Below are 57,671 nucleotides of genomic sequence, written 5' to 3' on the forward strand. Positions count from 1 at the left end.
TCCGTCATGGTCATGATGGTCGTGATCGGCGGCGTGATGCCCGTCATCATGGGCATGATCATGAGGATGGCTGTGGACCTCGAAGGCCGGATCGCGCGGCTGTTCGGCCTGCGACGGATCGACCGCTGTCGTATCGACGACATCGCTTTGCACCCGCTCGCCACGGTCGCGGCGACGGGAGTTGCGATGACGCGAGCGCTTACGGTTGGAGCGGTTTTCGGTCTCTTCCTCAGCTTCGCGATGGGCCCGTTCATCCGCCTCGATCAGCGCCTGACGGTCGGCGACCGGGATCTGGTAATAGTCCGGATGAATTTCGCTGAAAGCGAGAAAGCCGTGGCGGTTGCCACCGTATTCGATGAAGGCGGCCTGCAGCGACGGTTCGACGCGCGTGACCTTGGCGAGGTAGATATTGCCGCGAAGCTGCTTGCGCTGCGCAGTCTCGAAATCAAACTCTTCGACGCGATTGCCGCGAACCACGACAACCCGGGTCTCTTCCGGGTGGGTCGCATCGATCAACATTTTGTTTGGCATTTGGAAGCTCATGGAGGCGGACGGCGTGCGTGGCGGCAAGCGCGTATCGCGCGGCCGGGTGACGCAACGGTCCACCTGATTCGGGGGTGAGGGGAAGGCCGATACACAGCCCTGAACGCCGTGCCGATCGCGAGGTCAGTGCGGGGCGACGCGCGAGGCTTGGGCCTCGCATCGGCATAGTTCCCACCTGGGTCTCGGTCGGCATCACAGTCTGGCGCATCAAGCGTCGGCCCGTCTGAACATCTTGGCGGCAAAGGCGCCGCCTTTTGCTGACGTCCGGCGCGCCGCAGAACGCGGTCACCGGCTGTCGCATACTCCGCCCGTAAGGCCGGAATAATCGGTCATGAAGTGTCTAAAGCCGCCCCGGGAGCGAGAAAGGACCTGGGACCGGACACCGCCTGGGCTAAGACCGCCTCTCTGGGCAACCGCGCGCTGCGCTGGTTGTAGAGAGGAGGCCGGAAAACGCTGGATCCACCGATAGATGATCGGGGGAACGAGCGTTGCACCGGGAGGCTGAACGCGACACAACCGGGAGTTAAACCGTCAGCTCTTCGTACATACGAGGAATGGGGGTCGCATGCAAGGGAAGCGTCACAAGGCTGCAACACTCAGGCTTATTCGATATGGCCGACTTAAGCTCCGGTTAACCCTGCAATCCTATTGGGTTAATGAGGGGCTGCTTCGGAGGCAGTGGATTCGTTGACGAGCCGCGCAAACCACATCGTCAGGCTGGCCACGGTGCTCTTCAGTGCTGGTTTTGGGCTGTTTTGGTGTCCGAACTCCGCCCAGGCCGCCGGCGAGACGCCACGCGCGGAAGTGGAGGGTGTATTCCCGATCGCCTCCGACGTGCGCATCGCCGGTGACGAGAAACAGACCCGTTTCATTCTCGATCTCGACCGGAAGATCCCGCTGCGTGCCTTTGCGCTGGCTGACCCATATCGGGTGGTCATCGATCTTCCCCAGGTCAATTTCCATCTCGATCCCGGCGCCGGGACGGTCTCCCGCGGCCTGATCAAGGCGTTCCGCTACGGTCTGGTGATGCCGGGCGGGTCGCGCATGGTGTTTGACCTGACCGGACCAGCCAAGATCAAGAATTCCTACGCGCTCGATCCCGCTAACGGGCAGCCGGCGCGGATGGTGATCGAACTCGAATCGGTCGATCGCACCACATTCGTACAGGCGCTGGCGGTTGAGAATCGCCCGGATCTGCGACCGGCCGTCGGAACGACTGCTGCGGCATCTCCGGTTGCCACCAAGGTGGTCGCCAGCGCCGCGCCCGATGCCGCGCCGGACGCCCGTCCAGTCATCGTGATCGATCCCGGTCATGGCGGCATCGACAACGGCACCCAGGCTGGCGGCGAGAGCGAGAAGGGGATCGTGCTGGGTTTCGGTTTGGCCCTGCGTGACCGTCTGGAGAAGCTCGGCAAATACCGCATCGTGATGACCCGCGCCGACGATACGTTCATTCCCCTGGATGAACGGGTGAAGGTGGCGCGCAACCAGTCGGCCGCCTTGTTTGTCTCCATCCATGCCGACGCATTGCCGCGCGGCGAGGGCGATGCGCAGGGCGCTACTGTTTACACACTGTCCGACAAGGCCTCCGACGCGGAGGCGGAGCGGCTGGCAGACTCGGAAAACAAGGCGGACGCCATTGCCGGCGTCAATCTGACGGAAGAGCCAACCGACGTCGCCGACATCCTGATCGACTTGGCGCAGCGCGAAACCCGGACCTTCTCGAATCGCTTTGCTCGGCTGGTGGTGGGCGAGATGAAGACCACGGCGCGGATGCACAAGCATCCCCTGAAATCGGCAGGTTTCCGCGTGCTCAAGGCCCCGGACGTCCCCTCAGTGCTGATCGAACTGGGTTACGTGTCCAACAAGGACGATCTCCAGCAACTGATGTCCGAGAACTGGCGCTCCAAGACTGTCGGGGCAGTCGCCAAGGCGATCGACGGGTTCTTCTCCAAGCGGATGGTCTCTGCCGGCCCGGGAAACTGACGACCGGAACTGAAAATGACAAATCTTTCAGTACGAAAGCCTTGGTCTTCAGTATGAAAGCCCTAGTTTGGCCACAGCCGGCGCTCTATAAAAAATTCCGAGCGGCCGTCAGAATCGGTCAAGACTGACGGCCATTTCGGGTTGTCTCCTTAGCTGATTTTTGCCGCGGGACTTGTTGCTGACTTCGCGCCCATGGGGCCGCCGTATGCTATATTGCGGCACAGCGATTGAAACGGATCGTCGATAATGCGTCTGCTGGTACGGTTTCTGGGTTTCTTGTTCGCTGCAGGAACCGTGGTGTTTCTGGTGGGCGTCGCCGCCGCAGCCGGGCTGATCTGGCATTACTCCAAGGACTTACCAGACTATTCGCAGCTTCAGGATTATGAGCCGCCGGTCATGACGCGCGTCCATGCGGCAGACGGTGCACTGCTTGGCGAATACTCCAAGGAGCGCCGGCTCTATCTGCCGATTCAGGCCGTGCCGAAGCTGGTGATCAACGCGTTCCTCGCGGCCGAAGACAAGAATTTCTACGAGCATGGTGGCCTCGATTATTCGGGCATGGCGCGCGCGATGGTGCTTTACGCGCAGAACCTTGGCTCCAACCGCAGGCCGCAGGGCGCGTCGACGATCACGCAGCAGGTTGCGAAGAACTTCCTTCTGACCAACGAGGTCTCCTTCACCCGCAAGATCAAGGAAGCCTTGCTGGCGATGCGCATCGAGCGCACCTATTCGAAGGACAAGATCCTCGAACTGTATCTCAACGAAATCTATCTCGGCCTCGGTGCCTATGGCATCGCCGCCGCCTCGCTGGTCTATTTCGACAAGTCGGTGAACGAACTGACCGTCTCGGAAGCAGCGTATCTCGCAGCTTTGCCGAAGGCGCCGTCGTCGCTGCATCCGATCAAGAACCGCGACCGTGCCATCGAGCGCCGCAACTATGTGGTTGATCGTCTGCTGGAGAACGGCTGGATCAAGCAGGCCGATGCCGACAAGGCGCGCAAGGAGACGTTGAGCGTCACCGGCCGCAACAGTTCGGGTCACATCTTTGCTGGCGAGTATTTTGCCGAGGAAGTGCGCCGCGACATCCTGGAACGCTACGGCGAAAAGAAGCTCTATGAAGGCGGTCTCTCGGTCCGCACCACGCTCGATCCCAAGCTGCAGGTAATGGCGCGCAAGACCATGACCAACGGCCTGATCAATTTCGACGAGGTGCGTGGCTGGCGCGGGGCGACCAACAAGATCGATATTTCCGGCGACTGGGGCGTGAAGCTCGCCGAGGTCAAAGCGCTGTCCGACATCGCGCCGTGGAAGCTCGCGGTCGTGCTGGATGTCAGCGATCAGTCGGCACGGATCGGCTTCCAGCCGGGCCGTGAACTCGGCGGCGCCGTGCTCAAGGATCGCCAGACCGGCATCCTGACGCTGGACGGCGTGCGCTGGGCCAAGCCCGCGGCCGGACCGACGAAGGGCAAAACACCGACGGCCGTGTCGCAGGTTTTGGCCGCTGGCGACGTGATCTATGTCGATCCGCTCACAAACAAGGACGGCTCGGTCGTCGAAGGCCAGTTCCGGCTGCGGCAGTATCCGGAAGTGTCCGGCGCCATGGTTGCGATGGATCCTTTGACCGGACGTGTGCTTGCCATGGTCGGCGGCTTCTCGTTCGACCAGAGCCAGTTCAACCGCGCCACGCAGGCCTACCGTCAGCCCGGCTCATCCTTCAAGCCACTGGTCTATTCGGCAGCGATGGACAATGGCTACACGCCGTCCACCGTCGTGGTCGACGCGCCGATCGAGATCGATCAGGGGCAGGGCGCCGGGGTGTGGCGTCCGGAAAACTATTCGACCGGCAAGTACTTCGGCCCCGTGACCCTGCGTAATGCATTGATGCGCTCGCTGAACACTGTGACAGTGCGACTGGCGCAGGACGTCGGCATGCCGCTGATCGGCGAATACGCCAAGCGGTTCGGCGTCTATGATGAATTGCCGAACTACCTCTCCTACGCGCTCGGCGCCGGTGAAACGACCGTCATGCGGATGGTGACGGCCTATTCGATGTTCGCCAATGGCGGCCGCCGCGTGAAATCGACGCTGATCGACCGTATTCAGGACCGCTACGGGCATACGATCTTCAAGCACGACCAGCGCGAATGCCGCGGCTGCGACGCGCCGGAGGGTTGGAAGAACCAGGCCGAGCCGCAGCTCGTCGATCGCCGCGAGCAGGTGCTCGACGCCATGACCGCCTACCAGATCACTTCGATGATGGAAGGCGTCGTGCAGGGCGGCACCGCGACCGTGCTCCGCGAAGTCGGCAAGCCGATCGCCGGCAAGACCGGCACCACCAATGACGAGAAGGATGCCTGGTTCATCGGCTTCTCGCCTGACGTCGTCGTCGGTATCTATGTCGGTTACGACAAGCCCCGGAACCTCGGCAACAAGGCCACCGGCGGTGCGCTGGCTGCGCCGATTGCGAAGGACTTCATGAAGCTTGCGCTCGCCGACAAGCCGGCTGTGCCGTTCCGCGTGCCTGCTGGCATTAAGCTGATCCGCGTCGACGCCAAGTCGGGCATGCGCGCCGGACCGGGCGATGGCGGTCGCACCATCCTCGAGGCCTTCAAGCCGGGCACCGCGCCGCCGGACAATTACTCTGTGATCGGTGTCGCCGATGCGGACGGTCGTTCGCTCTCGGTGTCGCCGGAAACCGACCGCAGTTTCATGCGACCGGGAACGGGCGGCCTGTATTGAGGCTCATCTGACCCACAGCAGATCCTTGCGGATTGCGCTTTGCCGCGCACGCCGCTACATCCCGATCACCATTCGTATTGCGGCTGATGCCGCCAGATCAGAGTTTCCATGCGCGCTGAAATCGAACGCCTCGTAGAAGAGATCAAGCAGTCAGTCGGGCTGCTGAGGAGGCATCTTTGACGTCGATGCATCCACGGCACGACTTGCAGAGCTGAACGCTCTCGCCGAAGACCCCAATCTCTGGAACGACCCGCAAAAGGCCCAAAGGCTGATGCAGGAGCGCACCTCGCTAGAGGATTCGCTTCAGGGCATCGGCAAGGTCATGCGCGAACTCGACGATAATATCGAAATGATCGAGCTTGGCGAGGCCGAGGGCGATCAGGGCGTGGTGACCGAAGCCGAGAATGCGCTCAAGGCGCTGAAGAAAGAGGTCGCACGCCGCGAGCTGGAAGCGCTACTCTCTGGCGAGGCCGATCGCTTCGACACCTATCTCGAAGTCCATGCCGGCGCCGGCGGCACCGAGAGCCAGGACTGGGCCTCGATGCTGCTGCGCATGTATACGCGCTGGGCTGAAAAGCACGGTTTTAAGATCGAGTATCTCGAAGAGACGCAGGGTGAAGAAGCCGGCATCAAATCGGCGACGATCCAGATCTCCGGCCACAATGCCTATGGCTGGCTGAAGACCGAAGGCGGCGTGCATCGTCTGGTGCGCATCTCGCCTTACGACTCAAACGCCCGTCGTCACACCTCGTTCTCAAGCGTTGCGATCTTTCCGGTCGTGGACGACAGCATCAAGATCGACATCAACGAATCCGATGTGCGCGTCGATACGATGCGTTCAGGTGGCGCCGGCGGTCAGCACGTCAACAAGACGGAGTCGGCGGTGCGTCTGACGCATATTCCGAGCGGCGTGGCCGTGGTCTGTCAGGCCGGCCGTTCGCAGCACAAGAACAAGGCCCAGGCCTGGGACATGCTGCGCGCGCGTCTTTACGAGATCGAGCTGAAGAAGCGCGAAGAGAAGGCTGCAGCCGATCAGGCCGCCAAGACCGATATCGGCTGGGGTCACCAGATCCGCTCTTACGTGCTGCAGCCCTATCAGATGGTGAAGGACCTGCGCACTGGCGTGCAGACGTCGGACACCTCAGGCGTGCTCGACGGCGACCTTGACGAGTTCATGGCGGCGACACTGGCGCAGCGCGCCTTCGGCACATCGCCAGGCGCCATCGACGACGTGGACTGAGCCATGCCCCATGTTGCGTTCATCGGTTTGGGACGCATGGGGCACGGCATGGCCGGCTGCTATCTCGAAGCCGGCTTCAGCGTTGCCGTCTGGAATCGCAGCAGGGCGAAAGCAGAAGATCTGATCGCACGTGGCGCACGCTGGGCAGCTTCGCCGGCGGATGCAGCCGAAGGCGCCGATGCCGTCGTCACGATGGTCGCCGATGACGAGGCTTCACAGACTGTGTGGCTCGGCATTGATGGTGCCGGGCGAACCGCGAAGGCGGGCGCGCTGGCGGTCGAATGTTCGACAGTGTCGCACCAGCACGCGCTCGACCTTGCCAAGGCGCTGCAGGATCGCGGCCTGATCTATATCGATAGTCCGGTCACCGGTCTGCCGGATGCGGCTGCGAGCGGCAAACTCACGCTGCTGGTCGGCGCGGATACTGCGGACCTCGACAAGGCCCGGCCGTTCCTGGCGCCGATCGGATCGACGATCCGGCATTTCGGCCCCGTCGGATCGGGTACAGTTTACAAGCTGATCAACAACCTGATGGGCGCGATCCATATAGCTGGGCTCGCCGAAGGTCTGGCCATTGCAGAACATGCCGGGCTGGACATGAAGCTGGTGTTGGAGTCCATCGCGAGCGGCGTCGCGGCAAGCCCACAGGTGCTGCGACATGCGCCGCGAATGGTGGCGCGCGATTATTCAGGCGCATCCTTCACCGCTGCACTGCGCCATAAGGATGCGGCCTATGCGGTGAGATTGGCGGAGCAGCTTTTGCAGGCGAGGCCCCTGGTCGGCGCAGCGGCTGTTGAAGCCTATGAAAAGGCGAAGGCTTTCGCGCCAGACGATGACGAAGCCAAAATGATCGAGCTCATCTCGCAACCGAGAGACGGCTGAGTAAGCTAACCCGCCCGCCAAAGTCTGCGGCGTCTTGAAACAGTCGCGTCGCTGCGCGGCCGCTTCCGTTCTTCTTGTCACCCGATATCATCCGCGTGCCGGAACTCAACATCCGGCGCTGGCTTATCCTGACGCCGCATGTCGCGGTGTCACGAATTCAACGGGGTGTGGGGCATGAAGAAGATCATTCCAATTCTTGCTGTTGGCGTTGCATTGATGCTGGGCGCCTGCGGCCGCGATCCCGGACCAGCAGGTCCGAAGGGCGAAACCGGCGCGCAGGGGCCGGCCGGCCCGCAGGGTGCGCAAGGCGTTCAGGGCATTCCCGGCGCGCAGGGACAGGCGGGTGCACAGGGACCGCAAGGTCCGCAGGGTACGCCCGGCGCCAAGGGTGACAAGGGTGATGTAGCACCAGTGAGCTTCCGCGCGGTGCAGGCAGATGGCGCGATTAGCTGCGAGGCGACAGAGACGCTGGTGTCCGTTGTCTGCCCGAGTGGCGGCGCACCGGATGGCACCAAGTGCACCACGACGCCAACCGTTGGTCTCTGCCTGAAGAAGTAATTGTGTGGCAGATTGAAATCGGCTGCTAGCCAACAGGACCCTCGCTCGCAGGTGAGCGAGGGTCTTCAAACTTGCGGACGCGTGCTAGGCCTTGCCGTCGCTGCGTCGTCCGTAACTCGGAGGCACCGAAATCACGAGATAGTATTCACACCGGCGCGCAGTCTTGTTCTCGAACCAGTGCTCGACGTCGACTTCGAAATACAGCGAGTCACCCTCATCCAGAACCGTCTCGGTATCCTTGGTGCGCACGGTGACGCGTCCGTGCGTGGCAAGGACGTGTTTGGATGTGCCCTGCGGGTAGGCGGGCAATTTGCCGGTCGAGGTTTTCGGGGGCAGGTGATGCAGGACGACTTCCACTGCCATGCCGGCCATGACGGGCGACAGCAGGAAGCGCTCGAAGCCCGTCTTTGAATCGCGAAAGATCTGGCGTTGATCCTTGCGCACCACAGCGAAGGCGCGGCGCGGCGCGTCGTCGTCGCCCATCAGCGTCGAGAACGATGTTTCCAGAGCCAGCGCGATACGTCGCGCGACCCCGATCGTCGGGCTCTTCTCGCCGCGCTCGACTTTCGACAGCATCGCCCGACTGACACCGGACTGCTTGGAGAACTGCTCCAGGGTCAGGTTGGCCTGTTCACGCAATATGCGAACCCGATCGCCGAATGCGCGACTGACGGGGTCTTCACGAACGACCTTCCGCGTCGCCGGTTTCGCCATATCGGGTGCTGCTCCAATGTCATTCGCGGATGTAATCCGCCGGTGATTCCATCTTAGGCGCCGTTGCCCGCCATGTCACATCCTGCTGCGGCAGATGACCGCGTGCGTCTTCTAAAGAATAAATAGCCGGGATGATCAGCTTGCCAAAATCTTCTATCGAAGATAGGTGTATCTTTAGAAGATGCCGGCGATCCGTTCGCCGGACAAGCAGACATATCAGGAGGAAGAATGCACCTTGTTACTTTCCTGCATGAGGGCCGGGCCACGGTCGGCATTGCAGATCAGGCGCTCACTCAGGTCTCGCCGCTGCCGCGCGACGTTGCCCCCGATATGATTGCGCTAATTGCCAATTTCGATAGCCTGAAGGGTACGCTTACCGCTTCAGCGGGCGCGCCCCTTCCTATCGCCAGCGTTGAGCTTCTTGCGCCAATCCCGCGCCCGGCACGCAACGTGTTTTGCGTTGGCAAGAACTACCATGAGCACGCGAAGGAATTCGCGGGCAGCGGTTTCGACTCCTCGGCAAAGGAAGTCGTGCCGGAAGCGCCAGTCATCTTCACGAAGCCGTCGAGCACGGTGATCGGTTCCGGCAAGTCGATTCCGAATTATCTCGATCCGACCGACAGCACCGACTACGAAGGCGAGCTGACGGTCGTCATCGGGCGTGGCGGCCGCGGCATCAAGAAGCAAGACGCGCTGGCGCATGTGTTCGGTTACACGATCATCAATGACGTCACGGCACGCACGCTGCAGCACAAGCATCGTCAGTGGTTCATCGGCAAGGGCATCGACGGTTTCTGCCCGATGGGTCCGGCGATCCTGACCGCTGACGAGATGCCCGACCCGACGAAAATGCGACTGACGACATCCGTCAACGGCGAAAAGCGCCAGGATGCGTCGGTGACCGATCTCATCTTCGACATTCCGACGCTGATCGAGACGCTCTCGGCAGGGATCACGCTGGAGCCGGGCGATCTGATCGCGACCGGAACGCCGGCTGGCGTCGGCCTCGGCTTCACGCCGCCGCGCTTCCTGAAGAAGGGCGACGTGGTTACGATCGAGGTTAGCGGCATCGGCAAACTCGAAAACCCGGTCGGCTGATTAAGCCTACACAGGTTGCGGTTTTGATGAAGAGGCGCGGGGCATCATCTGCCCCACGCTCAATTCTGCGAGCTTCAACAACTTAGAGCTTTGAAAGAGCTCCAGGGCGCGCAGGCGCTGTCTCCCGAGATGGCGCGTCGTCCCCTGGATGCGACTGAAACCAATGCGTTGCTCAAAAACAAAACGGGAGACAAGTATGAAACGTCGCGACTTCATTGCAGGCCTCGGGGGCTTGTCGACGCTCGCTTTGACCGGTCAGGGTGTACGCGCGCAGGAAGCCTGGCCGAGCCGCAACATCACCATGGTCGTGCCATTTCCGGCTGGCGGGCAGGCCGACATCGCCGCGCGTCCGGTCGCGAGCTATATGCAGAAGGTCCTCGGCAAGCCGGTCATCATCGACAACCGCAGTGGCGCTGGCGGCTCGCTCGGCAACGCGACCGTTGCCCGCGCGCAGCCTGACGGGCATACGCTGCTGATGACGCTGTCGTCGCTTGCGGTGCTGCCTGAGTCGGATCGCATCTACGATCGGCCGGTCGCCTATGAAGTCGATCAACTGCAGCCTGTTGCGCGCGTGCTCGCAGATCCGACCCTGTTCGCCGTGCCGGCCAGCGCGCCGTGGAAGACGATTCAGGAATTCGTCGCTGACGCCAAGGCGCGTCCCGGAGCGATATCGTACGGATCGTCGGGTCCGTTCGGTACGCTGCACGTTTCGATGGAGATGTTTGCGATCGCCGCCGGCATCAAGCTGCTCCACGTCCCTTATCGCGGCGCAACGCCTGCGATCAGCGATCTCCTGGGTGGCCAAATCCAGGCGCTCGCCTCGGCGCCGGGCACGCTCAAGCAACATGTGGATGCCGGGACATTGCGTGTTCTCGCAAACTTCGGCGGCGAACGCCTCGCTGCCTTCCCGAATCTGCCGACGTTCAAGGAACTGGGCTATCCCGATGTCGAATTCTACATCTGGGCCGGCCTGTTTGCGCCGAAGGGAATGCCCGCACCGGTCGTGACCAAGTTGCGTGAGACAATGAAGCAGGCGATGAGCGATCCGGAAGTCACGAAGACATTCGAGGCTGCCGGCAATATGCCCGCCTATCAGGACTCGGAAGAGTTCGCGGCATTTGTGGCCAAGGACAGCGCGCGTCTGGTTGCCGTCGCAAGGAAGATCGGCAAGGTCTAACTGCGGCTGCGCGTCCACTCCGACAGCCAGGCCGTGAAGCGGCCGTTGTCGCGGGTGCCGCCATGCCAGGCGGCAGTCACCTGACCGTCGCTTGCAACCATCAGCACCACGTCGAGACCCGCCGAACGGCGCAGGGTCTCGACGGCCTGCTGCGGCGTCTGTGCGATCGGGCCAGCGACGTTGAATGAGGTATTCACCGAGAGCTCAACGCCGATATGGCGACCGAGCGCCTTGAGATAGGCATAGGTTAGTGGATCGTCCTCGGCGCGGACGATCTGGATACGGCCGGTGCCATCGGCATGAATAACGGCCGGAATTCTCTCCCGTGCATGCGGCTTCGATTGCGCCGTCAGCACCATGTAATTGTAGGCGTTGTAGTTCGCGTCGGATGCGCCCTCCAGCAAATCGAAATACTCGTGCGCCGCGTCAAGCGTCGCCATCGGTGCCAACGGGCGGATCGCCTCGCGATATTTCACGCGTTCATTGAGCCGTTCCCGCGTACCGGCGTCGCAGGGATTGGCGAGGATCGAGCGATGTCCGAGCGCGCGTGGGCCGGTTTCCGCCGCGCCCTGATAGAGCGCGATGATGGCGTTCTGTCCGACCACGAAGGCCATCAGGTCGGCAATTGTATCGCAGCCCTCAGGCGTTGAGATATTGCCGATCGTCTGTGTCTTGATGTCATCGGCCTGCAGTGCCGCGGTGATGTCGCCCTGCGTCGGCGCATCACCGCAATAGAAAGCGTGCGTCATCGGGGCGCCGCGTGGCGCGCCGGCGAGATGCGCTAACATCCAGGCCGCGCCGATGGTCACGCCGGGGTCGCCGGGTGTCGGTGGAATCCACAGATGCAGTCGTTTTGCACGCCCCTGAGTCTGCTTGAACCAGTTCTCGTCGAAATGCTGTAGCAGCCGCATATTGCCGAGTGCGTTCAGCGCCACGCCACCGGTGAGCACCAGCCGATGCGCGCCGGTGGTGCGCAGCAGATGATCGACGACGTGCTTCATCGCGTCCTCGAACACAAGCTGCGTCGCTGCCGCTTTATCGAGACGGTCCTGCGTATCCGGCCGGTGCTGGATATCTTCGACGCGCAGCACGGCGTCCGGATTCCAGAGCTGATCTGGCTTGAGCGGCTCGCCGAGAATCTTGATCAATGCGGACTTATAAGGCGCCTCGAACGGGTCGCAATACCAGTTGCCCATGGCGCGGTTGAGTTGGATCTCACCATTCGCACCGAAATGCAGCACCTCGCGCAACCGTGCGTAATACGGATTGCTGGCGCGATCCATGTCGCCCCAGGCAGCAGCGCCCATATAGCGGCCTTCGCTCGACAGCCATGTCCAGCCGCCCTGTGTCGACGAGATGACGCTGTAGAACGCACCCAAGGAGTCGAAGACGCTGTTATTGCAATAGAGCCGCTGCATCTCGCCATGCTTGGCGACATATAGGGAGACCGAGCCCAGATCCCCTGTACCATCCAGCACGGCGATCGCGACCGGTTCGTCATCGGGGAAGGGCGATGCGGCAAAGGAGAACCAGGCGTGGTTGTCGTGATGGGGCACCATCAGCAGCGGGACACGCGCGGGCAGGCCGAATTGCTTGCGGAGCAGCTTCGGGGTCCGCGTCATCTGCTCGAGGCGCCGTGCGTCGAAGCTGACGGAGTTCTTGGTGCGCAGCAGCTTCAATCCGTCGGGAAGTTCTTCGACGATGCTTCGCACCAGCGTGCCGAGCAGATCGGGATAGTCCCAGGTCGTCAGCCATGCATCGATATCGGCGACGTCACGGCCCATCGCTTGCAGCGTGACGCGCATCGCATCGAGTGCTGCGCGCGGATATTGCGTGGTGTGCTTGTCGCCCGAGAAGCGCTCTTCTTCGTTGTTGATGATGAGGCGCGGACCGTGAGCCCGCGTGACTTCGACCAGCGCCACGCCGGAATTGTGCGTGCCGGGCAGTCCGAGGCCGGCGAGCAGAACCGTTTCGCCGCGCGCCAGCTTGGCGCGGAGTTCCGAGATGCGACGGACCGTAAAGTGGGAGTCGTTGGCATGAAATCCTGCCAGCGTCATCGCCCAGGTCGCGACCCGACGTGTGGCGCGGAAACAGAACCGGCCGAGGCGGGCGAAACGGGGACCGATGCGTCGGGAGGATTTCAACGGGCTGCCTCGGATTGACGGAGACCCGCTTCAATCACATCAGGGGCAGGGCAACAATGCCCCGCATGCCGCAATTAGCCTGCGTTGAGGCGCACGCCGGCGCGGAGAAATTTCTGCGGGTCGACGGCCTCGCCGTCAATCCGGGTTTCATAGTGCAGATGCGGACCGGTGGAGCGGCCGGTCGAGCCCACTTGGCCGATTACCTGGCCGATCTTGATGACATCACCGACCTTGACGTTGATCACGGACATATGGCCGTAGCGGGTCGACAATCCGTTGCCATGGTCGATCTCGACCATGCGGCCGTAGCCGCCGGCATAGGCCGCGGAAACGACACGCCCGTTGGCCGTGGCGCGGATCGGGTCGCCCGTGGCGCCGCGGAAGTCGAGGCCCGTATGCATTGCGGGGCGGCCGAGGAACGGATCGCTGCGCACGCCGAAGCCCGAAGTGAATTCGACTTCGCCGACGACCGGCTTGCGATAGGGCACCAGCGCCATCGTCCGGTTGAGCTTGTCCATTTGCGCGCGGGTCACGTGGATGCGGTAGAGTTGGCGTTCGAACGGATCCGCGCTTGAAGATAGCTTGACCGGCACAAACGGGCCGCCCATGGGCGCGCGCGGTGTGGCGGATTCGAGTTTCGCCATATTGAGCCCGAGGTCCGAGATCGCGCCACGCATGCGGCGAACCTTGGAGTCCATGGATTCTTCAGCCGCGGCGAGTGTCGCAATCTGGCGGCTCTCGACCTGATCGAGCGAGGCCTGCAGGCGACCGATCACATTGTCGACGCCGCCGAGTTTGGCGAACTGGTTGGGTTGCTGGGCGGTGAGCGCAGGCGTGCGGGACTCAAGCCGCGCTTCGCGGTCCGGCGGCGCCACGAAGGTCACCGTGTCGCTGATCGGCGACGGCTTGGGGATCGATGTCGTCGGCTCGATCGCGGCTCCACGGGCCGGCGGCTTGCCGATCGAACCTGTAACAGACAGATCGGGCATGGCGCCGAGCGCCGTGGCGCGCGATTCCAGCGTGGTCTGCCGGCGCATGACCTGATCGAGCTTCTGGTCGAACTGTTCCTGGTCCAGCATCTGGCGGCTGGTGGTGCGGTCGATCTTTGCGCGGAGTTCGGCGATGCGATCTTCGTAGGCATATTGCATGTCTGCCTGGCGCGCGATGAGCTTGGTCAGCACGTCGTCGCGAAAGGCAAAGTAAGTGGCTGTGGCCGCAGACCATGCTCCCAGCACGGTCACTGTGCCGACGACGATCCAGAACACCACAGGTCCGATGCGAACCTGCTTGCCGCCATGAGCAATCGTATAGTCGCTTTGACTGGCTTTGGAGGCGGGCACCTTGACCGGCCCGACGCGGCGCGCCTGTGGCCGTCCATGGTCGTGTGCGTGGTGCTGAGGGTACTCGGCATATTGGGTAGGGCGGTTCGACATCAGCACTCCTGATGCCAGCCGGAGACTCGTCGGCTGGCTCAACGGAGGCGATTTGAGCCCTTCATGGTTAATTTTGAGCAAATGACATTGATCAAATCCGACGTGCCTCTTCGAGCACTGCGTCTGCGTGTCCGTCCACTTTGACGCCGTGCCAGATCTTCGCGACGTTGCCTTTTGCATCGATCAAAACCGTGGTGCGAAGAACGCCTTCGAAGGTCTTGCCGTACATGGATTTCTCGCCCCAGGCGCCATAGGCTTTCAGCATCGATTGTGTCGCATCCGACAGCAGCGGAACTCCCAGCGCGAACTTGTCGCGGAACGACTCCTGAGCCTTTAGCGGGTCGGCCGAGACGCCAAGCACGGCGGCGTTGGCTGCCTGAAAGTCGGCGGACAGGCGGGTGAAGTCGATGGCTTCCTTGGTGCAGCCCGGAGTGCTGGCGCGGGGGTAGAAGAAGATCACCAGCTTCTGGCCAGCATAGTCCGACAGCGAGACCGTGGCGCCGCCGTCACGGGGCAACTGGAAGGCCGGAGCCTTGGCCCCCTCGGCAGCGACACGAGGCGCCGGTGCGATTTTCTCGCGAGTTGCTTTCGGTGCCTCCACGGAGGGCGGCGCAGGCTTCGTAACTGCTTTGGGCGACGCCTTCGCGGCGATCGTCTTAGTCGCTGGAGCCTTTTTGGCGACAGGAGCCTTCGCGACGTTGGCGGCTGGCTTGGCTAGCGCCTTGGACACGGCTTTCGCCACAGGCTTGGCTTGCTTGGCGGCAGCCTTTTTGGCTGGGGACTTTGTCGCAGCCTTGGCAGGCTTCTTCGCCTTCGAGGGAGAAGCAGTCTTGGCCGTTTTCTTGGCGGCGGCCTTGGCGGGTTTCTTGCTGGCTTTCTTGGCCATGGATGTTCCTTTCTTCGCGTTCAGCGGTTCAATTGAGCGGCGCGCCCGACGAGGCGCTTGGTCGCAGTTTTCAGCTTCTGTCCGGCTTTCGCGCCCGATGCGTTTTCTGCCACTGTACAGATGGCCCGTTTCGAGGGATTCTTGCGCGATTTCTTGGACATACGCCTTCCTTTCGTCGCTTTCGGCGGCTCAGTGTGATGACATTGCAAAGCACCGGCGACCGGGCGGCGGCACGTTGCAGTGCAAATGCGCTGGCCCAAATATGCTGGTCTCGGAGTATGGTTACAAAGGATTCGACGCAACACACGTTCCGTGCGCCATAGGGGCGCCGCAACGACCGCACGACGAGTTATAATTCAAACCGAGGATTGGCAGCGATGCCGGCAGAAAAGCGCTCGTCGGTTGTCGATGCGCGAAGGGCCGGTGACGATCATTCTCATAGTCAGCGCCAGCACCGAGAGGCAATGGCCAGAAATAAGCCGCCACAAGCGTATCGATCGCGCGCCGATGACGAGTCCTTGCAATGGGATGATGCCGATTGGGATCATCAGCATGACGAGGCCGGGCATCACCGTGCACGCCGCTTGCTGTCCAAGAAAGATAGTGGCTGGCACCGTTTCGGCGATCGGCTGGTTGCGGTTCGCGATTGGCTGTTCGGCGGTCGATGGGTCAAGCGGATCGCGGCTGTTCTCGGCATCCTTCTGATTATTTTTGGCGTTTGCTTTGGCGCCTTGTGGGTCCGGCTGGGCGCAGGCCCGATCAATTTCGACATGGCCACACCGTGGCTGGTCGAGGCGATCCAGGACAATATCGGGCAGGGTAATACGGTCGAAGTTGGCGGCACGCAGATCGAACGCGCCGGGCGGGTCCGGATGGCTGTGCGAATCCGCGACATCGTCGTCCGCGATCGTGATCACGCCGTCGTGGCCAGTGCTCCGAAAGCCGAAGTCCGGCTCTCCGCTGCTGCCATGATGATGGGCCGCTTGCGCGCCGAAAGCCTCAACCTGGTCGATGTCGTGCTGGCTGTGCGCATTACGCCGGATGGGCAGGTGACCGTGTCGACCGGCGAGAATGCTCGCCCGATCGCGACGGGTGTCGCATCGCCGCGCACACCAGGGTCGTGGCTCGGTCCGGGCCGACAACCGGAACTCACTTTCCCGCGGCAGCCGCAGCCGCCGGTGGTCCAGATTCCGCAGCCCCCTGCTGACAAGCGCGAGGCCTCCACCGGCTTGCTTGCGGGTCTCGATTGGCTCGACAGCCTGACCCTGTCGGGCCTCGACGGACAGAACCTCAACGAGATCGGCCTGAAGAACGGCAAGCTGGTGGTTGATGACCAGCAGCGCGGCAATACGTGGGACTTCAACAATATCAGCCTGACCCTGCGCCGACCGAGCGGCGGCGGCGTCATGATGACAGTGGGTGAAGGCGGCAAGGCCCCATGGACACTCGGCGTCACGGTCGGCGCGCCAGCCAATGGCGTGCGTGCGGTCAGTCTGCGCGCCGACAAGGTCTCGACCCGGAATATCCTGCTCGCGCTGCGCATGAAGGATCTGACTTACAGCGCCGATCTGCCGCTGACCGGTGAGTTGAGGGGCGAAATCGGGCGCGACGGCCTCCCGACCTATTTCCGCGGCAAGCTCACTGCAGGCGCCGGCAACATCATCGATAACGACACGCCGGATTATCCGATGCCGATCGATCAGGCGGAGCTGAGCGTCGAGTGGGATGCCGGCCGCCGTGTGCTGCTGGCGCCGTTCAAGTTCGTGTCCGGCGAGAACCGCATCACTTCGCTTGCCCATGTCGAGCCACCCAATGGCGCGACCGACTCGTGGCAGGCAGGGATCAGCGGCGGCACCATCGTATTGGGTGGAGCTCCGGGTGAAGCGCCGCTGATCTTCAACAGCATCGACATTGGCTTGCGTTTCGATTCCGACAACCGCCGGGTTTTGCTGACGCGGGCGAATATCAGCAACGGCGAGATCGGCGTCGCCGGCACAGGCAGTATTGACTACGCCGGCGAGCCGCGCATGACCCTCGGCTTTGCGGGAACGCCGATGTCCGCCTCGGCGCTCAAGCGCATGTGGCCGATCCTGATTGTGCCGGAAGTGCGCGAATGGGTTACCGAACGCATCGAGGGCGGACAGCTTCAGAGCATCGAGATCGGGGTCAATTCGCCAACCAAGAACCTGACACGGCGCGGGCCGCCAATCCCCGATGAGGGGCTGTCGGTGAAGATCCTCGCCAATGGGGTGGCGCTACGTCCGGTGGATGGCATGCCGGTGATCCGCGACGGCGATCTGCGCGCGCGCGTCACAGGACGGACCGCGACCGTGACCATCGGTCAGGCGAACTCCGAGACCGCGGGCGGACGCAAGCTCAATCTCAGCGATATCGTGTTCGAAGTTCCGGACATGGCGCCGAAGCCATCGCCAGCTCGCGTGCGTTTCAAACTGGAGGGACCGGTGGCGGCCGTGGCCGATGTCCTCAACTCCAACCGTCTGAGCGAAGTCACCGGCAACATGCTCGACCCGGCGACCACCAAGGGCAATGTGACCGCGCAGGTCGCCATGGGCATGCCGATCCAGCACGAACTGACCAAGGCCGATACGACCTACAACATCACCGCGGATCTGACGGCATTTTCCGCCGACAAGCTGGTGATGAATCAGAAGCTCGAAGCCAATTCGCTGAAGGTCACAGCGAACAATCAGGGCTATCAGGTCAAGGGTGACGTCAAGATCAACGGGCAGGCGGCATCGCTCGACTATCGCAAGCCAACCGATGGCGATGCCGATGTGCGTCTCAACGCGACGCTCGACGATGCAAGCCGCGCGCGGCTCGGTGTGGACCTCGGACCGGCGGTGGTCGGCAATCTCCCGATCAAGGTTGTCGGCAAGATCGGCTCCGGGGACCGTGACAGCAAGCTCGGGGTCGACGCCGATCTGACGCCGTTGAAGCTCGACAACATCCTGCCGGGCTGGATGAAGCTGCCCGGCAAGAGCGCTCGCGCTGTCTTCAACGTCGTGAAGAAGGGCGACACAACCCGTCTGGAAGATATTGTCGTCGATGGCGGTGGGGCTTCGATCAAGGGCTCCGTCGAAGTCGATCAGAACGGTGACCTCGTCGGTGTGAACTTCCCGACCTATTCGCCGTCCGAGGGCGACAAGACGTCGTTGAAGGCAGACCGTGGTCCGGATGGCGTATTGAAAGTCACGATGCGTGGCGACGTGTTCGACGGCCGCGGCTTCCTGAAATCGGCGATTTCCGGCAAGGATGGGGATCCCAAGAGCAAAACCAAGTCGGTCGACTTCGATATTGATGTGAAGCTCGGCGCCGTTGCCGGTTACTACGGCGAGGCGGTTCGCAGCGTCGATGCCAAGATTTCGCGGCGCAACGGCACGATCCAGAAATTCTCCCTGAGCGGAAAGCTCGGACGCGACACACCGCTGACGGGCGACATGCGCGGGCGCTCCCAGGGGGCCGGCCGTGACGTCATCTATATCGAGACCAACGATGCCGGCGCCTTCCTGCGCGCGACCGACACCTATTCCAAGATGTCGGGGGGCCAGCTCGCATTGGCAATGGATCCGCCCTCATCGGACACCCGCGCCAAGGAAGGACTGATCAACATCCGCGACTTCAACGTCAAGGGTGAGGCGCAACTGGCCAGTGTTGCCGGAGGCGGGCAGAACGCGGCGCAGAGCAGCGTCGCGTTCTCGCGGTTGCGTGCCGAGTTCACGCGGCAGAACGGCCAGCTCACCATTCGGGATGGCGTCGTCAAAGGCCCGACCGTCGGCGCGACCATCGAAGGCAGCATCGATTACCCGCTCAACCAGGTTCGGATGAGCGGCACCTTTGTGCCGATGTATGGACTGAACAACATGTTCGGCCAGATTCCGATCGTCGGACTGTTTCTCGGCGGCGGCAGCAATGAAGGCCTGATCGGCGTCACTTACGAAGTCGTCGGTACGCCCGGTGCGCCGGTGCTGCGCGTCAATCCGATCTCGGCCATGGCACCGGGCGTGTTCCGCAAGATCTTCGAATTCGGCACCGGCAAGCAGAACAATTCGGTCGAATTCCCGAACCAGAACAACAACAGCAACTAACGACGTCTGTGGCTCAAGCGCAGCGCTCGCCGCATCGTGCGGGGCTTAGCTTGACGCGAGTTCGGATGCGAATCTCTGTATCAGCTTCTGGATGATGGCTGCCGTTTCGGGACGCCGTGTCAGGCAGCGCGACGTCGGACCGGCAACCACGAGCGACAACCGGCGATGTTGCACCGGCAAGGGCACGGCGACGCCCGCGAGGTCGGCGATATATTCCGATGAACTTTGCTGATAGCCGCGCTCGGCCGCCTCTCTGAGTTCGTCCTCGATCGCCTCTGCCGTTGTCGGTGTCGTGTGGGAGAAGGCTTCGAACTTGATCTTGCGATAGATCGCCTTGCGTTCCTCGGGCGAATGCTGCTCGAGAATGGCGCGGCCCACCGAACTCGCATGGACCGGAACGCGGTCGCCTATCTGCGCGAAGTAGCGCACCGAATGCGTGGACTCGACGACATCCAGGAAGATTGCTGACGTTCCGGCGAGGGCGGCGACGCCGGTCGTTTCGCCGGTCTGGTCGGCAATTTCGGTCACCAGCGCATGGGCCGCGTCCGGGAGCGGCTCGGCATCTGCGACAGCGCGGGCAAGCATTAGCCAGCGGGGGCTGGGATAGTAGCCGTTGCGCGCACGGGGCTCATAGAGCCAGCCCTTGTCGGCGATGGTGCCGACGAGATTGAACGTGCTGGAGCGCGGCCAGCCGAGGTCGTCCGAAATTTCGGCGAGCGTTGCGGGGCGTTTGCGCCGGGCGAAATACTCCATCAATTCAAGGACGTTGGCAGCTTGTCTGACCAGCATTGGAAATCTCATTCTTCCTTGTTGGCACGTCACGCGTCGCGACACGCTTGCGATTCTGCGCGTTCTGGTTGGCCCCTGTATCGCTGAAACGTCCTTGAAGCCATCCAGATCGGCGGCGGTGGTCTTGACTTACAATTCACGTATAGGTCTTATAAATTCATAAACAAGAATTATTCACGTGATTGCCGGGCTGGCGCCTTGCCAGGGGGGATCACGGAATTTGTCAGGGGAGGAATAGATGACCATTCGCAATACTGTTGCCGTGTCAGCCGTGGCGCTGTCGCTCGGATTGCTGTCCGCGCCGATGGCGTCGGCACAGACGCCGGTGAAGCTTGGCGTTCTCGCCGATATGTCCGGCATCTTCTCGGATATCGGCGGCATGGGCTCGTTCGATGCCACCAAGATGGCTGTCGAGGATTTCAACAAGCTTCCGGGCGCCGACAAGTTCAAGGTCGAGGTGATCCAGGGCGATCCGCAGAACAAGCCGGACATCGCGCGCAACATCGCGCGCAAGTGGTACGAGACCGAAGGCGTCGACGTCCTCGTCGACATTCCGACCAGCGCCACCTCGCTGGCTGTCGCGCCGCTCACGGCGGAGCTCAACAAGGTCGCGCTGTTCACGGCATCAGGCACGTCGGACCTGACGGGCAAAGCCTGCACGCCGAACTCGGTGCATTGGACCTATGACACCTGGGCACTGGCGCACGGTACGGCCGACGCCATGACCAAGGCCGGCGGCAAGAGCTGGTTCTTCCTTACTGTCGACTTCGCGCTGGGCGCTTCGCTAGAGCGTGATGCTACAGCCGTCATCAATGCCAATGGTGGCAAGGTGCTCGGCAGCATCAAGCACCCGACAGACTCGAACGATTTCGCGTCCTATCTGCTGCAGGCACAGGCCTCCAAGGCCGAGGTCATCGCACTGGCGAATGCCGGCGGCGATACCATCAAGGCGATCAAGCAGGCGTCTGAATTCGGTATCGTGCAGGCGGGCCAGAAGCTCGCCGGCATGCTGATGTTCATTTCGGATATCCACTCTCTCGGTCTCAACACGGCGCAGGGCCTGCAGCTCACTGAGGGCTTCTACTGGGATCTGAACGAGCAGACCCGCACCTTTGGCGAGCGCTTCGCCAAGCGCAACAACGGTCGCTATCCCAGTATGAACCAGGCCGGCGCTTATTCGGCGTCGCTCACCTATCTGAAGGCGGTCGCCAAGGTGGGCTCGCCGAAGGATGGCGCGGCGGTCGTCAAGGCGATCCGCGAGATGGGCACGTTCGACGATCCGCTGTTCGGCAAGACCACGCTACGTGAGGATGGCCGCGTGCTGCACGACATGTATCTGCTGCAGGTCAAGAAGCCCGCTGAGTCGAAGAAGCCGTACGATTATTACAATGTTCTGGCGACGATCCCGGCCGACACGGCCTTCCGTCCGCTCAAGGACGGCGGTTGCCCGCTGATCAAGTAACGGCTGCAGCAACGAACGATGAGAACGCGCAGATGTCGGTGACCCCGCGCTGCGCGTTTTTCTTTTTCTGAACCGCGATATCAAAACCATCACAAGGACAACAGAATGCGTCTCGCCAATAAACTCGCCGCCGTCACCGCTGCTGCATCGGGCATGGGACGCGCCGGCGTCGAACTGTTCCTCAAGGAAGGCGCCAAGGTCGCCGCCATTGACGTCAATGCGGACGCGCTCGCGCAGCTCAAATCCGACATGAAGAAGCTGGGTTATGAGCTCACCACCATCCAGGCCGATCTGTCGAAGACCGAACAGATGAAGAGTTCAATCAACGACGCGGCTGCCGCGCTCGGCGGCATCGATATCCTCTGGGCCCATGCCGGCACACCAGGGCCGGCCGGCGTCGAGAATCTCGACCTCACGGCCTATGAATTTGCGATGGCGCTCAACGTCACCTCGGCGACGCTGGCGGCCGGCGAAGTGATCAAGCACATGCGCAAGCGCGGCGGCGGCTCGGTGATCTTCACCTCGTCGGTGTCGGGCATTGTCGGCTCCATGATGAGCCCGATCTATTCGGCTGCTAAGTTCGCTGTGGTCGGCCTCACCAAGTCGCTGGCACAGGCATTTGCTTCCGATAAAGTCCGCGTCAACGTGATCTGCCCGGGTCTTGCGGATACACCGATGAAGCTCGGTTTCACCGGCCGCTCGGGCGTCGCAGCGGAAGCTGCGGCCAACGAGGCCAAGCTTTTGGCGGCGGTGCCCATGGGCCGTCTCTGTAAGGCCGAGGATGTGGCGCATGCCGCGCTGTGGCTTGGTTCGGACGATGCTTCCTTCATCACGGGCATCGCGCTGCCGGTGGATGGCGGCTTTACCGCGCGCTGATCTGCGATCACCGCAAAAATAGAGAAGGGCGCGGTCATGGCTGACCGCGCCCTTCTTGTTTGGCGGCAATGCGTATCAGGCGGCGCGTACGCCGGCGAGGAAGGTTTTGACTTCGCCGGAGAGTTGCTCGGCCTGTTTCGACAGGCCGGTTGCCGCACTCAGCACCATACCCGCAGCGTTGCCGGTCTCGTGCGCTGCCGAGCTGACACCGCCGATATTGGTGGTGACGTTCTGGGTCGCCTGCGCCGTCTGCGTCACGTTGCGAGCAATTTCCGCAGTCGCCGTACCTTGCTCCTCGATGGCAGAGCCGATCGTGGTGGCGATGGCGCTGACTTCTTCGATCGTGGCGGTGATGCCCTGGATGGCATCGACGGCTTCCTTGGTCGCGCTCTGGATTTGCGCGATGCGCGTGCTGATCTCCTTGGTGGCATCGGCGGTCTGCCCGGCGAGGCTCTTCACTTCGGTGGCGACCACCGCGAAGCCGCGGCCGGCATCGCCAGCGCGTGCAGCTTCGATGGTGGCGTTCAGAGCGAGGAGGTTGGTCTGGGCGGCGATGGTTTGGATCAGCTCGACGACATGTTCGATCTGCTGTGCGCCATCCGCCAGCGCCCGCACGATGGTATCGGTGCGGCGTGCACTATCCACCGCGTGCGACGTGATCTTGGCGGACTGGGCCATCTGGCGGGCGATCTCGGTGATCGACGACGACAGTTCTTCGGCGGCAGATGCGACTGTCTGAACGCGTGTGCTGGCTTCGGTCGCAGCCGAGCTGACCATGGTGGCCTGCTGGTTGGTGCGATCGGCTGTGCCCGTCATGGACTGTGCGGTGGCTTCGAGCTCGGTCGACCCCGATGCCATCAGTCCGACAAGCTGGCCGACGGATGCGTCGAAGCGATTGGCAAGGGCGATCAACGCCTCGCGCTTCTCGGCTTCGCTCATCTGCTTCAGCTTGGACTGCTCGGCTTCGAGAGACCGTGCCGTGAGTGAGGTCTGCCGAAGCATTTCCAGCGTTTCCGCCATGCGGCCGATTTCGTCGCCGCGATCGGTTTCCTCGACCTTGGCGTCGAGCGCTCCGTTGGCGATGTCATGCATGCGTGACTGCAACCGGCGAAGTGCACCGAGGATGTCGCTGGAAATCAGCCAGGACAACAGCGCCATCAGCGCGAGGACGCCAGCACCGATAGCGCCGAGGCGCATCAGCAGCGCATTCATGTCGGCATCGAGGTCGTCCACATAGACGCCGATGCTGATGACGACGTTCCACGGCGCAAATTTGCGCGCGAACACGACTTTCGGCCGAGGCTCATCCTGTCCAGGACGTGGATACAGATAGGTCGCGGTCGCACCTTCAGGCTTGCTGTTGGCGGCGGCGATGACGGCGGAGGCGATCAGGACGCCGTTGGAATCCTTGCCGTTGGTGATGGTGCCTTCGAGTTTCGGAAGCGTGCCGTGGACCATCACGGTGGAGTCGGCGCGATAGGCGAGCACGTAGCCCTGTCCCTTGTCGAACAACATGCGTCGGCTGCGCAGGCGAAGCTGATCTTCAGCTTCCGGCAGCTTCATCTTGCCCGCTTCAACTTCGTCCTGGAGCGATTGCGCGAGGCCAGTGACGAGATCGACGGCGGTGCGGAGCTGCAAAATCCGATCCTCCATCATCCGCTTCTGACTAAGCGAAGCGGCGACCGCGATGACGGCGCAGACCGCAATGGCAGAGACCGCGACCATGCTGACGAGCTTGGTGCGGATCGTGAAGTTACTGAGCAGACTCATCTGGACCTCGGCGTGAGAGTGACCAGACAATAATACCGTCAACCTGCTTACCAATGGTAAATCACGGGTTGCAATGCGCATCTTGAAGCGAGTTCAGCATGCGTCGCTTCGTCAGGTCCTGAAATGAAAAAGGCGCAGTCATTGCTGACTGCGCCTTTCATTTAATGGGGTTTAGTTCGTCATGCTTAGGCAGCCCGCACGCCGGCGAGGAACGTCGTGACTTCGCCAGACAATTGCTCGGCCTGCTTCGATAGGCCGGAAGCGGCGTTGAGCACCATGCCGGCAGCGTCGCCGGTCTCATGCGCGGCAGCGCTGACGCCGCCAATATTGGTAGTGACGTCCTGCGTAGCCTGCGCCGTCTGCGTCACGTTGCGGGCGATCTCCGCGGTCGCGGCACCTTGCTCCTCAATGGCGGAGCCGATCGTGGTGGCGATGGCGCTGACTTCCTCGATGGTGGCGGTGATGCCCTGGATCGCGTCGACAGCTTCCTTGGTCGCACTCTGGATCTGCGCGATGCGGGTGCTGATTTCCTTGGTGGCGTCGGCGGTCTGACCGGCAAGGCTCTTCACTTCGGTCGCCACGACGGCGAAGCCGCGGCCTGCATCACCGGCGCGGGCGGCTTCGATCGTGGCATTTAGCGCCAGCAAGTTGGTCTGGCCGGCAATCGTCGAGATCAGTTCTACGACATGCTCGATCTGCTGCGCGCCGTCAGCGAGGGCGCGAACGATGGTGTCGGTGCGGCGGGCGCTATCGACGGCGTGGGTGGTGATCTTGGCCGACTGCGCCATCTGACGCGCGATCTCGGCGATAGACGATGACAGTTCCTCGGCGGCGGCGGCGACCGTCTGCACGCGGGTGCTGGCTTGCAAGGCGGCAGTGTTGACGATGCCGGCCTGGTCATTGGTGCGGGCGGCGGTGCCGCTCATCGACTGCGCGGTGGCTTCGAGCTCGGTCGAACCGGATGCCATCAGGCCGACCAACTGGCCGACCGAAGAGTCGAAACGATCGGCGAGGGCAATCAGCGCATCGCGCTTCTCGGCTTCACTCATCTGTTTCAACTTGGCCTGCTCGGCTTCGAGGGAGCGGGCGGTTAGCGAGGTCTGGCGCAGCATTTCCAGCGTTTCGGCCATGCGGCCGATTTCGTCGCCGCGGTCGGTTTCGCCGACATTCTCATCGAGCGCGCCATTGGCAATCGCGTGCATACGTGCCTGCAGCCGGCGGAGTGCGCTCAGGATGTCGCTGGCCATCAGAAAGGACAGCAGTGCCATAACAGCGAGGACGCCGGCGCCGAGCGAGCCGAGGCGGACGAGGAGAGCATTCACGTCGGCGTCGAGGTCGTCGATATAAAGGCCGGTGCTGAAGGTGATATCCCATGGGGCATAGTAACGAGCAAAGACCATTTTGGCGGTCGGCTCAGTCTGGCCGGGACGCGGATAGAGATAGTAAGTGCTGCCGCCATTGGCGGTCTGGCGTGCGGCGTCGATGATTGCTCTGGAAATCAGGATGCCATTGGAATCCTTGGCGCCCGTGTTCTTGTCTTCCAACTTCGGATTACCGGCATTTACCAACAGGACGCCGTCGGGCCTGTAGGCCACGAGATAGCCCTGCTTGTTGCCGAAGGTCATGTTGCGGGCGAGCTGGCGATAGCGCATCTGGGCGTCAGCCAAGGAGATCTTTCCGGCCGCAATTTCTTCCTGCATGCTGTCGGCCATGCCGACCATCAGATCGACCGCAGTGTGGAGCTGTTCCATCCGATCCTGCTGCATGCGCTTCTGGCTCAGCGAAGCAGCCACCGCAATGATGGCGCAGATAGACGCAGCAGAGACCAGCACCATGCTGGTGAGCTTGGTGCGGATGGTGAAACGGCTAAGCAAACTCATGTCGACCTCTGATCGGAGCATTACTGGCAAAAAGATACCAGCGAGTCGCTTACCAATCGTGAAAGCTGACAAACTCAATGAGTTCGCTGTGCGAACGCGCGTGTAGCGATTTAGCGGCGCAAGGCAGGGACGACGAGAAACGGGATCATGCCGATCACGACGCTGATCAAGGCAAAGGCGAGCAGCGCGTTATAGCTCTGGGTCCAGTCATGCAGCAGGCCGCCGGTCCATGAGCCAAGTGCCGCTCCGAGCCCGCTGCCGAAGGTGATCGTCCCATAAATGGTGCCCATCCGTTTGCCGCGAAAGATCTTCATGGCGGTCGCTGACAGCAGCGGGCCGCGCGATCCGATCATGCTGCCGAAGCAGACGACGAAGCCGGTGAGCAGCGCGTAGTTCGGATACCATTGCAGCAGCCACAGCATCACGATGCCGAGGATCGACATTGAATAACTGAACAGGATCGACGGCCGTCGACCGATCACGCCGTCGAGCCAGCTGACGCCGATCATGCCGAACAGCAGCGCTATGCCGCTGAAACCCCAAGCCGTCGCTGCTTGCAGAGGCGGGAAGCCGACATCGACGAGATAGGCGACCACTTGCGGCGTGATTGCAAACATGCCGATGGCAGTGAAGAAGAATGTGCCGAATAGCGCCCAGAATGCGTGATGGCGCATGGCGCCGACCAGTGTCCATCCTTCGTCGATGATGTCGTCGTGCTTCTCCGATTTATCGAGATGCGGCGACCCCGCGCTGATCTTACGCCAAGGTAGCAATATGGTGGGTACCAGCAGGGCCAGCGCGATCATGCCGAAGGTGCGGTAGGCGCCACGCCACTCGATGTGATCGATCAGAAGCTGTGCAAGCGGCAGCATCACCAGGACGCCTGCGCCGGTGGCGGAATAGAAAACCGACATTGCTAGCGGCAGTCGCTTGCCGAACCAGCGTCCCAGCAGCAGCGCATTCGGGACGTTGCCGATGCAGGCGACGGCAAAGCCGAAACAGGCACCGAGGGCGAGCTGAAACTGCCACAGGTGCTGGGCATAGGCGGCGGCCAGCAACGAAAGTCCAAGGACCGAAAGGCCGGCGACGAATACCGTGCGCGGCCCCGAGCGATCGAACAGCCGGCCGATCAATGGAGATGACAGGCCGACGCACAGCGCCGTCAACGAATAGATCGAAACGACTTCGCTACGGTCCCAGCCGAATGATTGTGAAATCGGCAGCAGGAAGACCGAGAAACTCTCCTGCAGTCCCCGGCCGAACAGCGCAAAGGTGAAGCTGAGGCCGAGGACCGATAGTCCGATGCGTTGCGACGACTTCAAATCCATCTGGCTCTTCTTCACGGCGTTTGCGACAGCTGCGCCATGGAGCGCGTTTCACCGGGCATGAACAAGTGCGCTGGATGAATGTGGCTATGCAGGCTTGAGCAGGATGTGCCGCTTCTTCCCGAGCGAGAGCTTGATGACGCCTTCCGTCAGCAGCGCGGGAGTCAGCATCATCTTTTCGTCGGTGACCGCAACATCGTTGACGCGCAAGCCACTGCCCTTGATCTGCCGCCGCGCTTCGCCGTTCGACGCGACGAAACCGGCATTGACGAAGGCCGCGAGGACACCGATGCCTGCTTCAAGTTCAGCTTGCGGAATATTGACGGTCGGCAAGCTGTCGGCGAGCGCGCCTTCCTCGAAGGTCTTGCGTGCCGTCTCCGCAGCGGCATTTGCTGCATCGCGGTCGTGCACCACGGCCGTCGCTTCGGTGGCGAGAATCTTCTTCGCCTCGTTGATCTCCGAACCGCTCAAGGCGGCGAGCTTGGCGATTTCGTCGAGGGGCAGGCGTGTGAAGACCTTGAGGAAACGGCCGACGTCTGCATCTTCGGTGTTGCGGAAGTACTGCCAGAAGTCGTAGGGGCTGAAGAGGTCACCGTTGAGCCAGACGGCGCCGGAGGCCGACTTGCCCATCTTCTCGCCAGATGACTTGGTGAGCAGCGGCGTTGTCAGCGCGTAGAGCTGCGGGCCGCCCATGCGGTGGCTGAGATCGACGCCATTGATGATGTTGCCCCACTGGTCGGAGCCGCCCATCTGCAGCAGCGTGCCGTAGCGGCGGTTGAGCTCGACGAAGTCGTAGCCCTGCATGATCATGTAGTTGAATTCGAGGAAGGACAGCGACTGGTCGCGGTCGAGGCGCAGCTTCACGCTGTCGAAGGACAACATACGATTGACCGAGAAGTGGCGGCCGACGTCGCGCAGGAATTCGACATAGTTCAGCTTCAGCAGCCAGTCCGCATTGTTGATCATCAGTGCGTCGGTCGGGCCGTCGCCATAGGTCAGCATCTTGCCGAAGATTTTCTTGATGCCTTCGATGTTCTCCGCGATCTTCTCGACCGTCAGCAGTTGCCGCTGGTCGTCCCGGAACGACGGGTCGCCGACCATCGAGGTACCGCCGCCCATCAGCGTGATCGGGCGGTGGCCGGTCTGCTGAAACCAGTACAACATGGTCACCGAGATCAGATTGCCGATATGCAGACTGGTCGCCGTGGCGTCATAGCCCACATAAGCCGTGACCGGTCCTTTGCAGCAGGTGGCGTCCAGCGCCTCGGCATCCGAGACCTGATGGATCAGGCCGCGGCTCTGCAGGACGTTGAGAAAATCGGACTTGTAGCTGGTCATCGGTTTACGGCTCGGTTCGGATAATTTTACGCTGTCTCAATGGATTGGCGGCAAGGTGGGGGCGTGCTGGCTGCCCCAAAGTGCCTGTGGCATTATAAGATTGGACGCTTCGACACAAGTTTTGACCGGAAATGAGGGCTTTGCCGTGTGCCTGATATGCTGACCGCGATCGGACTAATGAGCGGAACCTCGCTGGACGGGGTCGATGTCGCCCTGATCGAGACCGATGGCGAACGGGTCGGGTCGTTCGGTCCGTCGGGGTATCGGCCATATAGCGAGGCTGAGCGTGCCGTGTTGCGCCAGGCGCTGGCTGAGGCCGTGCAACTGAGCCGGCGCGATATTAGGCCGGGCAGTCTGGCCGAGGCGGAGCGGGTGGTGACATCGGCCCATGCCGAGGCCGTCGAGGCGTTTCTGACTGATCATGGCATCGCACGAGGCAGCATCGACATTGTCGGCTTTCACGGCCAGACCGTGCTGCATCGTCCCGCCGATCGACTTACCGTGCAGATTGGCGACGGGGCGAGCCTTGCCGGGATGGTCGGCCTGCCGGTGATCCACGACCTGCGCGCGGCTGATGTGGCTGCGGGCGGGCAGGGAGCGCCGCTGGTGCCGGTCTATCACCGTGCGTTGGCGCAGGGACTGCATCGTGACGGGCCCATTGCCGTGGTCAATATCGGCGGCGTGTCCAATGTGACTTACATTGATGGCGACATCGCGTTGATTGCCTGCGACACCGGTCCGGGCAATGCACTGCTCGATGATTTCGTGTTGCGTGCAACGGGGCAGCCGTTCGATGCGGATGGCGCATTGGCGGCGCAGGGCCGCGTCGATGATGCGTGGGTCGCAAAGGGGTTGCAGAATCCGTTCTTTGCGGCAGCGCCGCCGAAGTCGCTTGATCGCAATCACTTCGCTGCATTGCAACTGAGCGATACGACTCCGGCTGATGGTGCAGCGACACTGACGGCGTTCACCGCGGCGACCATCGCCAGCATTGCGCCGCTGTTACCGAAGCCGCCGCGCAGCTGGATCATCGCCGGCGGCGGCGCACGCAATCCGACGATGCTGCGCATGCTGCGGGAGCGATTGCCGGCCGCTAGCGTCGAGAGTGCGAATGACCTGGGCTGGTCGGCCGATGCGATGGAAGCGCAGGCCTTCGCGTTCCTGGCGGCGCGCTCGCTTGCGGGCTTGCCGTTGAGCTATCCGGCAACGACTGGTGTGCCGGAGCCGATGACGGGCGGTGTGAGAGCGGACTACCTCGCGAGCTAGTGCGAAGTTCGTCATAGCTAAGGCGATTCGACTCACTCAACGAATCAGGTTGATCGCGAATAACGGCGTCGATGGCTGTGGTAGTCGGCAAGCTGCCGCGGACACGGATGCGTGATGGCATCATTAAATCTCGTGATAAGTTCGGTAAGGAAATGCCGCGGCTTGCCGATTATGTTGCCGAAAGCACACAGCCGGAAAATGATGCTGCGACAATCGACCGCGCGCATTGTTTCGCAACATGATCTTCCACAACTCTGCCTCATGAATGGCACGCCCGGGGCAATCGCGCGTGCCGATACGATCGGTACGGAGGCGATATGACCACCACGATGAAGCAAATGATACTTGGTTCCGCTGCAGCGTTGCTGGCAGCGAGCACTGCCCAGGCGGCGGACCTTCCGGTGAAGGCCAAGGCTGTCGAATACGTGAAGATCTGCTCGATCTATGGTGCCGGCTTCTACTACATCCCGGGCACCGACACCTGCATCAAGATCGGCGGCGCGATCCGCCTTGATACGACTTTTAACGGTGGCCCGTACGACGCGCCGTTCTGGCAGGGCGGCGCCGGCGGCAACAATCTCTGGACCAAGGATAACTTCCTCACACGCGAACGTATCAACATCACGACCGATACGCGCACGGCGTCCGAATACGGCGTGGTGCGTACCTATGCGAATATGCAGCTCGACTTCACGCAGAACCGCGACAGCATCGCCGGCGGCTTCACGGAAGTGGATTTCGCATTCATCCAGTTCGCCGGATTCACCTTCGGTAAGGCTGTTTCGAACTTCGATCCGCAATGGGCGCTGACCAAACCCTGGATCTCATCGGGCTTCCTTGCGGGTTCGAGCAATACGACCGGCATTCCCCAAATCGCTTACACAGCTGAATTCGGCAACGGCTTCTCGGGCACCATCGCGCTCGAGAATGCGTCGCCCTATCGCAATGCCGGCCTCTACAACACCGCAAACTTCATCGTCGCGCCGGGCGCGGGGTCGTTCACCGGTGCCTTCTACGGCACCAATTCGAACACGTTCTTCGGCAACGCCACGGGCGGCAACCATATTCCTGATGTCGTCGGCAACCTTCGGCTCGATCAGAAGTGGGGCTCGCTGCATTTCGCTGCGGCCATGCACACGTCGACGGCCGGCTTCTACGGGGCAAATGAATCCTTCGGGCATCCTGACGATGTCTACGGCTTTGCCGTCAGCGGCGCGGTGGAATTCAAGGTCCTGCCAACCGGTGCAAACGACAGCCTGAAGATCGAAGCGTCTTATGCCAAGGGCGCCGCGCGTTACGCCTTCACCGGCGGCTCGCTCGAAACCTCCGGCGGCGGTCGTTTTGCCAAATTCGATGGCAACACGGTTGGCTTCGGCTACGTGCTCGACGGTGTGTATTCGCCGGGAAGCTCGATCCAGCAGAGCGATGCCTGGGAAGTCAGTGCCTTCTATGAGCACTACTGGAACACGGCATGGCGCACCTCGGTGTTCGGCAACTACAGCCATATCTCCTATGGCGATGCCGGCAACGCGGTGCTCGCCGCGGCATTCAGCCCGGCCGGCGGTCGCCTGGGAACGAGCAGTTCGTCCAACCCGGGCTCTACGGCTGGCAGCATTACTGGCACGACCAATAATTTTGATTTCGGCATTGCCCAGGTCGGTACACGTACTGCATGGACCCCCGTCAAGAACCTGACCCTGTCGGCTGAATTCACCTATAGCCGCCTCGATCAGAATCTCGACGGCACCTATACCGGCACGGCAACTGGCAAGCCCAATCAGGCCTACCAGATCAAGGATCAGAATCTTTACAACGGCTCGGTCCAGATCCTGCGCTCGTTCTGATCCCGATCAGGACCTAAAACTGAAACTGAAAAGCCCTCGGCCGATCCGGCCGAGGGCTTTTTGTTAGGTTGACATGAAGCGGCCGGCGTGAGGCCGATCGACGCCTCAGCGCACGTTGGCGAGGCGCATGTCGAGATAGCCGGTGACCGATTCCATCAGCGGCTCGAGCTTGTTATCGAAGAAGTGATTGGCACCCGGGATGATGTGCTGATCGATCACGATGCCCTTTTGGGTCTTCAGCTTCTCGACCAGCGTGTTGACGTCCTTCGGCGGCACGACCGCATCCTTCTCGCCGTGCACGATCAGGCCCGACGACGGGCAGGGTGCGAGGAACGAGAAATCATAGAGATTGGCCGGCGGTGCGATCGAGATGAAGCCTTCGACCTCGGGGCGACGCATCAGGAGCTGCATGCCGATCCAGGCGCCAAACGAGAAACCGGCAACCCAGCAGGCGCGCGCTTCGGGATTGATGGTCTGTGCCCAGTCGAGCGCTGCGGCTGCATCCGACAACTCGCCGGTGCCGTGGTCGAACGAGCCCTGGCTGCGGCCGACGCCGCGGAAGTTAAAGCGCAGCACCGAGAAGCCGCGATGCACGAAGGCGTAATAGCATTGGTAGACGATCTGGTGGTTCATCGTGCCCGCGAATTGCGGATGCGGATGCAGCACCATGGCGATCGGCGCGTTCTTCTGCTTGGCCGGATGATAGCGGCCTTCAATACGGCCTGCGGGACCGGTAAAAATAACTTCGGGCATAGTGATCCTTAGGTCCCGTTCTTGGCGTGATCAGCCGGTTTCGCGCAGGGCTCGGCGAGAATGGCTCGGAGGGGACCTTGCGAGGAAAGGGCGATCGGGCACCGCCAGGTTGATGGTGGGCGGCACCGGGTGAAGTTGAGGCCGCGTTCTACCATGAGCGCAGGGGCGAAAAGCAAGCATATTGAACGTGTCGGCGGCCGTGACATGCGTTGCCGCGGGCGCATTTGGTCAGCAATTGGGCTAAGAGAGACGGCGTGCGGCACCGGACGACGTCCGATGCGGCTGTCGAGACTTCAAGTCCTTCAAGGTAAAACAGAATTGGCCAGAGACCGGGTCTATCTCGACTGGAATGCGACGACACCGCTACGCCCTGAGGCGCGGGCGGCGATGGTGGCCGCGTGGGATTTGGCTGGTAACCCATCATCGGTTCATACCGAGGGTCGTCAGGCCCGCCGGATCGTTGAGGACGCCCGTGCGGCGGTCGCAGGTGCCTTGGGCGCAGATTCGCGAAACGTCATATTCACCTCAGGCGGAACCGAAGCCAATGTGCTGGCGCTGACGCCCGGGCTGGTGCGCAATCCAGGCGCGGCCGTGCGGCGGCTGATCGTCTCCGCGGTAGAGCACGCCTCGGTGCTGGCGGGAGGCCGCTTCGCCGCGGGAGACCTCCAGGTGCTGGGCGTGGACCGGGATGGCGTCGTGAAACCGGATGAGTTGCGGGCGCTCCTGGCGGGTGGGGAGCCGGCGCTGGTTTCCGTGATGTTGGCCAATAATGAAACCGGCGCCCTTCAACCGATTCCTGAGCTTGCGGCCATCGTCCATGACGCCGGCGGCTTGCTGCATGTCGACGCCGTGCAGGCGTTCGGAAAGATACCGATAGATATCAAATTATTGCAGGCTGATCTTCTATCAATTTCTGCGCACAAGATCGGCGGCCCAAAAGGCATTGGCGTGCTGGTCTTGGCCAATGGCGTCGCCGGGCTCGATGCGCTGCTCAGCGGCGGCGGGCAGGAACTGGGGCGTCGGGCGGGAACCGAGAATGTGCCCGGAATCGCCGGCTTCGGCGCCGCCGCGTCGGCCGCTATCGCGTCGCTGGATGATATGAAGCGGGTTGGCGGGCTGCGTCAGCGGCTTGAGGCGGGCTTGCGGCAATCCAGCAATGGACTTGTGTTCGCCCAGGATGTGCCGCGTCTGCCCAATACGGTCCTGTTCGGCGCCCCCGGATTGCGCGCCGAGACCGCCGTAATTGGATTTGATCTCGAAGGTATCGCGGTATCGTCGGGATCGGCCTGTTCTTCTGGTAAGGTACAGCCGTCTCACGTGCTCGAAGCCATGGGTTTCGGGCCGGAGCTGACCCGGGGTGCCGTGCGTCTCAGTCTGGGCTGGTCGACCACCGAAGCGGACATCGATCGGTGCCTGGAGGCTTGGCGAAAGCTCTCGGGTACACTACTTAAACATAGCGACGAAACACAGCTTGAACGGTTCTAAGAGGGGTGATTTCCCCGCGGGAACATCGTAAAGAACCCCGACAAGCTTTGAGTTTCACGTTTCTGGATTGATCCACCGCGGTCCTTGAAACCGCGAGCGGAGGATAAAATGGCTGCCGTACAAGAGACCGTTGATCGGGTTCGCCAGATCGACGTCGATCAATATCGTTATGGATTCGAGACCATCATCGAATCCGAGAAGGCCCCGAAGGGCCTTTCCGAAGATACCGTCCGTTACATCTCCGCCAAGAAGAACGAGCCGGCATGGATGCTGGAATGGCGTCTTGAGGCGTATCGCCGCTGGCTGACCATGGAAGAGCCGAAGTGGGCGCGGGTCGAGTATCCGAAGATCGACTTCCAGGATCTCTATTACTATTCAGCGCCGAAGCCGAAGAAGACCATTGGCTCGATCGACGAGATCGATCCCGAAATTCTCGAAACCTACAAGAAGCTCGGCATTCCCCTCCGCGAGATCGAGGCGCTGGAAGGCGTCGTGCGTCCGGAAGGCGAGCGCAGGATCGCCGTCGATGCCGTGTTCGATTCGGTGTCGGTCGCGACCACGTTCCAGAAGGAGCTGAAGCAGGCTGGCGTGATCTTCATGCCGATCTCGGAAGCCATCCGCGAACATCCCGACCTGGTGAAGCAGTATCTCGGCACGGTCGTGCCGACCTCGGATAACTTCTATGCCACGCTGAACTCGGCCGTGTTCTCCGACGGCTCGTTCGTCTATGTGCCGCCGGGCGTGCGTTGCCCGATGGAGCTGTCGACCTATTTCCGCATCAATGAGCGCAACACCGGCCAGTTCGAACGAACGCTGATCATTGCCGACAAGGGCGCCTATGTCAGCTATCTCGAAGGCTGCACGGCGCCGCAGCGCGACGAGAACCAGCTCCATGCGGCTGTCGTCGAGCTCGTCACCCATGACGATGCCGAGATCAAGTATTCGACGGTCCAGAACTGGTACCCCGGCAATTCCGAAGGCAAGGGCGGCATCTATAATTTCGTCACCAAGCGTGGTGACTGCCGCGGCGACCGCTCGAAGATTTCCTGGACCCAGGTCGAGACCGGCTCCGCCATCACCTGGAAATATCCGAGCTGCATCCTGCGCGGCGACAATTCGCGCGGCGAGTTCTATTCGATCGCGATTTCGAACGGCTATCAGCAGGTCGATAGCGGCACCAAGATGATCCATCTCGGAAAGAACACCACGAGCCGGATCATCTCGAAGGGTATCGCTGCCGGCAAGTCGCAGAACACCTATCGCGGCCTTGTCACCGCGCATCGCAAGGCGACGAACGCGCGTAACTTCACGGCCTGTGACTCACTCCTGATCGGCGATCAGTGCGGTGCGCATACCGTGCCGTATATCGAGGCGAAGAACGCCTCGACGCTGTTCGAGCACGAAGCAACGACGTCGAAGATCTCCGAAGACGTGCTGTTCTATTGCGTCCAGCGTGGCCTGTCGCAGGAAGAAGCCGTCGGCCTCGTGGTCAACGGTTTCGTGAAGGACGTGTTGCAGCAACTGCCGATGGAATTCGCGGTGGAAGCGCAGAAGCTGATTTCGATCTCGCTTGAGGGATCGGTGGGCTAAGTCCCGCCATCGCGGATGCCCGCACAGCGGCGCTTCCAGGATGTCGGCAAGATTGAAAACCATCCTTAGAGGTTCGCCGCGAATGGCGAGCACTCCAGGCTGAACCCAAGTGCGTTCAGGCGAGGATGACGATGATGATCAAAGGATAGAGACTGATGACCGCATTGCTTGAAGTGAAGGACCTGCAGGTTCGTGTCGAGGATCGCGAGATTCTCCATGGGCTGACGATGACCGTGAATGGCGGTGAAGTGCACGCCATCATGGGACCGAACGGTTCGGGTAAATCGACGCTCAGCCACGTCATCGCCGGCAAGCCCGGTTATGAGGTGACCGGCGGCGAGATCCTGTTCAAGGGTGAAGACCTGCTGGAGATGGAGCCCGACGAGCGCGCCGCCAAGGGCGTGTTCCTGGCGTTCCAGTATCCCGTGGAAATTCCCGGCGTCACCACGATGAACTTCCTGCGCACTGCGGTGAACGCGCAGCGCAAGGCGCGCGGCGAATCCGAATATCTGGTGCCGGACTTCCTCAGGAAGGTCCGCGAGGTCGCTGCTTCGCTGAACATCCCGATGGATATGTTGAAGCGCGGCGTCAATGTCGGCTTCTCCGGCGGTGAGAAGAAGCGCAACGAAGTGCTGCAGATGGCGCTGTTCCAGCCGAGCCTGTGCATCCTTGACGAAATGGACTCCGGTCTCGACATCGATGCGTTGCGCGTGGCTGCCGACGGCGTCAATGCACTGCGCAGCCCGGATCGCGCCATGGTCGTCATCACGCATTATCAGCGCCTGCTGAACTACATCGTGCCGGATCATGTGCATGTGATGTCGAAGGGCCGCGTCGTAAAGAGTGGCGGCAAGGAACTGGCGCTGGAACTCGAAGAGTCCGGTTATGCGCAGTATGAAGACGCGGCGGCCTGAGTGAGACAATCATGAATGTAGCTCTCGCAAAGACAACAACGGGCGCGGTGCTGGACGGCACATTCGCCGCTGCGCGCGGCCGGCTGCCGGGCGTCGGCACGGTGGCGGAAACGCGCCAGCAGGCGTTCGACGATTTCGCGCGTACCGGTCTGCCGACCCGGCGCATCGAAGAATGGAAATATACCGACCTGCGCAACCTGTTGCGTGACGTGGCGCCGCTGGCGCCCGCGCCGGATCAGGCCGCGCTGGCCCAGGCCGCGAAGCTCGTCGAAACGCTCGGTACGGGTGATACGCAGAAGCTGGTCATCGTCGATGGCGTCTTCGCGGCAGGTCTCTCCGATCTGACGTCGGGCGGCGGCGTGACCGTGCATGCGCTCAGCGCCATGCTCGATGACGCGACCAGTGCGACGCGTGCCGACCTGCTGCGCTCGCGCATTGTCGATCCGATGATCGCGCTGAATGCCGCCTTTGCGACCGATGGCATGCTGATCGATATCGCCGACGATGCCGCTCCGGCCAGGCCGCTGCACATCGTGCATGTCGCGACACGCCCGAGCGTGGCCGCATTCACGCGATCGCTGGTGCGTATCGGCAATCGCGCGCGTGTGACGCTGGTCGAAAGCTTCGTCGCGACAGAATCCGCGAAGGCGTATCAGGCCCATGATGCTGTGGTGATCTGGATCGGCGACGATTCCGATCTGCAGCATGTGCGCGTGATGGAAGACGCCGGCGATGCAGCGAATATCGCAACGGCCATCGTCACAGTCGGTGCGCGCACCAAGTTCAACACCTTCAGCCTGACCACTGGCGGTGGCGTCAGCCGCTATCAGAGCTTCATCACGCTGGCTGGAGTGGATTCGGAGCTGTCGACCAACAGCGTTCATCTGCTGCGCGACAAGCAGCATGGCGACTGTACCTTCGTGATCGAGCATGCGGCGCCGAATTGCCTCAGCCGTGAGCTGTTCCGCGCCGTGCTCGACGATCGCGCGCATTCGGTGTTCCAGGGTCGCATCAACGTCCATCAGATCGCGCAGAAGACCGACGGCAAGATGATGTCACGGGCGCTGCTGCTGTCCGACGAGGCCGAGATCGACAACAAGCCCGAGCTCGAGATCTTCGCTGACGACGTGCAGTGCGGCCACGGCGCGACCATTGGCGCGCTGGATGACAGCTTGCTGTTCTATCTGCGGGCTCGCGGCCTGCCGGAGAAGGCGGCGCAGGCGCTGCTGATCCAGGCATTCGTGGGTGAAGCGCTGGAGTCGATCGTGAATGACGATCTGCGTGACGTCGCGATATCGGCCGCAGAGCGTTGGCTGGAGTCGCGCGCATGACATTGCATCCCGCGGTCTCGAACGGGTCATATGACGTCGCTCGCGTCCGCGAGGATTTTCCGGCGCTCGAGATGAAGGTCTATGGCAAGCCGCTGGTCTATCTCGACAACGCGGCATCGGCGCAGAAGCCCTATGCTGTGCTCGACCGCATGACCGAGGCCTACAAGTCCGAATATGCCAATGTGCATCGCGGACTGCATTACCTCGCCAATGCCGCGACCGAGGCCTATGAGGGCGCGCGCATCAAGGTGCAGCACTTCCTCAATGCCAAGCGCCCCGAGGAAATCATCTTCACCCGCAATGCCACCGATGCGCTCAATGCCGTCGCGGCATCGTGGGGCGGCGAGAACATCAAGCCGGGCGATGAGATCGTGCTCTCGATCATGGAGCACCATTCCAACATCGTACCGTGGCACTTCCTGCGGGAACGTCAGGGCGCCGTCATCAAATGGGCGCCTGTCGATGACGAAGGCAACTTCCTGATCGACGAGTTCGAGAAGCTGCTGACCGATCGTACCAAGATCGTCGCCATCACCCAGATGTCCAATGCGCTGGGCACGCTGGTTCCGGTCAAGGACGTGGTGAAGCTTGCACATGCGCGCGGCATTCCGGTTGTGGTGGACGGTAGCCAGGCCGCCGTGCATATGCCGATCGACGTGCAGGACATCGACGCCGACTTCTACATCTTCACCGGCCACAAGCTGTACGGACCGACCGGCATCGGCGTGCTGTATGGCAAATATGACCGCCTGGTCGCGATGCGGCCCTATGCCGGCGGCGGCGAGATGATCCGCGAAGTGGCTAAGGAGTGGGTCACCTATGGCGATCCGCCGCACAAGTTCGAGGCCGGTACGCCCGCCATCGTCGAAGCCATCGGCCTCGGCGCTGCCATCGATTACGTCAATTCGATCGGCAAGGAGCGGATTGCTGCGCATGAGCACGACCTCCTGGCCTATGCACAGGACCGGCTGCGCGAGATCAATTCGCTGCGTATTATCGGAACTGCCAAGAACAAGGGCCCGGTGATTTCGTTCGAACTGAAGGGCGCTCACGCTCATGACGTGGCGACCGTGATCGACCGGCAGGGCGTCGCGGTCCGCGCGGGAACCCACTGCGTGATGCCGCTTCTGGAGCGATTCAATGTGACGGCCACGTGCCGTGCATCATTCGGAATGTATAATACCCGCGAGGAGGTAGACCACCTCGCACAGGCGCTGATCAAGGCACGGGAGTTGTTTGCATGAGTGACATTGCAGAAGCCAAGACGCCGGACGCCACCCCCGAGGCTGAGAAGCCCGCTCACATGCAGACCACCTCGGCGCTCGATCCCGCCGAAACCGAACGCCTGGGCACCGAGATCGTCGCTGCACTGAAGACTGTGTTCGACCCGGAAATCCCCGCGGATATCTACGAACTCGGCCTGATCTACAAGGTCGACATCAAGGACGATCGCTCTGTCCAGGTGGAGATGACGCTGACGACGCCGAATTGTCCGGCGGCCGAAGAGCTTCCGACCATGGTGGAGAACGCCGTGGCCAGCGTGCCCGGAGTCGGTCTGGTCAAGGTCGAGATCGTCTGGGAGCCGACCTGGACGCCGGACCGGATGACCGACGAGGCCCGTCTCGTTCTGAATATGTGGTGAGTTGCGTCCGGTTTGCTGAATACGCCCAAGTCGCTTGAATTCCTATGGCGGCCTTGAACCGCCGAAGGGACTGAACACATGACTGAGATGACACCGAACCCAACCATACCGGCTGCCAAGCCGAAGCCGCGACCCCGTCCGCAGGTGATGCGCCTGACGGATGCTGCCGCAACGCGGATCCGGGAGCTGACGGAGCGTGCGGATTCCGAGATCATCGGCCTGCGCGTCGGCATCAAGAACGGTGGCTGCGCCGGCCAGTCCTACACCGTCGAATATGCCCACGACATCAAGCCGACCGACGAAATCGTCGAGGACAAGGGCGTCAAGATCCTGGTCGATCCTAAGGCCGTGTTGTTCCTGCTCGGCACCGAGATGGACTACAAGACTGACCGCATGCAGGCCCAGTTTGTGTTCAACAACCCGAACCAGATCTCGGCCTGTGGCTGCGGCGAGTCCGTGCAACTGACGCCGGCGAAGATCGACGGCTGAGACTGTCATTTCATAAGTAGAACGCTGTCATGCCCGGGCAAAGCGCGAAGCGCGGCTTCGCTAGATGTCCCGGGCATCCATTTTTCTGGGCTTCGGTGAAAGCGAAGGAGGCTGGATGGCCGGGTCAAGCCCGGCCATGACGTAGGGAGACGACGCGGACGGACCGCTTCCGCAATCGCGCGTCGCATCCTACACTTCCCCAATGGACCGCGATTTCCTCAGTGAACTTTTCGCCGGCTTTGGCCCGGTAACGATCCGCCGGATGTTTTCCGGCTTTGGCATTTCCGCCGATGGCATCAACTTCGCGCTGGTGCTGCGCGGCGCGGTCTATCTGCGTGCCGATGAAATCTCGATCCCGCGTTTCGAGAGTGAGGGCTCGCAGTGTTTTCAGTATGAGATGCGCGGCAAGCTGCGGATGATCGGATCCTATTGGCAGCTGCCGGAACGGCTCTATGACGATCCCGATGAAGTCACCGAATGGGCGAGGGTCGCGCATGCCGCAGCGATCCGTGCATCGCTGGCAAAAGCAAGCAAGAAGCGGGCAACGAAGAAAGCGAAGGTCGTGAAGAAGACCGCGGCGAAAAAGAAGGCCACCAAGAAGGCTGCAGTTAAGACGGTCGCCAGCAAGAAAGCCAGTAAAGCCGCAAAGAAGCGTAAATCCTCATCCTGAGGAGCCGTGCGCTTGCGCGGCGTCTCCTTGCGAATGGTGAAGCCAAGTGTGGGGCGTCATGCCACCTGAAACTGCAGCTCCGCAGAATATTCCGGATCGACTTCGCAGATCACGCGGTTGCGGCCGCTGCGCTTCGCGGCATAGAGACAGGCGTCGGCACGGCCGATGATCGATTCCATATCGTCGCCGATCTGCAGCATCGAGACGCCGACGGAAATCGTGACGCGTCCCAGGATCTCGCCAGTCGATTTTTTCTTCAGCTCCTTTGACATCACGGCGCGGCGGATGTGATCGGCAACGGTGAGCGCCTGACGCAACGGCGTGTTCGGTAGCACCACGGCGAATTCCTCGCCGCCATAGCGCGCGGTGATATCCTGGCCCTTGATGGTCTGCTTTAATGACTGGCCGACAAGACGCAGCACCTGGTCGCCGGTGAGATGGCCATAATTGTCGTTGAAGGACTTAAAGTGATCGATGTCGAGCATCAGGAGCGACAACGGTTCGCCGCGCTTCACCGCGGTATCGATTGCCGCCATCAGCGCACGGTCGAAATATTTGCGGTTACCGAGTGCGGTGAGGGGATCGGTCAGGCTCTCGGCGCGGATCGCCTCGAGGCTCTGTTGCAGCGTGTAGACCTCGCTCTTCGAGGACAGTAGCCGCTCTTCCAGCGCCTTGTTCGTGTCGTGCACTTCACGGGTAGATTTGACGAGACTCTCGATCACGGCTTTCACCGCAGCAGAATCGTGCGCCCGCGACAAATCCTTGCTGGCACCATCCAGACTGGCATTGAAGTTCGTCGTCATGCCCAGAGCGTCGGTGATGAGCGCCATCACGTCGTCGATCTCGCCGATAACGCGGGCGCCGACCTGATCGATGCGATCGGTGGTGCGAATTTGTGAGAGATAAGTGTCGTGGATCAGGTCGAGATCGGCTTCGGTCAGCCGGCCATTGCGTGCCAGCGTCTCATTGATGACTTTGTTGAGCGCCGAATTGTAGCCAGTCGCGTAGACGTACCAGATCTCATAATTGCGCGGAATCGCCGTCTGGCGGAGCGAGCGAATTTGGCCCAGCGCGACTTCGGCAAAGGCCAAAGTCCGCTCTTGTTCGTCCAGGATGCCGGTCACGTTCTGTGCCCTCGTGGACAGCGTGTATACGCGGTCCTCTGAAATGCAAATTCGTTAAAAATATCGCATTCAGATTAGGGGACGAGAGTGAACGGCAAGTAAACGTTCCTGGCGCGATACTACCTATGCGCGTGCCCGGATCGGACGCAACAGAAAGGCCGGCAGGTGCGAATGATCCGCCGGTTCGTTGTCTTCGCGGCGCGAACGTGGCGCTTCGGCGCGGCCGATGGAGGGGGGACGCTGCGCCTGCGGGGCTGCCGCTGCCACGACCGGTGCTGCCAAAGCGGCTTCCGCGGGTTGCGCCTGCGGGCTGCGCTCGCCGCCTTCCGAACGACCACCTTCACGGCGCGGGCCACGCTCACGGCGCGGTTTGCGATCGCGTCCGCCTTCGCGGGGCTGATCGTTGCGGCCGCCGCGCGGCTGTTCGGCATTGGCTTCGCGATTGCCGGTGCGGTTGCGCGACTGGCGCGACGCCTCAGCGGTTTCGCCTTCGACAGGCTCGGAGATCGCTATGGAAGTTTCGACCTTGGGGATCGACTGGCCGATCAGTTTTTCGATCGCCAGCATGGACTTCTGGTCGGATGGGCACACCAGCGAGATCGCGGAGCCGGTGCGGCCGGCGCGGCCGGTACGGCCGATGCGGTGCACGTAGTCGTCGGAATGATGCGGGACGTCGAAATTATAGACGTGGCTGACGGCGGGAATATCGAGACCGCGGGCGGCGACGTCGGAAGCCACCAGGATCGGCAGCTCGCCCTTGCGGAACTGGTCCAGCGCGGCGGTGCGGGCCGACTGCTCCATGTCGCCATGCAGGGCGCCGACACTGAAGCCGTGCTTCTGGAGCGACTTGGCGAGCAACGCGACTTCTCGTTTGCGGTTGCAGAAGATGATCGCATTCTTGAGGTCGGTGGCTTCGCGGAGAAGGGCCCGGAGCACTTCGCGCTTCTCGTGCGGCTCGCGACCGACGGCCACTTGCGACTGGGTCACGGTGACAGCGGTGGAGGCGGGCTTGGAGACTTCGATCTTCACCGGATTATGCAGGAAGGTCTCGGTGACGCGGCGGATTTCGGCGGGCATGGTCGCCGTAAAAAAGAGAGTCTGACGGGTGAAGGGTACCAGCTTGCAGATGCGTTCGATGTCGGGGATGAAGCCCATGTCCAGCATGCGGTCGGCTTCGTCGATGACCAGCAATTCGACGCCGGTGAGAAGCAGTCCGCCACGTTCGGTATGGTCGAGCAGGCGACCCGGCGTGGCGATCAAGACGTCAACGCCGCGGGTGAGTTTGCTGTCCTGATCACCGAACGAGACTCCGCCGATCAGCAGCGCCACGTTGAGCTTCTGGCCGACGCCGTATTTGTCGAACTGCTCTTTGACCTGTGCGGCGAGTTCGCGGGTCGGTTCGAGAATGAGCGTGCGGGGCATGCGGGCGCGGGCTCGGCCCTTTTCCAGCATGGTCATCATCGGGAGAACGAAGGCAGCGGTCTTGCCGGTGCCGGTCTGGGCGATGCCGAGCACGTCTTTGCGCGCCAGCACATGAGGAATCGCTTGTTCCTGAATGGGGGTTGGGGTGGTGTAACCGGTGGCCGCAACGGCGGCGAGAACCTTGTCGGACAAGCCGAGATTGGAGAAGGACATTGAGCCTCTGTATGGGGGCATGATCTGATCCGGTATCCGGATGATCACCGTTCGGAATCACGCCTCAGGTCGAAACCGCCGCTTGGATTCTCGGGAAATACTGCAGCGCTTATCCCCGGAGCGGCACGCAAACATGCACGGAGACGCTGGGCGCTGACAGGCGGCTTACTCAAGATATCGCGTTTCGATACCGGGCCGCGTCGAGCCGGAACATAGGCTGGAATCGGCCAAAGTCAATCCGCCACACCCTGGAACATCCCAAAAAGCTTAATGTTTTAGCGGAAAAGGGCCAAAACCGGGATATTGACGGGGGCTTGGGGTCCCGCCGGACGGCCGCTACGCGACGTCGCGTGTGACGTCGATGCAGCGCTGACCGTTAGTCGACCGGCCTGCGTTCGCGGCCGGGTGGACCGGCAATGGCGATGAGCGCGCCGCTCAGTAACAGCGCGGTCGAGATCACCATGAACATCGCGATCGGACCGTGGCTGCCGAGCAGCGGCAGCAGCGCGATCGGTACCAGCGCCGATACGACGCGGCCGAGGCCCCATGCGCCAGCGGTGGCCGAGGCGCGCAGATGCGTTGGCAGCAGCTCGACAGCGTAGAGGCTAAGCACGGCGCTGTAGACGGCACTGGCGAGGTTGAACACGATGCCGGTGACGATGAGCGGCGTTAGCACCGTGCTGACAGCGAAAGTCAGCCCGGTTGCGATCATCACCACGGCACAGGCGACCAGAACGAGGCGCCGCGGGATACGATCGATGAAGGCCGATGCCGCCGCGATGCCGATCGATGGACCGAACATCGTAAGTCCCGCGAACAGCAGGGACTCGCTGACATGAAATCCCTTCTGCACCATCACCGCGGCGCTGAGCAGCGGGAAGCCAATGGTGGCCCAGGGTCCGAGTACATAGAGCGCGGCAAGGAGCGCTGTGCGCCGCAGGCTGATCCGATCGCGGGCGAGCGCTCGGAAGCCGCTGGATCTGGTCGCAATAGTTTCGGGAGCGGAGATCGCCGGCGGTGATGGCTGACGCGCGGATGCCTCGAAGCGGCGGCAGGCGGCATCAGCCTCGGCGTCGCGTCCGACCGATGCGAGCCAGCGCGGCGATTCCGGCACCAGGAAGAACAGCAGGGCTGTCAGGGTCGAGCACGCGCTGCCGAAGATCAAAGCCCAGCGCCAGCCCTCGATGCCCCATGGCGCGATGGGCGTCAGCCAGCGGATCATCAGGATGATAGCCGGTGCGCCGAGAAAGGCGAGCGCGCCGCACAGCATCATCAAGAGGCCACGCCGCCGGGGCGGCAGCAGGTCTGACAGATAGGCCGATGTCAAAGGCGGATAGCCGCCGATGGCGAGGCCGGAGATGAAGCGGAAGGCCGTCATGGTTGCCACATCGCGACTGGCGGCGACGGCGAGCGAGCTCAGCGCCAAGACGGCAAGCGCGCTCTGCAGCGCGATCTGGCGGCCATAGCGATCCGCAATCCAGCCGAACACAGGTGCACCAACGGCGCCGCCGGCAAAGACCGATGCCAACAACAGCGAGAGCTCGCCGCGCGAGATGCTGTAGGGCGGCGCGAGAAAGATGCCGGAAAAGGCATTGCTGAGCGCCACTTCGGCGATGTCTGCGAACAGGCCGAAGGCACAGAGCGCGAAGATGCCGAGGTGAAGCGGCGTGACTGGCAGCCCGTCCAGGCGTGCCGCAATAGTTGGCACGGCTGCGCCCGCTGGCGCCCCGTGCGTCCGCACCTGGTCGTTCATCTGACGCCCCGCATCTCATAGCGGCAACGCAATGCGCGTCCTCCGCGGCCCGCGCGGACCATATGTCGATGGAGCTGGATGAGTCGAGAGGAGGGTATGTGGCGGCGAACCGCAGCGTCTCAAATCTGCGTCGGCGTTGCCGCGCAGCCATACAGGATCATCTCGCAGGTCTGGCGATAGCGCGCCGAGAAGTCATTCGCTGCGATCGGAGGGAGTGCCTGATTGACAGCCCGTCCGCCGTCGGCCAGCGCCTGCGCGATCTGCGCGGCCGTAAAACGGCCGGTCAGGATCAGCAGCTTGCTGTAGTGGAAATCGATAATCAGCTTTTCCAGCTCGGCCTGGAAGGCGATTGCGGACTCGATCATGAGATCGCGGCAGCGCCGAAAGGCTTCCGCATTGAGCTCGACGGTATGCGGTGAGAATGTCAGCATCCGACGGGTTTCGCCGTATCTCAGGTCGATGATCGTCGCAAAGATGTCGAGTGCGCTGCCGCCACTTTCCCGGATCTTCTGGCCGGCCTCGAGTGCCTGCGCTATCGCGACTTCATTGCGATGGCCGATCGAGGCACGAAATGCCTCTTCCTTGTTGCTGAAATAGTAATAGAGCGCGCGCTGCGTGAAGCCGCACTCTCTCGCGAGACCGACCATCGACAGGCCGGCATAGCCGTGGTCGAGAAATGCCTTGTTGACCCGAAGCAGCAACTCGTGCCCGGGCGTAATCATCTTCTTTGCCATTGGTCGTCAGGTATCCAGTCGTAGCGGGCTTCGGGCGGGTGATTAAAACTGCCTGAAATCTTACAGTCTAAAAAATCCCATCCTCAAATCGCCAAGCTACGAGGAACGCAAAGTTCCTGAAGCGCGCTTCCTGACGTTGGTTGCCTGTAGCAGGAGCCGGTTTTAGCAATTGCTCCCCGGATTGGCTCCGGACCTGATGAATTGTCACATAGCACATGTCGGGGCAATCATGTCGATGATTGGCCGCGTAACCCTTATCCACAGGACTTCGCGACATGTGGTACCTCATCACCCCTGATCGAGAGCGCACGCCGAGCCGTCCGGAAGTCGACTTATTCCGGCGCGCGTGAGAGGGATACCGCAGGCTGACTATTTGCCGTAAGTGCCTAGCTGCATCCCGAGATTCTGCATCACGAAAGCATTCATGCGCAGATGCACCTCGCTGCCGCTCTGTAGACGGGCATCGACCTCATACGTCGCCGGATCGACCTGGCGGATCCCGATGATCTGGTTGATATCCAGCACTTCCGGGGTGGTCTGTGCAGGCTTGGCGGCCACCGGCGCGCGCTTCGGTTTGGCGGCGGCAACCGGGGGCTTCGGCGCGGTAGCGGGGGCCGCATCCTGCGCGAGTGCCATGGTGGGAAGCAGCAGGGCGGCTGCGAGGACGAGTGATTTCACGAGGATCTCCTGACTCTGATTGGGGCTCGGGCTAGCGGAGATTAAGGCGGAAAATGTGGCAGCGGGGCTGCAACCGGCGGGCAGATGATCTGCCTGAGCAGGCAGGACAAAATGGGTGGTAACGGCTAGACCTCGGTTTGAACCGGCCGCAGTTCTGCCTCGACCAAGGCAGACAATGACGCGGTCGAGCCACACGGATACATGTGCTGGCGGGGCGGGGATAGAACAATGCGACGGCTTTTGATTCTGCTGGCAACGCTGGCAGCGGCGGCACTTTCGACAGCGCCGGCTTTTGCTGCAAAACGCGTGGCGCTGGTCATCGGCAATAACGACTATCGCAATGTGCCGAAGCTGCAGAAGGCCGTGAATGACGCCCGCAGCATAGGGGACGCACTGAAGAATCTCGGCTTCAGTGTCATGGTGGCCGAGAACCAGACCCGGCAGGCCTTCAGTCAGTCTTTGCTCGCTTTCGATTCGACGATTGAAAAAGGCGACACGGCCTTTTTCTTTTTTGCAGGGCACGGCTTCGAGATCGCCGGCCAGAATTTCCTGCTGCCGACGGATGTCCCTGCCGCCACGGAAGGGCAGGAAGAGCTGGTGCGCGACTCAGCGATTCTCGCCGACCGGATTGTAACGCGGCTGCAGATGCGCGGCGCGCGGACGTCGATTCTGGTGTTCGACGCCTGTCGCAACAATCCGTTCGAGCGCGCTGGCACCCGCGCTGTGGCCGGCAGCGGTGGCCTCGCTCCTATGACGACGCTCCCGGAAGGCGTGTTTTCGATCTTCTCGGCCGGGCCGCGGCAGACCGCGCTGGACCGTTTGTCGAACAACGACACCGATCCGAATTCGGTTTTCACGCGCGCCTTCATCAAGGAGCTGCAGGAGCCATCGCTGAACCTCGTGCAGGTCGCGCAGCGCACCCGGCGGACCGTCAGCGAGATGGCAGAGACCGTGAAGCACCGTCAGGTGCCGGTGTATTTCGACCAGATGGTCGATGACGTCTTTCTCAATGGTGTGGCGCTCAAGCAGGCCGATGCGCGGCCGCCCGAACCGCTGCAGCAGGTCGCTGCGCTGCCGCCTGTCAACGTTCCGCAACTGCCGCCGGCCAACGATGCGGTGAACGCACCGATCGCCAGCTTCTCGCGCCACAATGGCGGCTGGACCGTGATGTTCTCGATCGCCGATCCGACGCTGGGTATCTCCTGGCGGATGGGTGAGGCAGGTAATTTCCGCGAGACCGGCTTCATGGACACGCTCGATCCGCGCACGCGCAAGCGGATGCCGAATCCGGCGATCCAGCTCGATGCCGACGCCGCGGCAGCGACGATCTATCTGCGTTACGTCGACGCGAACGGCGAGATGCAGGGCCCGTTTCCGATCCGCTTCGATCCCGAGGCGGCGCTGGTTCGCGACCAGCGCAAGATCCTCGATATGACCGCTGGAAGCTGGCTTGCCTTCGGTGGCTACAACACGCCCCTGATGTATTATACGCATCTGATGTCGTATCGCTGTGCCATTCGCGAGGCCCGCGTCGGGATCGATAGCGCCGTGCCGGACAAGCTGCTGAAATTCCCGCCCTGCGAACTGCGCGACCCCATTGCGACGCCGTCGGATGCCGAGACCTACATCAAAATCCCGGCCTCGACGAAGTTCGTGTCGGTCGAATTGACGTTCCGGGACGGCAGCATCTCCGAAACCAAGAGCTTCCGACGTTCGGGAAATCGATGAGCATGATCGACACCGCCCTGCGAACCACGGCATTTCGACTATCGCAAGCTCGCATTCCTTGATCAAGAAATTCGACTCGCCGGAGGAGTAGCGAATGGCTGGAGGCGCGAACGAGAACTCGCTGACCGCGCGCTGCTGCATCGTTGGCGGTGGCCCTGCCGGAATGATGCTCGGCTATCTGCTCGGCCGCGCCGGCGTCGATACGATCGTTATCGAGAAACACGCCGACTTCTTCCGCGATTTCCGCGGCGACACCGTGCATCCATCGACGCTGCAGGTGATGGACGAGCTTGGCCTGATCGACGACTTCCTGAAGATCAAGCACGATCGTATCCAGAGGATGGATGGCTTCTTCGGAACGCATAAGCTGCGCATTGCGGATATCAGCCGCACCAGCGCGAAGTATCCGTTTATCGCCTTCATGCCGCAGTGGGATTTCCTCAATTTCCTGCGCGACAAAGCGCAGCGCTATCCGCATCTCAAGGTGATGATGAACACCGAGGCCACCGATCTCATCTGGTCGTGCGAGCAAGTGGTCGGCGTCAAGGCCATCACGCAGCAGGGCCCGGTCGAGATCCATGCCGATCTGACAGTGGCCTGCGATGGCCGGCATTCGATCGTGCGGCCGGCGGCGAAGCTGGAGGTCGAAGACATCGGTGCGCCCATGGACATCTTGTGGTTTCGCGTTGCCAAGGGCGCGGAGACCGAGAGCGTGTTCGCGCGGCTCGAGCCCGGCAAGATGATGGTGACCATCGATCGCGGGGACTACTGGCAATGCGCTTATGTGATCGCCAAGGGGCACTATGAGGAGATCAAGGTGCGTGGCCTTGAGGCTTTCCGTGCCGAAACGTCACGTCTGGCGCCGATCCTGAGCGCGCATATCGAAGAGCTGAAGAGCTGGGACGACGTCAAACTACTGACCGTCGCGATCAATCGGCTCAAGCGCTGGACCCGGCCGGGGCTGTTGTGCATCGGCGATGCCGCGCATGCGATGTCCCCGGTTGGCGGCGTCGGTGTGAATATTGCGGTGCAGGACGCCGTCGCGACCGCTAACCTGCTGGCGGCGAAGCTGGTGGAGGGACCGGTGACCGAGGACGACCTCGGCGCGGTGCGTCGCCGCCGCGAATTCCCGATGCGCGCAACACAGGGCATGCAGGTCGTGATGCAAAACAACATCATCAGCCGTGCACTGGCCAAGGGCGGCGAGCCGCTGACGCCGCCGCTGATCATGCGCCTGGTCAGCGCGTTTCCGCTGCTGCAGGGACTAACCGCGCGCTTCCTGGCCATTGGCGTACGACCGGAGCACGTGCAGTCGCCAGAAGCCTAAGACAGACTATCCCTGCACCGAGAAGCCGCCGTCCACGGGGATTGCCGTTCCGGTGACGAAGTCCGACGCGCGCGACGACAGGAACACGGCAATGCCCGCGAAATCTCCCGACGCGCCCCAGCGGCCGGCGGGCGTTCGTGCGAGTACTTTGTCATGCAGGCCGTCGATTTCACGGCGCGCATTCTGTGTCAGTTCGGTATCGATCCAGCCCGGCAGAACGGCGTTGCACTGAATATTGTGAGGCGCCCAAGCGACGGCGCAGGAGCGGGTGAACTGGACGATGCCGCCTTTGCTGGCGGCATAGGCTGGCGCGAAAGACGCGCCGAAGATCGACAGCATCGAGCCGATATTGATGATCTTGCCGCCGCCCGCGGCCTTCATCGCCGGATGCACCGCCTGCGAACAGACGAAGGCGCTGGTGAGATTGGTCTTGATCACGCTGTCCCATTCGTCGAGTGCGATCTCGTGCGGCGGCTTGCGGATGTTGATCCCGGCATTGTTGATGAGGATATCGATGCGGCCCAGTTCTTTCAGCACGCGTGCGATCATTCCATCGACAGCGGTCCTGTCGGTCACATCGGCCGCAATGGCGACCGCTCTGGCGCCGCTCTCGGTCAGCTCCGCGACGGCATCCTTGGATTTCGTCTGGTTGCGTCCCACCACCGCGATGGTGGCGCCGGCCTGCGCCAGACCCCGCGCCATGCCGAGCCCGATGCCGCCATTGCCGCCAGTGACGATGGCCACTTTGCCGGAGAGATCGAACAGTCCTGCAGTCATGGTGTTGTCCTCATTGCATCAGCCTTGAATTGAAAAGCCGCCATCGACCGTGAGCGCGGCACCGTTGACGAAGTCGGAAGCCCCGCTGGCCAAGAACACGGCCGCGCCCGCAAGATCATCAGGCCTACCCCAGCGCTGCGCCGGTACACGCCCGAGAATGCGATCGTGCAGTTCGGGTCGGATGTCCTTGGCGCGCTTGGTCAGATCGGTATCGATCCAGCCCGGCAGGATCGCGTTGGACTGGATGTTGTCCATAGCCCATGCCGTCGCCAGCGCGCGGGTGAATTGCAGGATGCCGCCTTTGCTTGAGGCGTAGTTCGCCGCGCCGCCGGCGCCGAGCGTGGCCAACACCGAGGCGATATTGATGATCTTGCCGCGGCCTGCGGCTTTCATCGTCGGGTAGACAGCCTGCGCGCAGATGAAAGGCGCGGTCATGTTGACGTCGATGACCTTCTGCCAGTCGGCCAGCGTCATGTCTTCGATTGGCGCGGAGATGCTGATGCCGGCATTGTTGACGAGGATGTCAATGCGGCCGAACGCGTTCAACGTTGCGGACACCATCTGCGCGATCGAGTTCGGGTCGGTAACATCGGTCGTCAGTGCGAGTACCGGATGTCCGGACGTCTCCAGTTCGGCTTTTGCTGAAGCGGCATTATCGCGGTTGCGATCGGCGATCACGAGGGTCGCACCGGCATTCGCCAGCCCGCGCGCCATGCCGAGGCCAATTCCGGTGTTGCCGCCGGTGACGATGGCGACCCTGCCGGTGAGATCGAAGAGATTACTGGTCAAAGATTGTCCGCCCCGCATGATTGTTCCTGACGCGTTCTACGGCGCGTCTGGGACGGATCATCGCAAGACTGGCGGGAAGATGGAAGGGGGCGTCAGCGCCGCACGAGCGCCAGTCCCATCAGTCCGACGCCAAGCGCGGCGAGGGCAGCGCCGTAATAGGCCCACTGCATCTGGCTGATCATGAAACTGGATTTCGGCCAGTTCACGAGCCCGGTGCCCTGGCCGATCCAGAGGGTGCCGATCAGAAAAGCGAGAATGCCGAGGGTAAGGAATGGTGCGCGCATGGGATAGATACAATGAACGGAGCCAAAGGTTTCAAGCGCCAGCTGTGGCGGTGACGAACCAACTGTTTGGTTCATCACCGCAGTTTCATTTCGGCAGGGCGATCAGAAGCGCTCGCCAACCATTTCCTCACTCTTAGCCCATAGCGCCTTGGCGCGTTCGGCATCGAGCGCGTAAGCGCGCACGCCTTCGCTGGCCGGATTGATCAGCCCGTCGACGATCTCCGAGACGTGACAGTTCTCGCAATAGCGGCCGCCGATCTCGTCCGCGCTGGCGACCACGCCGGCCCACACCGAAGTTGCAGCGCCTTGCGGAATGGTCTTCCATTGAAACAGCGGTTTACCCTCGGCAGCGAGCTCGGCATTGATGCCGTCGAGCATGGCATCGATCGTTGCTTCGCCGATATGGCGGCCGAGTTCTGTCTTGATGCCGCCGGGATGCAGCGCGGTGGCGCGCACGCCACGTGCCCGATGCCGCCGGTCGAACTCGACGGCGAACAGTATGTTGGCGGTCTTCGAGCGGCCATAGCCGATGAACGGGTCGTAGGAGCCCTTGGTGAAGTTGGGATCATCGAGATCGACATCGGCGAAACGATGGCCGGACGAAGCGACGTTGACCAGTCGCGCGGTGGGCGACAGCAGTGACGCGATACGGTTGACCAATACGAAGTGACCGAGATGGTTCGTGCCGAACTGGGTCTCGAAGCCGTCCGCGGTGAGGCCGAACGGCGGCGCCATCACGCCGGCATTGGCGATCACCAGGTCGAACGGGCGGCCAGCCGCGACCAGTGCGTCGGCGCAGGCCCGGACGCTGGCCAGCGAGCCGAGATCGAGTGCAATCAGTTCGAGGCCACCGCCACCAGTGGCATCGGCGCGCACTTGCGCGGTCGCCGTTTCCGCCTTGGCGAGGTCACGGGCGGCACCGACCACCTGCGCGCCCCGGGCGGCCAGGCTGCGCGCCGTCTCGACGCCGAGCCCGGCTGAGACGCCGGTGACCAGAATGCGCTTGCCGCGGAGGTCGACGCCAGCGAGCACGTCGTCGGTGGTGGAAGTGGCACTGAAAGGTCCTGCCATGATAGCTCCTTGTGTTTGGCACGACGCGCCTCCGAGCTGATCGAGCTTTGTCGAACGGCGCTTTGAGGGTATAAATGGAGGCCGTCTCCGTTTAAATACGGAGGCTCCCTCCGTTTATCAAGAGGTAACCCGTAAAATGGCACAGGAGGCCAAGCCGAAGGCCGTTCGCGGACCACGGATCGATGCGCGGCGCAATCGTCAGCGGCTGTTGGAAACGGCAAAGGCGACATTCGCCGAAAAGGGCGAGGCGGCCGGTCTCGAGGAGATCGCGCGGCTCGCGGGCGTCGGAATCGGGACGCTATATCGCCACTTCCCCACCCGCGACGCATTGGTCGAGGCGGTCTATCGCAACGAGACACAGCAGCTTGCCGAGGCCGCTGCGGAACTTGCGACCACACATGCCCCGGTGGAGGCCTTGCGCGCCTGGATGCGAATCTTCGTCGATCACATTGCGACGAAGCAACTGATGGCGGGTGTGCTGGGTTCGATTGTTGGCGACTGTTCGGACCTCTATGCCGATGCTGGCACGCAGATCAAAACTGCGATGGCAATGCTGGTCGACCGCGCCGTTGCCAATGGCGACATCCGCCTCGATCTCGATCCGCTCGACATGTTGCGCGCACTGGCCGGCGTGGCCAGTGTCAGCGCAGGCCCTAATTGGGAAGCCAGCGCGAAGCGGCTCGTCGATATCCTGATCGCCGGCGTTCGCACGCCGGGCGGCGAGGGGCAATGACTAAGTAGGGAATAAAAGATTGCTCCCGGCACGCGCCCGATGATTTCTGAAGCGTGAGCGCGTCCGAGAAACGAGCTTTTAAACGTCCAGCAATTCCTCGTTGGCGAATTCCGCCTTGTCCGAGATGAACGCAAACCGCGCTTCGGCCTTGGTGCCCATCAGGCGCTCAACGGAGTCGGCAGTGCCGTCGCGGTCTTCCGGCAGCAGCTGCACGCGCAGCAAGGTGCGGCGCGCCGGGTCCATGGTGGTTTCCTTCAGCTGCGCCGGCATCATTTCGCCGAGACCTTTGAAGCGACCGACATCGACCTTGGCATTGGCGTTGAATTCGCTCTTCAGCAACGCGTCCTTGTGCGCATCGTCGCGCGCATAGACCGTCTTGCTGCCATGGGTCAGGCGGTAGAGTGGGGGGACTGCGAGATAGAGATGCCCTTCATCGATCATCTTTGGCATCTGCCGGTAGAAGAAGGTGATCAGCAGTGACGCGATGTGGGCGCCGTCGACGTCGGCGTCGGTCATGATGATGATGCGCGAATAGCGCAGGTCTTCTTCGCGGTAATGCGCGCCGGTGCCGGCGCCGATTGCCTGCATGAGGTCTGATATCTGCGCGTTGGCCGTCAGCTTTTCCTTGGTCGCGGAAGCGACGTTGAGGATTTTGCCGCGCAGCGGCAGGATCGCCTGCGTCTTGCGGTCACGCGCCTGTTTGGCGCTGCCGCCTGCCGAGTCGCCCTCGACGATGAACAGCTCGGAGCCTTCGGTCGCGGTATTGGTGCAGTCGGCGAGCTTGCCGGGCAGGCGCAGCTTCTTCACCGCGGTCTTGCGCGAGGTTTCCTTCTCCGCGCGGCGGCGCAGACGCTCGTCGGCGCGCTCCAGCACGAATTCGAGCAGCTTGTTGGCCTGCACCGGATTGCCGGACAGCCAATGGTCGAACGGATCCTTGATGGCCTGTTCGACGATCTTCTGGGCTTCGGCGGTGGCGAGACGATCCTTGGTCTGGCCCTGGAATTCCGGTTCACGCACGAACACCGACAGCATCACGGCGGCGCCGACCATCACGTCTTCCGAAGTGATGGTGCCGGACCGCTTGCCCTGGCCGACGCGCTCGGCGTGGTCCTTCAATCCGCGCAGCATGGCGCTGCGCATGCCGGCTTCATGGGTGCCGCCATCGGGCGTCGGCACGGTGTTGGTATAGGACGACATGAAGCCGTCGGCGTCCGCGGTCCAGGCCACAGCCCATTCGCAGGCGCCATGGGCGCCGTTGCGGCCGGATTTGCCGGAGAAGATTTCCGGATGCACCAGCGTATCGGCATGGATCGCCGCGGCGAGATAGTCCTTGAGGCCGCCGGGGAAGTGGAATTCGTCCTCGGCCGGAGTGTCCTCGAGGCCTTTGAGCAGTTCCGGATCGCACTTCCAGCGGATCTTCACGCCGCCGAACAGATAGGCCTTGGAGCGCGCCATCTTGAACAGGCGCTGCGGCTTGAAGGCCGCCTTGGCGCCGAAGATGTCGGTATCCGGCTTGAAGCGCACGCGGGTGCCGCGGCGATTATGAACCTTGCCGAGATCCTCAAGCTTGCCCTGCGGAATGCCGCGGGCAAACGTCATCTTGTAGAGCTGCTGGTTGCGCGCGACCTCAACCTCGAGCAGCGAGGAGAGGGCGTTGACCACGGAGACGCCGACACCGTGCAGACCGCCCGAGGTCTCGTAGACCTTGGAGTCGAATTTGCCGCCGGCATGCAGCGTGCACATGATGACTTCGAGGGCGGATTTTTTTGGATGTTTCGGATGCGGATCGACCGGGATGCCGCGGCCGTTGTCCGACACCGACAGGAAGCCGTCGGCGGTGAGTTCCACCTCGATGAAGGTCGCATGGCCAGCCAGCGCCTCGTCCATCGAGTTGTCGATCACTTCGGCGAACAGGTGATGCAGCGCCTTTTCGTCGGTGCCGCCGATATACATGCCCGGGCGACGCCGGACCGGCTCAAGGCCTTCGAGGACCTCGATATCCGCGGCTGTATAGCCGTCTTCGGCATTGGCGGAGCGGGTGGACGCCTTCGGTGCCGCAGCCGATTTTGGCGCGCCGGCGCCACCAAAAAGATCAGCTTTCGCGTTTGATTTCTGTGCCTTGGCCATATGTCTTAAAGTTTTGTCTCGGTTGGCGCCGCGCGAGGCGCGGCGAATCGTTGCTGTGACTATGCCACGTTCAGGTTGGCAATGTGGCTGCGACCTCGGGGCTCATGCGGCCGTGCCAGAGCGCTCGGTGCGTAGCACAATCACAACGAACAGGGCCATGGCTGCGAGCATGATCAGTGAACCGATGATCGGAATGGCCATATAAGCGTGGTTGGCGAGCAGGGTGATGCCGATGCCGACAGGGAACATGATGCCGCCGACGATGTGCATCGTGCCTTGGACCTTGGCCAGTAGCGAGCGTCCGGCCAGGGGAATCAGGCGGTAATACAACCCGAACAGGAACAGCAGCACGCCGCCGACAAGGTTGAGATGCGCATGCGCGGGGCTCAGCAGGAAGTCCTGGCGTATGCCCATCACGATGCCGGCGACCATCCCGATCAGCAATACCAGCGCGCTCACGCACATCATCAGCGATCCGATCATCTTCAATCCTTTGCGTTCTTGATTTTGACAGCCGGGCGGGAAATCAACCCCGCGGCGGTACAGAGTTGCCATTGGGTAAGCCGGTCTCTGACCTTGGACGCAGAAGCCGGGAAAAGGTTCAAATTTACCGGTGGGCACCCGCACCGCGGCTATCGGCCCTCAGATGTTGTGACTTGATGTGATCGGCGCCGCCGGATTACCTGTCGCGGGCGTTTGAAGGTTAAAGCGGTTCGCGGCCAATCCGGCCGGGCCAGAGCCGTAAAGGGACACTCTCCATATGGAAGGCTGGATGCACGGGCTGATCGAATTCGTGCGCCAGAACCAGGTCTGGGCGGCGCCGATCGTCCTGCTGCTGGCCTTCGGGGAATCGCTCGCTTTCATCTCCCTACTGCTGCCGGCCTGGGGCGCGCTGGTGGCCATCGGCGCACTGGTCGGCGCGAGCGGCATCAGCTTCTGGCCGGTGTTGATTGCCGGCGCTCTCGGCGCGGCGCTCGGCGACTGGCTCTCCTATTGGTTCGGCTTCAGATACAAGGACCAGGTCGCCCAGATCTGGCCGCTGTCCAAATTTCCCGACCTGCTTCCGCGCGGCGAAGCCTTCGTCAAAAAATGGGGCGTGCCCAGCATTTATATCGGCCGCTTCTTCGGCCCATTGCGGGCCTCCGTGCCGCTGGCCGCCGGCATTTTCGAAATGCCGTATTGGCGTTTCCAAGTTGCCAACTTCACCTCGGCCTTTATCTGGGCGGGCGTCCTGCTGCTGTTCGGCGACGGCCTGTCGATGACCGTGGAATGGCTCTGGAAGCTGAAGTAGTCCGGCGGGGAATAACCGCTGCGCCCGGGTGTTCAACGGGCTGACATGTCGCGGTGTCTGAATGCCGCGACATCTCGCAGAAGTCATCGAACGCTGGTAGATAGTTCCGCCAGCCCCCGCCTGTCACTGCTTCACCCCGGAGAACATCATGGACCTGTCACGCCGTCACGCCCTTGCCGGAGCCGCCGCGCTCGCCGCATCTCCATTGCTCACCGCAGGCTCTGCCAAAGCCTCCGCTCCGCCGGCCGACAAGCAGGCGCCGAGCTTCTATCGCTACAAGGTCGGTGATGCGCAGGTGAACGCGATTTCCGACGGCGCCAACACCTTTCCGCTGGCTGACACTTTCGTGCTCAACGCCAAGAAGGATGAGGTCAACGCCGCGCTCGACAAGGCCTTCCTGCCGAAGGACAAGATGACCATCCACTTTGCGCCGCTGGTCATCAACACTGGCGGCAAGTTGGTGGTGATCGATACGGGCAACGGCCCCGGCGCCCTCGCGGCGACCAAGGGCAATGTCGGCCAGTTCGCCAACAACATGGCCGCCGCTGGTATCGACGCCAAGAACGTCGACATGGTCGTGATCTCGCATTTCCACGGCGATCACGTGAACGGGCTTCTTGCCGCCGACGGCACGCCGGCTTTTCCAAATGCCGAAGTCCTCGTCCCGGCCGCCGAGTGGAAGTACTGGAA

General features: G+C 62.1%; 50 protein-coding genes (2 of these 50 only partly in view). 26 read left to right on the forward strand and 24 right to left on the reverse strand.

Annotation, left to right across the window (positions count from 1 at the left end; all coding sequences use genetic code 11):
* A protein-coding gene (locus HP556_RS24465; RefSeq protein ID WP_175368893.1) for an Rne/Rng family ribonuclease crosses the window boundary here: on the reverse strand, nucleotides 1–531 show its 5' end (the start). It extends 2,670 nt beyond the left edge of the window; only the first 531 of its 3,201 coding nucleotides appear in the window; the start codon lies at nucleotides 529–531; its stop codon lies off the left edge, out of view.
* Nucleotides 532–1,230: 699 nt separating this feature from the next.
* Between HP556_RS24465 and HP556_RS24470 the strand changes: the two genes are divergently transcribed.
* From HP556_RS24470 to HP556_RS24490, 5 genes are all read left to right on the forward strand, one after another.
* Nucleotides 1,231–2,529, forward strand: a complete 1,299-nt coding sequence (locus HP556_RS24470) for an N-acetylmuramoyl-L-alanine amidase (RefSeq protein WP_093759080.1) — start codon at nucleotides 1,231–1,233, stop codon at nucleotides 2,527–2,529.
* A gap of 246 nt (nucleotides 2,530–2,775) precedes the next feature.
* The gene (locus HP556_RS24475; RefSeq protein ID WP_175368894.1) at nucleotides 2,776–5,268 is read left to right on the forward strand and encodes a penicillin-binding protein 1A; all 2,493 of its coding nucleotides are present in this window, start codon (nucleotides 2,776–2,778) and stop codon (nucleotides 5,266–5,268) included.
* A 108-nt stretch (nucleotides 5,269–5,376) separates the two neighbouring features.
* A protein-coding gene (prfB, locus tag HP556_RS24480; RefSeq protein WP_139285829.1) for a peptide chain release factor 2 occupies nucleotides 5,377–6,508 on the forward strand; the annotation gives its coding sequence in 2 pieces (ribosomal slippage) (nucleotides 5,377–5,445 and nucleotides 5,447–6,508; 1,131 coding nt in all).
* A gap of 3 nt (nucleotides 6,509–6,511) precedes the next feature.
* Nucleotides 6,512–7,390 carry an NAD(P)-dependent oxidoreductase gene (locus tag HP556_RS24485; RefSeq protein WP_175368895.1) on the forward strand — a complete coding sequence of 293 codons (879 nt, stop codon included), beginning with the start codon at nucleotides 6,512–6,514 and terminating at the stop codon, nucleotides 7,388–7,390.
* Nucleotides 7,391–7,564: 174 nt separating this feature from the next.
* Nucleotides 7,565–7,948 carry a hypothetical protein gene (locus tag HP556_RS24490; protein ID WP_246297915.1) on the forward strand — a complete coding sequence of 128 codons (384 nt, stop codon included), beginning with the start codon at nucleotides 7,565–7,567 and terminating at the stop codon, nucleotides 7,946–7,948.
* A gap of 84 nt (nucleotides 7,949–8,032) precedes the next feature.
* On the opposite strand, the gene HP556_RS24495 is transcribed toward HP556_RS24490, so the two are convergent.
* Nucleotides 8,033–8,662: a helix-turn-helix domain-containing protein gene (locus tag HP556_RS24495; RefSeq protein WP_089264128.1), complete on the reverse strand. Its 630-nt coding sequence runs from the start codon at nucleotides 8,660–8,662 to the stop codon at nucleotides 8,033–8,035.
* 228 nt (nucleotides 8,663–8,890) lie between these two features.
* Here HP556_RS24495 and HP556_RS24500 point away from each other — a divergent pair, with 228 nt between their 5' ends.
* Both HP556_RS24500 and HP556_RS24505 read left to right on the forward strand, forming a co-directional pair.
* Complete coding sequence (locus tag HP556_RS24500) at nucleotides 8,891–9,760, forward strand: fumarylacetoacetate hydrolase family protein (protein WP_093758407.1); 870 nt, start codon at nucleotides 8,891–8,893, stop codon at nucleotides 9,758–9,760.
* Between the two features lie 196 nt (nucleotides 9,761–9,956).
* A complete protein-coding gene (locus tag HP556_RS24505; RefSeq protein ID WP_089264130.1) occupies nucleotides 9,957–10,937 on the forward strand; it encodes a tripartite tricarboxylate transporter substrate binding protein in 981 nt (326 codons plus the stop codon).
* On the opposite strand, the gene HP556_RS24510 is transcribed toward HP556_RS24505, so the two are convergent.
* The 5 genes from HP556_RS24510 to HP556_RS30525 form a co-directional block, all read right to left on the reverse strand.
* The gene (locus tag HP556_RS24510) at nucleotides 10,934–13,081 is read right to left on the reverse strand and encodes a carbamoyltransferase C-terminal domain-containing protein (protein ID WP_246297892.1); all 2,148 of its coding nucleotides are present in this window, start codon (nucleotides 13,079–13,081) and stop codon (nucleotides 10,934–10,936) included. The two genes, HP556_RS24505 and HP556_RS24510, sit on opposite strands and share 4 nt — an antisense overlap.
* Before the next feature lie 74 nt (nucleotides 13,082–13,155).
* A complete protein-coding gene (locus tag HP556_RS24515) occupies nucleotides 13,156–14,514 on the reverse strand; it encodes a M23 family metallopeptidase (protein ID WP_175368897.1) in 1,359 nt (452 codons plus the stop codon).
* Nucleotides 14,515–14,605: 91 nt separating this feature from the next.
* On the reverse strand, nucleotides 14,606–15,400 hold the full coding sequence (locus HP556_RS24520; RefSeq protein WP_175368898.1) for a peroxiredoxin: 795 nt from the start codon (nucleotides 15,398–15,400) through the stop codon (nucleotides 14,606–14,608).
* Between the two features lie 20 nt (nucleotides 15,401–15,420).
* Nucleotides 15,421–15,561: a hypothetical protein gene (locus tag HP556_RS24525; protein ID WP_175368899.1), complete on the reverse strand. Its 141-nt coding sequence runs from the start codon at nucleotides 15,559–15,561 to the stop codon at nucleotides 15,421–15,423.
* Nucleotides 15,562–15,756: 195 nt separating this feature from the next.
* On the reverse strand, nucleotides 15,757–16,317 hold the full coding sequence (locus tag HP556_RS30525; RefSeq protein ID WP_338117608.1) for a hypothetical protein: 561 nt from the start codon (nucleotides 16,315–16,317) through the stop codon (nucleotides 15,757–15,759).
* On the opposite strand from HP556_RS30525, the gene HP556_RS24530 reads away from it, so the two are divergent.
* Nucleotides 16,273–19,506 (forward strand): YhdP family protein, encoded by a 3,234-nt coding sequence (locus HP556_RS24530; protein ID WP_338117609.1) that lies wholly within the window; start codon nucleotides 16,273–16,275, stop codon nucleotides 19,504–19,506. The two genes, HP556_RS30525 and HP556_RS24530, sit on opposite strands and share 45 nt — an antisense overlap.
* A 45-nt stretch (nucleotides 19,507–19,551) precedes the next feature.
* Here the strand turns inward: HP556_RS24530 and HP556_RS24535 are convergent, their stop codons facing one another.
* On the reverse strand, nucleotides 19,552–20,295 hold the full coding sequence (locus tag HP556_RS24535; protein WP_175368901.1) for an IclR family transcriptional regulator: 744 nt from the start codon (nucleotides 20,293–20,295) through the stop codon (nucleotides 19,552–19,554).
* Between the two features lie 238 nt (nucleotides 20,296–20,533).
* On the opposite strand from HP556_RS24535, the gene HP556_RS24540 reads away from it, so the two are divergent.
* Both HP556_RS24540 and HP556_RS24545 read left to right on the forward strand, forming a co-directional pair.
* A complete protein-coding gene (locus tag HP556_RS24540; RefSeq protein WP_175368902.1) occupies nucleotides 20,534–21,757 on the forward strand; it encodes an ABC transporter substrate-binding protein in 1,224 nt (407 codons plus the stop codon).
* Nucleotides 21,758–21,862: 105 nt separating this feature from the next.
* On the forward strand, nucleotides 21,863–22,633 hold the full coding sequence (locus HP556_RS24545; RefSeq protein WP_175368903.1) for an SDR family NAD(P)-dependent oxidoreductase: 771 nt from the start codon (nucleotides 21,863–21,865) through the stop codon (nucleotides 22,631–22,633).
* 75 nt (nucleotides 22,634–22,708) lie between these two features.
* On the opposite strand, the gene HP556_RS24550 is transcribed toward HP556_RS24545, so the two are convergent.
* From HP556_RS24550 to tyrS, 4 genes are all read right to left on the reverse strand, one after another.
* The gene (locus HP556_RS24550) at nucleotides 22,709–24,403 is read right to left on the reverse strand and encodes a methyl-accepting chemotaxis protein (protein ID WP_093758414.1); all 1,695 of its coding nucleotides are present in this window, start codon (nucleotides 24,401–24,403) and stop codon (nucleotides 22,709–22,711) included.
* A gap of 185 nt (nucleotides 24,404–24,588) precedes the next feature.
* Entirely contained in the window at nucleotides 24,589–26,283 is a 1,695-nt protein-coding gene (locus HP556_RS24555) for a methyl-accepting chemotaxis protein (protein ID WP_175368904.1), read from the reverse strand.
* Nucleotides 26,284–26,393: 110 nt separating this feature from the next.
* Nucleotides 26,394–27,611 carry an MFS transporter gene (locus HP556_RS24560; RefSeq protein WP_175368905.1) on the reverse strand — a complete coding sequence of 406 codons (1,218 nt, stop codon included), beginning with the start codon at nucleotides 27,609–27,611 and terminating at the stop codon, nucleotides 26,394–26,396.
* An 84-nt stretch (nucleotides 27,612–27,695) separates the two neighbouring features.
* A complete protein-coding gene (gene tyrS / locus HP556_RS24565) occupies nucleotides 27,696–28,946 on the reverse strand; it encodes a tyrosine--tRNA ligase (protein WP_175368906.1) in 1,251 nt (416 codons plus the stop codon).
* 156 nt (nucleotides 28,947–29,102) lie between these two features.
* On the opposite strand from tyrS, the gene HP556_RS24570 reads away from it, so the two are divergent.
* The 3 genes from HP556_RS24570 to HP556_RS24580 all read left to right on the forward strand — a co-directional run bounded on the left by HP556_RS24570 (nucleotide 29,103) and on the right by HP556_RS24580 (nucleotide 32,056).
* Complete coding sequence (locus HP556_RS24570; protein ID WP_175369129.1) at nucleotides 29,103–30,212, forward strand: anhydro-N-acetylmuramic acid kinase; 1,110 nt, start codon at nucleotides 29,103–29,105, stop codon at nucleotides 30,210–30,212.
* 71 nt (nucleotides 30,213–30,283) lie between these two features.
* Nucleotides 30,284–30,454 (forward strand): hypothetical protein, encoded by a 171-nt coding sequence (locus HP556_RS24575; protein WP_175368907.1) that lies wholly within the window; start codon nucleotides 30,284–30,286, stop codon nucleotides 30,452–30,454.
* 75 nt (nucleotides 30,455–30,529) lie between these two features.
* Nucleotides 30,530–32,056, forward strand: a complete 1,527-nt coding sequence (locus tag HP556_RS24580) for a porin (protein WP_246297893.1) — start codon at nucleotides 30,530–30,532, stop codon at nucleotides 32,054–32,056.
* Nucleotides 32,057–32,161: 105 nt separating this feature from the next.
* On the opposite strand, the gene HP556_RS24585 is transcribed toward HP556_RS24580, so the two are convergent.
* Complete coding sequence (locus HP556_RS24585; RefSeq protein ID WP_068736626.1) at nucleotides 32,162–32,809, reverse strand: alpha/beta hydrolase; 648 nt, start codon at nucleotides 32,807–32,809, stop codon at nucleotides 32,162–32,164.
* 276 nt (nucleotides 32,810–33,085) lie between these two features.
* On the opposite strand from HP556_RS24585, the gene HP556_RS24590 reads away from it, so the two are divergent.
* The 8 genes from HP556_RS24590 to HP556_RS24625 all read left to right on the forward strand — a co-directional run bounded on the left by HP556_RS24590 (nucleotide 33,086) and on the right by HP556_RS24625 (nucleotide 40,930).
* Nucleotides 33,086–34,294, forward strand: coding sequence for a cysteine desulfurase family protein (locus HP556_RS24590; RefSeq protein ID WP_175368908.1), 1,209 nt, complete (start codon nucleotides 33,086–33,088; stop codon nucleotides 34,292–34,294).
* A gap of 108 nt (nucleotides 34,295–34,402) precedes the next feature.
* A complete protein-coding gene (gene sufB / locus HP556_RS24595; protein ID WP_093758420.1) occupies nucleotides 34,403–35,884 on the forward strand; it encodes a Fe-S cluster assembly protein SufB in 1,482 nt (493 codons plus the stop codon).
* 155 nt (nucleotides 35,885–36,039) lie between these two features.
* Complete coding sequence (sufC, locus tag HP556_RS24600; protein WP_089264143.1) at nucleotides 36,040–36,798, forward strand: Fe-S cluster assembly ATPase SufC; 759 nt, start codon at nucleotides 36,040–36,042, stop codon at nucleotides 36,796–36,798.
* 11 nt (nucleotides 36,799–36,809) lie between these two features.
* The gene (sufD, locus tag HP556_RS24605) at nucleotides 36,810–38,129 is read left to right on the forward strand and encodes a Fe-S cluster assembly protein SufD (RefSeq protein WP_175368909.1); all 1,320 of its coding nucleotides are present in this window, start codon (nucleotides 36,810–36,812) and stop codon (nucleotides 38,127–38,129) included.
* Nucleotides 38,126–39,373, forward strand: a complete 1,248-nt coding sequence (locus HP556_RS24610; protein WP_093758422.1) for a cysteine desulfurase — start codon at nucleotides 38,126–38,128, stop codon at nucleotides 39,371–39,373. The genes sufD and HP556_RS24610 overlap by 4 nt, the downstream gene beginning before the upstream one ends.
* A complete protein-coding gene (locus HP556_RS24615) occupies nucleotides 39,370–39,771 on the forward strand; it encodes an SUF system Fe-S cluster assembly protein (RefSeq protein ID WP_170849663.1) in 402 nt (133 codons plus the stop codon). The genes HP556_RS24610 and HP556_RS24615 overlap by 4 nt, the downstream gene beginning before the upstream one ends.
* 78 nt (nucleotides 39,772–39,849) lie before the next feature.
* Nucleotides 39,850–40,260 carry a HesB/IscA family protein gene (locus tag HP556_RS24620; protein ID WP_175368910.1) on the forward strand — a complete coding sequence of 137 codons (411 nt, stop codon included), beginning with the start codon at nucleotides 39,850–39,852 and terminating at the stop codon, nucleotides 40,258–40,260.
* 202 nt (nucleotides 40,261–40,462) lie between these two features.
* A complete protein-coding gene (locus tag HP556_RS24625) occupies nucleotides 40,463–40,930 on the forward strand; it encodes a TfoX/Sxy family protein (RefSeq protein WP_175368911.1) in 468 nt (155 codons plus the stop codon).
* 56 nt (nucleotides 40,931–40,986) lie between these two features.
* Here HP556_RS24625 and HP556_RS24630 read toward each other — a convergent pair whose 3' ends face one another.
* The 5 genes from HP556_RS24630 to HP556_RS24650 form a co-directional block, all read right to left on the reverse strand.
* Nucleotides 40,987–42,054 (reverse strand): diguanylate cyclase, encoded by a 1,068-nt coding sequence (locus HP556_RS24630; RefSeq protein ID WP_120289426.1) that lies wholly within the window; start codon nucleotides 42,052–42,054, stop codon nucleotides 40,987–40,989.
* A 123-nt stretch (nucleotides 42,055–42,177) separates the two neighbouring features.
* Complete coding sequence (locus HP556_RS24635; protein ID WP_175368912.1) at nucleotides 42,178–43,689, reverse strand: DEAD/DEAH box helicase; 1,512 nt, start codon at nucleotides 43,687–43,689, stop codon at nucleotides 42,178–42,180.
* A 376-nt stretch (nucleotides 43,690–44,065) separates the two neighbouring features.
* Nucleotides 44,066–45,442 (reverse strand): MFS transporter, encoded by a 1,377-nt coding sequence (locus HP556_RS24640; protein WP_175368913.1) that lies wholly within the window; start codon nucleotides 45,440–45,442, stop codon nucleotides 44,066–44,068.
* 119 nt (nucleotides 45,443–45,561) lie between these two features.
* Complete coding sequence (locus tag HP556_RS24645; RefSeq protein WP_089264150.1) at nucleotides 45,562–46,176, reverse strand: TetR/AcrR family transcriptional regulator; 615 nt, start codon at nucleotides 46,174–46,176, stop codon at nucleotides 45,562–45,564.
* Nucleotides 46,177–46,545: 369 nt separating this feature from the next.
* Nucleotides 46,546–46,854: a hypothetical protein gene (locus HP556_RS24650; RefSeq protein WP_089264151.1), complete on the reverse strand. Its 309-nt coding sequence runs from the start codon at nucleotides 46,852–46,854 to the stop codon at nucleotides 46,546–46,548.
* A 228-nt stretch (nucleotides 46,855–47,082) separates the two neighbouring features.
* Here HP556_RS24650 and HP556_RS24655 point away from each other — a divergent pair, with 228 nt between their 5' ends.
* Complete coding sequence (locus tag HP556_RS24655) at nucleotides 47,083–48,582, forward strand: caspase family protein (protein WP_175368914.1); 1,500 nt, start codon at nucleotides 47,083–47,085, stop codon at nucleotides 48,580–48,582.
* Between the two features lie 94 nt (nucleotides 48,583–48,676).
* Entirely contained in the window at nucleotides 48,677–49,909 is a 1,233-nt protein-coding gene (locus HP556_RS24660) for an FAD-dependent oxidoreductase (RefSeq protein ID WP_175368915.1), read from the forward strand.
* A 6-nt stretch (nucleotides 49,910–49,915) separates the two neighbouring features.
* On the opposite strand, the gene HP556_RS24665 is transcribed toward HP556_RS24660, so the two are convergent.
* The 4 genes from HP556_RS24665 to HP556_RS24680 form a co-directional block, all read right to left on the reverse strand.
* The gene (locus tag HP556_RS24665) at nucleotides 49,916–50,686 is read right to left on the reverse strand and encodes an SDR family NAD(P)-dependent oxidoreductase (protein WP_175368916.1); all 771 of its coding nucleotides are present in this window, start codon (nucleotides 50,684–50,686) and stop codon (nucleotides 49,916–49,918) included.
* A gap of 18 nt (nucleotides 50,687–50,704) precedes the next feature.
* Entirely contained in the window at nucleotides 50,705–51,475 is a 771-nt protein-coding gene (locus HP556_RS24670) for an SDR family NAD(P)-dependent oxidoreductase (protein ID WP_175368917.1), read from the reverse strand.
* A gap of 92 nt (nucleotides 51,476–51,567) precedes the next feature.
* Nucleotides 51,568–51,834, reverse strand: coding sequence for a hypothetical protein (locus tag HP556_RS24675; RefSeq protein WP_420878696.1), 267 nt, complete (start codon nucleotides 51,832–51,834; stop codon nucleotides 51,568–51,570).
* Between the two features lie 27 nt (nucleotides 51,835–51,861).
* Nucleotides 51,862–52,830, reverse strand: coding sequence for an SDR family NAD(P)-dependent oxidoreductase (locus HP556_RS24680; RefSeq protein ID WP_175368918.1), 969 nt, complete (start codon nucleotides 52,828–52,830; stop codon nucleotides 51,862–51,864).
* 136 nt (nucleotides 52,831–52,966) lie between these two features.
* Here HP556_RS24680 and HP556_RS24685 point away from each other — a divergent pair, with 136 nt between their 5' ends.
* Nucleotides 52,967–53,563: a TetR/AcrR family transcriptional regulator gene (locus tag HP556_RS24685; RefSeq protein ID WP_175368919.1), complete on the forward strand. Its 597-nt coding sequence runs from the start codon at nucleotides 52,967–52,969 to the stop codon at nucleotides 53,561–53,563.
* Nucleotides 53,564–53,641: 78 nt separating this feature from the next.
* On the opposite strand, the gene parE is transcribed toward HP556_RS24685, so the two are convergent.
* Together parE and HP556_RS24695 are read right to left on the reverse strand one after the other, a co-directional pair.
* Nucleotides 53,642–55,690 carry a DNA topoisomerase IV subunit B gene (gene parE / locus HP556_RS24690; protein WP_175368920.1) on the reverse strand — a complete coding sequence of 683 codons (2,049 nt, stop codon included), beginning with the start codon at nucleotides 55,688–55,690 and terminating at the stop codon, nucleotides 53,642–53,644.
* A 102-nt stretch (nucleotides 55,691–55,792) separates the two neighbouring features.
* Complete coding sequence (locus tag HP556_RS24695; protein WP_175368921.1) at nucleotides 55,793–56,173, reverse strand: hypothetical protein; 381 nt, start codon at nucleotides 56,171–56,173, stop codon at nucleotides 55,793–55,795.
* A gap of 277 nt (nucleotides 56,174–56,450) precedes the next feature.
* Between HP556_RS24695 and HP556_RS24700 the strand changes: the two genes are divergently transcribed.
* The gene (locus tag HP556_RS24700; protein ID WP_120289448.1) at nucleotides 56,451–56,981 is read left to right on the forward strand and encodes a DedA family protein; all 531 of its coding nucleotides are present in this window, start codon (nucleotides 56,451–56,453) and stop codon (nucleotides 56,979–56,981) included.
* A gap of 148 nt (nucleotides 56,982–57,129) precedes the next feature.
* Nucleotides 57,130–57,671 carry the 5' portion of an MBL fold metallo-hydrolase gene (locus HP556_RS24705; protein ID WP_175368922.1) on the forward strand. 448 nt of this gene lie beyond the right edge of the window, so the window shows 542 of its 990 coding nt (coding positions 1–542); it begins with the start codon at nucleotides 57,130–57,132; the stop codon falls past the right edge of the window.

Source organism: Tardiphaga robiniae (assembly GCF_013359755.1).
Taxonomy (GTDB): domain Bacteria; phylum Pseudomonadota; class Alphaproteobacteria; order Rhizobiales; family Xanthobacteraceae; genus Tardiphaga; species Tardiphaga robiniae.

Bases quoted from the DNA above. Each gene is read 5' to 3' on its own strand.
- tyrS (WP_175368906.1), bottom strand. From the start codon at position 28,946: ATGACCAGCTACAAGTCCGATTTTCTCAACGTCCTGCAGAGCCGCGGC.
- HP556_RS24695 (WP_175368921.1), bottom strand. From the start codon at position 56,173: ATGATCGGATCGCTGATGATGTGCGTGAGCGCGCTGGTATTGCTGATC.
- sufB (WP_093758420.1), top strand. From the start codon at position 34,403: ATGGCTGCCGTACAAGAGACCGTTGATCGGGTTCGCCAGATCGACGTC.
- HP556_RS24525 (WP_175368899.1), bottom strand. From the start codon at position 15,561: ATGTCCAAGAAATCGCGCAAGAATCCCTCGAAACGGGCCATCTGTACA.
- HP556_RS24490 (WP_246297915.1), top strand. From the start codon at position 7,565: ATGAAGAAGATCATTCCAATTCTTGCTGTTGGCGTTGCATTGATGCTG.
- HP556_RS24485 (WP_175368895.1), top strand. From the start codon at position 6,512: ATGCCCCATGTTGCGTTCATCGGTTTGGGACGCATGGGGCACGGCATG.
- HP556_RS24495 (WP_089264128.1), bottom strand. From the start codon at position 8,662: ATGGCGAAACCGGCGACGCGGAAGGTCGTTCGTGAAGACCCCGTCAGT.
- HP556_RS24540 (WP_175368902.1), top strand. From the start codon at position 20,534: ATGACCATTCGCAATACTGTTGCCGTGTCAGCCGTGGCGCTGTCGCTC.
- HP556_RS24550 (WP_093758414.1), bottom strand. From the start codon at position 24,403: ATGAGTCTGCTCAGTAACTTCACGATCCGCACCAAGCTCGTCAGCATG.
- HP556_RS24545 (WP_175368903.1), top strand. From the start codon at position 21,863: ATGCGTCTCGCCAATAAACTCGCCGCCGTCACCGCTGCTGCATCGGGC.
- HP556_RS24615 (WP_170849663.1), top strand. From the start codon at position 39,370: ATGAGTGACATTGCAGAAGCCAAGACGCCGGACGCCACCCCCGAGGCT.
- HP556_RS24500 (WP_093758407.1), top strand. From the start codon at position 8,891: ATGCACCTTGTTACTTTCCTGCATGAGGGCCGGGCCACGGTCGGCATT.
- HP556_RS24575 (WP_175368907.1), top strand. From the start codon at position 30,284: ATGGCTGTGGTAGTCGGCAAGCTGCCGCGGACACGGATGCGTGATGGC.
- HP556_RS24635 (WP_175368912.1), bottom strand. From the start codon at position 43,689: ATGTCCTTCTCCAATCTCGGCTTGTCCGACAAGGTTCTCGCCGCCGTT.
- HP556_RS24625 (WP_175368911.1), top strand. From the start codon at position 40,463: ATGGACCGCGATTTCCTCAGTGAACTTTTCGCCGGCTTTGGCCCGGTA.
- HP556_RS24590 (WP_175368908.1), top strand. From the start codon at position 33,086: ATGCGGCTGTCGAGACTTCAAGTCCTTCAAGGTAAAACAGAATTGGCC.
- HP556_RS24570 (WP_175369129.1), top strand. From the start codon at position 29,103: ATGCTGACCGCGATCGGACTAATGAGCGGAACCTCGCTGGACGGGGTC.
- HP556_RS24560 (WP_175368905.1), bottom strand. From the start codon at position 27,611: ATGGATTTGAAGTCGTCGCAACGCATCGGACTATCGGTCCTCGGCCTC.
- HP556_RS24655 (WP_175368914.1), top strand. From the start codon at position 47,083: ATGCGACGGCTTTTGATTCTGCTGGCAACGCTGGCAGCGGCGGCACTT.
- HP556_RS24610 (WP_093758422.1), top strand. From the start codon at position 38,126: ATGACATTGCATCCCGCGGTCTCGAACGGGTCATATGACGTCGCTCGC.
- sufC (WP_089264143.1), top strand. From the start codon at position 36,040: ATGACCGCATTGCTTGAAGTGAAGGACCTGCAGGTTCGTGTCGAGGAT.
- HP556_RS24665 (WP_175368916.1), bottom strand. From the start codon at position 50,686: ATGACTGCAGGACTGTTCGATCTCTCCGGCAAAGTGGCCATCGTCACT.
- HP556_RS24475 (WP_175368894.1), top strand. From the start codon at position 2,776: ATGCGTCTGCTGGTACGGTTTCTGGGTTTCTTGTTCGCTGCAGGAACC.
- HP556_RS24580 (WP_246297893.1), top strand. From the start codon at position 30,530: ATGACCACCACGATGAAGCAAATGATACTTGGTTCCGCTGCAGCGTTG.
- HP556_RS24620 (WP_175368910.1), top strand. From the start codon at position 39,850: ATGACTGAGATGACACCGAACCCAACCATACCGGCTGCCAAGCCGAAG.
- HP556_RS24660 (WP_175368915.1), top strand. From the start codon at position 48,677: ATGGCTGGAGGCGCGAACGAGAACTCGCTGACCGCGCGCTGCTGCATC.
- HP556_RS24520 (WP_175368898.1), bottom strand. From the start codon at position 15,400: ATGGCCAAGAAAGCCAGCAAGAAACCCGCCAAGGCCGCCGCCAAGAAA.
- HP556_RS24640 (WP_175368913.1), bottom strand. From the start codon at position 45,442: ATGAACGACCAGGTGCGGACGCACGGGGCGCCAGCGGGCGCAGCCGTG.
- HP556_RS24535 (WP_175368901.1), bottom strand. From the start codon at position 20,295: ATGCTGGTCAGACAAGCTGCCAACGTCCTTGAATTGATGGAGTATTTC.
- HP556_RS24680 (WP_175368918.1), bottom strand. From the start codon at position 52,830: ATGGCAGGACCTTTCAGTGCCACTTCCACCACCGACGACGTGCTCGCT.
- HP556_RS24585 (WP_068736626.1), bottom strand. From the start codon at position 32,809: ATGCCCGAAGTTATTTTTACCGGTCCCGCAGGCCGTATTGAAGGCCGC.
- HP556_RS24555 (WP_175368904.1), bottom strand. From the start codon at position 26,283: ATGAGTTTGCTTAGCCGTTTCACCATCCGCACCAAGCTCACCAGCATG.
- HP556_RS24700 (WP_120289448.1), top strand. From the start codon at position 56,451: ATGGAAGGCTGGATGCACGGGCTGATCGAATTCGTGCGCCAGAACCAG.
- HP556_RS24675 (WP_420878696.1), bottom strand. From the start codon at position 51,834: ATGAACCAAACAGTTGGTTCGTCACCGCCACAGCTGGCGCTTGAAACC.
- parE (WP_175368920.1), bottom strand. From the start codon at position 55,690: ATGGCCAAGGCACAGAAATCAAACGCGAAAGCTGATCTTTTTGGTGGC.
- HP556_RS24645 (WP_089264150.1), bottom strand. From the start codon at position 46,176: ATGGCAAAGAAGATGATTACGCCCGGGCACGAGTTGCTGCTTCGGGTC.
- HP556_RS24685 (WP_175368919.1), top strand. From the start codon at position 52,967: ATGGCACAGGAGGCCAAGCCGAAGGCCGTTCGCGGACCACGGATCGAT.
- HP556_RS24515 (WP_175368897.1), bottom strand. From the start codon at position 14,514: ATGTCGAACCGCCCTACCCAATATGCCGAGTACCCTCAGCACCACGCA.
- sufD (WP_175368909.1), top strand. From the start codon at position 36,810: ATGAATGTAGCTCTCGCAAAGACAACAACGGGCGCGGTGCTGGACGGC.
- HP556_RS24530 (WP_338117609.1), top strand. From the start codon at position 16,273: ATGGCTGTGCGAATCCGCGACATCGTCGTCCGCGATCGTGATCACGCC.
- HP556_RS24505 (WP_089264130.1), top strand. From the start codon at position 9,957: ATGAAACGTCGCGACTTCATTGCAGGCCTCGGGGGCTTGTCGACGCTC.